Origin of the sequence: Lysinibacillus sp. IITD104 (genome assembly GCF_036698265.2) — a bacterium.
Classification (GTDB): Bacteria; Bacillota; Bacilli; order Bacillales_A; family Planococcaceae; genus Lysinibacillus; species Lysinibacillus boronitolerans.
Genome location: NZ_JBAHYH020000001.1, coordinates 3,962,462 through 4,012,689 on the forward strand (window position 1 = coordinate 3,962,462; position 50,228 = coordinate 4,012,689).

Annotated in this window: 66 protein-coding genes and 1 riboswitch; of the genes, 14 read left to right on the forward strand and 52 right to left on the reverse strand. The window is 37.1% G+C overall.

The annotated features are described in order from the left end of the window. Positions 1 to 182 precede the first annotated feature (182 nt). From V1L66_RS19935 to V1L66_RS20025, 19 genes are all read right to left on the reverse strand, one after another. Positions 183 to 746 carry a cob(I)yrinic acid a,c-diamide adenosyltransferase gene (locus tag V1L66_RS19935; protein ID WP_004231536.1) on the reverse strand — a complete coding sequence of 188 codons (564 nt, stop codon included), beginning with the start codon at positions 744 to 746 and terminating at the stop codon, positions 183 to 185. A 12-nt stretch (positions 747 to 758) separates the two neighbouring features. Continuing rightward, positions 759 to 2,219 carry an adenosylcobinamide amidohydrolase gene (locus V1L66_RS19940; protein WP_333006427.1) on the reverse strand — a complete coding sequence of 487 codons (1,461 nt, stop codon included), beginning with the start codon at positions 2,217 to 2,219 and terminating at the stop codon, positions 759 to 761. Next, entirely contained in the window at positions 2,216 to 3,217 is a 1,002-nt protein-coding gene (locus tag V1L66_RS19945) for an iron ABC transporter permease (RefSeq protein WP_004231533.1), read from the reverse strand. Before V1L66_RS19945 ends, V1L66_RS19940 begins: the two co-directional genes overlap by 4 nt. Further along, complete coding sequence (locus tag V1L66_RS19950) at positions 3,214 to 4,182, reverse strand: ABC transporter substrate-binding protein (protein WP_036078226.1); 969 nt, start codon at positions 4,180 to 4,182, stop codon at positions 3,214 to 3,216. The genes V1L66_RS19945 and V1L66_RS19950 overlap by 4 nt, the downstream gene beginning before the upstream one ends. Before the next feature lie 130 nt (positions 4,183 to 4,312). Continuing rightward, positions 4,313 to 4,496, reverse strand: a riboswitch (cobalamin riboswitch). A 57-nt stretch (positions 4,497 to 4,553) separates the two neighbouring features. Beyond that, complete coding sequence (locus V1L66_RS19955) at positions 4,554 to 6,221, reverse strand: acyl-CoA dehydrogenase family protein (RefSeq protein ID WP_333006425.1); 1,668 nt, start codon at positions 6,219 to 6,221, stop codon at positions 4,554 to 4,556. A 1-nt stretch (position 6,222) separates the two neighbouring features. Beyond that, positions 6,223 to 7,725: a long-chain-fatty-acid--CoA ligase gene (locus tag V1L66_RS19960; RefSeq protein WP_333006424.1), complete on the reverse strand. Its 1,503-nt coding sequence runs from the start codon at positions 7,723 to 7,725 to the stop codon at positions 6,223 to 6,225. Then, entirely contained in the window at positions 7,718 to 8,107 is a 390-nt protein-coding gene (locus tag V1L66_RS19965) for a MerR family DNA-binding transcriptional regulator (RefSeq protein ID WP_244905044.1), read from the reverse strand. Before V1L66_RS19965 ends, V1L66_RS19960 begins: the two co-directional genes overlap by 8 nt. A gap of 234 nt (positions 8,108 to 8,341) precedes the next feature. After that, a complete protein-coding gene (gene argS, locus V1L66_RS19970; RefSeq protein ID WP_333006420.1) occupies positions 8,342 to 10,009 on the reverse strand; it encodes an arginine--tRNA ligase in 1,668 nt (555 codons plus the stop codon). Beyond that, positions 10,009 to 10,440, reverse strand: a complete 432-nt coding sequence (locus V1L66_RS19975) for a DUF1934 domain-containing protein (RefSeq protein WP_016994175.1) — start codon at positions 10,438 to 10,440, stop codon at positions 10,009 to 10,011. The genes argS and V1L66_RS19975 overlap by 1 nt, the downstream gene beginning before the upstream one ends. A gap of 156 nt (positions 10,441 to 10,596) precedes the next feature. Beyond that, positions 10,597 to 11,229, reverse strand: a complete 633-nt coding sequence (yidC, locus tag V1L66_RS19980) for a membrane protein insertase YidC (RefSeq protein WP_016994176.1) — start codon at positions 11,227 to 11,229, stop codon at positions 10,597 to 10,599. Positions 11,230 to 11,252: 23 nt separating this feature from the next. Continuing rightward, complete coding sequence (locus V1L66_RS19985) at positions 11,253 to 11,528, reverse strand: hypothetical protein (protein ID WP_016994177.1); 276 nt, start codon at positions 11,526 to 11,528, stop codon at positions 11,253 to 11,255. Positions 11,529 to 12,056: 528 nt separating this feature from the next. Further along, the gene (locus V1L66_RS19990) at positions 12,057 to 13,064 is read right to left on the reverse strand and encodes a hypothetical protein (RefSeq protein ID WP_258859106.1); all 1,008 of its coding nucleotides are present in this window, start codon (positions 13,062 to 13,064) and stop codon (positions 12,057 to 12,059) included. Beyond that, complete coding sequence (locus V1L66_RS19995; RefSeq protein ID WP_333006418.1) at positions 13,064 to 13,813, reverse strand: hypothetical protein; 750 nt, start codon at positions 13,811 to 13,813, stop codon at positions 13,064 to 13,066. Before V1L66_RS19995 ends, V1L66_RS19990 begins: the two co-directional genes overlap by 1 nt. After that, a complete protein-coding gene (locus V1L66_RS20000; RefSeq protein ID WP_258859108.1) occupies positions 13,810 to 14,352 on the reverse strand; it encodes a hypothetical protein in 543 nt (180 codons plus the stop codon). The genes V1L66_RS19995 and V1L66_RS20000 overlap by 4 nt, the downstream gene beginning before the upstream one ends. Before the next feature lie 448 nt (positions 14,353 to 14,800). Then, on the reverse strand, positions 14,801 to 15,031 hold the full coding sequence (locus tag V1L66_RS20005) for a hypothetical protein (protein ID WP_258859109.1): 231 nt from the start codon (positions 15,029 to 15,031) through the stop codon (positions 14,801 to 14,803). A 209-nt stretch (positions 15,032 to 15,240) separates the two neighbouring features. Continuing rightward, the gene (locus tag V1L66_RS20010; RefSeq protein WP_333006416.1) at positions 15,241 to 15,483 is read right to left on the reverse strand and encodes a hypothetical protein; all 243 of its coding nucleotides are present in this window, start codon (positions 15,481 to 15,483) and stop codon (positions 15,241 to 15,243) included. After that, the gene (locus V1L66_RS20015; RefSeq protein WP_333006415.1) at positions 15,470 to 15,796 is read right to left on the reverse strand and encodes a hypothetical protein; all 327 of its coding nucleotides are present in this window, start codon (positions 15,794 to 15,796) and stop codon (positions 15,470 to 15,472) included. The genes V1L66_RS20010 and V1L66_RS20015 overlap by 14 nt, the downstream gene beginning before the upstream one ends. 2 nt (positions 15,797 to 15,798) lie before the next feature. Continuing rightward, on the reverse strand, positions 15,799 to 16,110 hold the full coding sequence (locus V1L66_RS20020) for a hypothetical protein (RefSeq protein ID WP_333006414.1): 312 nt from the start codon (positions 16,108 to 16,110) through the stop codon (positions 15,799 to 15,801). Between the two features lie 245 nt (positions 16,111 to 16,355). Next, positions 16,356 to 16,586 (reverse strand): hypothetical protein, encoded by a 231-nt coding sequence (locus tag V1L66_RS20025; RefSeq protein ID WP_333006413.1) that lies wholly within the window; start codon positions 16,584 to 16,586, stop codon positions 16,356 to 16,358. Positions 16,587 to 16,798: 212 nt separating this feature from the next. On the opposite strand from V1L66_RS20025, the gene V1L66_RS20030 reads away from it, so the two are divergent. Continuing rightward, positions 16,799 to 17,005: a helix-turn-helix transcriptional regulator gene (locus V1L66_RS20030; RefSeq protein ID WP_333006412.1), complete on the forward strand. Its 207-nt coding sequence runs from the start codon at positions 16,799 to 16,801 to the stop codon at positions 17,003 to 17,005. A gap of 183 nt (positions 17,006 to 17,188) precedes the next feature. On the opposite strand, the gene V1L66_RS20035 is transcribed toward V1L66_RS20030, so the two are convergent. The 12 genes from V1L66_RS20035 to V1L66_RS20090 all read right to left on the reverse strand — a co-directional run bounded on the left by V1L66_RS20035 (position 17,189) and on the right by V1L66_RS20090 (position 24,885). Beyond that, entirely contained in the window at positions 17,189 to 17,560 is a 372-nt protein-coding gene (locus tag V1L66_RS20035) for a hypothetical protein (RefSeq protein ID WP_333006411.1), read from the reverse strand. A gap of 20 nt (positions 17,561 to 17,580) precedes the next feature. Beyond that, complete coding sequence (locus tag V1L66_RS20040) at positions 17,581 to 17,772, reverse strand: terminase small subunit (protein ID WP_333006410.1); 192 nt, start codon at positions 17,770 to 17,772, stop codon at positions 17,581 to 17,583. 74 nt (positions 17,773 to 17,846) lie between these two features. Beyond that, positions 17,847 to 18,083 carry a hypothetical protein gene (locus V1L66_RS20045; RefSeq protein WP_333006409.1) on the reverse strand — a complete coding sequence of 79 codons (237 nt, stop codon included), beginning with the start codon at positions 18,081 to 18,083 and terminating at the stop codon, positions 17,847 to 17,849. A gap of 96 nt (positions 18,084 to 18,179) precedes the next feature. After that, complete coding sequence (locus tag V1L66_RS20050) at positions 18,180 to 20,387, reverse strand: hypothetical protein (RefSeq protein WP_333006408.1); 2,208 nt, start codon at positions 20,385 to 20,387, stop codon at positions 18,180 to 18,182. Then, positions 20,388 to 20,639, reverse strand: coding sequence for a hypothetical protein (locus tag V1L66_RS20055; protein WP_333006407.1), 252 nt, complete (start codon positions 20,637 to 20,639; stop codon positions 20,388 to 20,390). Between the two features lie 135 nt (positions 20,640 to 20,774). Next, the gene (locus tag V1L66_RS20060) at positions 20,775 to 20,966 is read right to left on the reverse strand and encodes an XtrA/YqaO family protein (RefSeq protein ID WP_333006405.1); all 192 of its coding nucleotides are present in this window, start codon (positions 20,964 to 20,966) and stop codon (positions 20,775 to 20,777) included. A 65-nt stretch (positions 20,967 to 21,031) separates the two neighbouring features. Beyond that, the gene (locus tag V1L66_RS20065; RefSeq protein ID WP_333006404.1) at positions 21,032 to 21,847 is read right to left on the reverse strand and encodes a hypothetical protein; all 816 of its coding nucleotides are present in this window, start codon (positions 21,845 to 21,847) and stop codon (positions 21,032 to 21,034) included. Positions 21,848 to 21,902: 55 nt separating this feature from the next. After that, positions 21,903 to 22,532: a hypothetical protein gene (locus V1L66_RS20070; RefSeq protein WP_333006403.1), complete on the reverse strand. Its 630-nt coding sequence runs from the start codon at positions 22,530 to 22,532 to the stop codon at positions 21,903 to 21,905. A 4-nt stretch (positions 22,533 to 22,536) separates the two neighbouring features. Next, positions 22,537 to 22,968, reverse strand: a complete 432-nt coding sequence (locus V1L66_RS20075; protein ID WP_333006401.1) for a hypothetical protein — start codon at positions 22,966 to 22,968, stop codon at positions 22,537 to 22,539. Between the two features lie 22 nt (positions 22,969 to 22,990). Continuing rightward, positions 22,991 to 23,302 (reverse strand): hypothetical protein, encoded by a 312-nt coding sequence (locus V1L66_RS20080; protein WP_281115430.1) that lies wholly within the window; start codon positions 23,300 to 23,302, stop codon positions 22,991 to 22,993. Positions 23,303 to 23,502: 200 nt separating this feature from the next. Further along, a complete protein-coding gene (locus V1L66_RS20085; protein ID WP_281115431.1) occupies positions 23,503 to 24,117 on the reverse strand; it encodes a BRO family protein in 615 nt (204 codons plus the stop codon). Between the two features lie 474 nt (positions 24,118 to 24,591). Further along, the gene (locus tag V1L66_RS20090; RefSeq protein WP_333006398.1) at positions 24,592 to 24,885 is read right to left on the reverse strand and encodes a hypothetical protein; all 294 of its coding nucleotides are present in this window, start codon (positions 24,883 to 24,885) and stop codon (positions 24,592 to 24,594) included. A gap of 178 nt (positions 24,886 to 25,063) precedes the next feature. On the opposite strand from V1L66_RS20090, the gene V1L66_RS20095 reads away from it, so the two are divergent. After that, positions 25,064 to 25,342 carry a group-specific protein gene (locus tag V1L66_RS20095; RefSeq protein WP_333006397.1) on the forward strand — a complete coding sequence of 93 codons (279 nt, stop codon included), beginning with the start codon at positions 25,064 to 25,066 and terminating at the stop codon, positions 25,340 to 25,342. Positions 25,343 to 25,425: 83 nt separating this feature from the next. Here V1L66_RS20095 and V1L66_RS20100 read toward each other — a convergent pair whose 3' ends face one another. The 6 genes from V1L66_RS20100 to V1L66_RS20125 all read right to left on the reverse strand — a co-directional run bounded on the left by V1L66_RS20100 (position 25,426) and on the right by V1L66_RS20125 (position 28,643). Further along, positions 25,426 to 25,893 (reverse strand): ERCC4 domain-containing protein, encoded by a 468-nt coding sequence (locus V1L66_RS20100; protein ID WP_333006429.1) that lies wholly within the window; start codon positions 25,891 to 25,893, stop codon positions 25,426 to 25,428. Between the two features lie 58 nt (positions 25,894 to 25,951). After that, positions 25,952 to 26,560, reverse strand: a complete 609-nt coding sequence (locus V1L66_RS20105) for a hypothetical protein (RefSeq protein ID WP_333006396.1) — start codon at positions 26,558 to 26,560, stop codon at positions 25,952 to 25,954. A gap of 181 nt (positions 26,561 to 26,741) precedes the next feature. Beyond that, the gene (locus V1L66_RS20110) at positions 26,742 to 27,734 is read right to left on the reverse strand and encodes a DnaD domain protein (RefSeq protein WP_333006395.1); all 993 of its coding nucleotides are present in this window, start codon (positions 27,732 to 27,734) and stop codon (positions 26,742 to 26,744) included. Between the two features lie 39 nt (positions 27,735 to 27,773). After that, a complete protein-coding gene (locus tag V1L66_RS20115) occupies positions 27,774 to 28,091 on the reverse strand; it encodes a hypothetical protein (protein WP_333006394.1) in 318 nt (105 codons plus the stop codon). Between the two features lie 58 nt (positions 28,092 to 28,149). Further along, positions 28,150 to 28,419, reverse strand: a complete 270-nt coding sequence (locus tag V1L66_RS20120; RefSeq protein ID WP_333006393.1) for a hypothetical protein — start codon at positions 28,417 to 28,419, stop codon at positions 28,150 to 28,152. A 20-nt stretch (positions 28,420 to 28,439) separates the two neighbouring features. Beyond that, positions 28,440 to 28,643: a hypothetical protein gene (locus tag V1L66_RS20125; protein WP_333006392.1), complete on the reverse strand. Its 204-nt coding sequence runs from the start codon at positions 28,641 to 28,643 to the stop codon at positions 28,440 to 28,442. A 143-nt stretch (positions 28,644 to 28,786) separates the two neighbouring features. Here V1L66_RS20125 and V1L66_RS20130 point away from each other — a divergent pair, with 143 nt between their 5' ends. Together V1L66_RS20130 and V1L66_RS20135 are read left to right on the forward strand one after the other, a co-directional pair. Beyond that, positions 28,787 to 30,037 (forward strand): hypothetical protein, encoded by a 1,251-nt coding sequence (locus V1L66_RS20130; protein WP_333006391.1) that lies wholly within the window; start codon positions 28,787 to 28,789, stop codon positions 30,035 to 30,037. A 75-nt stretch (positions 30,038 to 30,112) separates the two neighbouring features. Then, on the forward strand, positions 30,113 to 31,318 hold the full coding sequence (locus tag V1L66_RS20135; protein ID WP_333006390.1) for a site-specific integrase: 1,206 nt from the start codon (positions 30,113 to 30,115) through the stop codon (positions 31,316 to 31,318). Between the two features lie 47 nt (positions 31,319 to 31,365). Here the strand turns inward: V1L66_RS20135 and speB are convergent, their stop codons facing one another. Beyond that, positions 31,366 to 32,238: an agmatinase gene (gene speB, locus V1L66_RS20140; protein WP_004231519.1), complete on the reverse strand. Its 873-nt coding sequence runs from the start codon at positions 32,236 to 32,238 to the stop codon at positions 31,366 to 31,368. Positions 32,239 to 32,553: 315 nt separating this feature from the next. On the opposite strand from speB, the gene V1L66_RS20145 reads away from it, so the two are divergent. Beyond that, positions 32,554 to 34,608, forward strand: a complete 2,055-nt coding sequence (locus V1L66_RS20145) for a PBP1A family penicillin-binding protein (protein ID WP_333006389.1) — start codon at positions 32,554 to 32,556, stop codon at positions 34,606 to 34,608. Positions 34,609 to 34,959: 351 nt separating this feature from the next. Here V1L66_RS20145 and V1L66_RS20150 read toward each other — a convergent pair whose 3' ends face one another. Beyond that, positions 34,960 to 35,478: a YwhD family protein gene (locus V1L66_RS20150; protein ID WP_016994179.1), complete on the reverse strand. Its 519-nt coding sequence runs from the start codon at positions 35,476 to 35,478 to the stop codon at positions 34,960 to 34,962. A 166-nt stretch (positions 35,479 to 35,644) separates the two neighbouring features. Between V1L66_RS20150 and V1L66_RS20155 the strand changes: the two genes are divergently transcribed. Beyond that, entirely contained in the window at positions 35,645 to 35,830 is a 186-nt protein-coding gene (locus V1L66_RS20155; RefSeq protein WP_004231516.1) for a 2-hydroxymuconate tautomerase, read from the forward strand. A 78-nt stretch (positions 35,831 to 35,908) separates the two neighbouring features. Here the strand turns inward: V1L66_RS20155 and V1L66_RS20160 are convergent, their stop codons facing one another. After that, positions 35,909 to 37,216 carry an HD domain-containing protein gene (locus V1L66_RS20160; RefSeq protein WP_036078208.1) on the reverse strand — a complete coding sequence of 436 codons (1,308 nt, stop codon included), beginning with the start codon at positions 37,214 to 37,216 and terminating at the stop codon, positions 35,909 to 35,911. 203 nt (positions 37,217 to 37,419) lie between these two features. Then, positions 37,420 to 37,644 (reverse strand): DUF1450 domain-containing protein, encoded by a 225-nt coding sequence (locus V1L66_RS20165; protein ID WP_004227652.1) that lies wholly within the window; start codon positions 37,642 to 37,644, stop codon positions 37,420 to 37,422. 234 nt (positions 37,645 to 37,878) lie between these two features. Here V1L66_RS20165 and V1L66_RS20170 point away from each other — a divergent pair, with 234 nt between their 5' ends. Further along, positions 37,879 to 38,529 carry an RsfA family transcriptional regulator gene (locus V1L66_RS20170; RefSeq protein WP_004227650.1) on the forward strand — a complete coding sequence of 217 codons (651 nt, stop codon included), beginning with the start codon at positions 37,879 to 37,881 and terminating at the stop codon, positions 38,527 to 38,529. A gap of 36 nt (positions 38,530 to 38,565) precedes the next feature. On the opposite strand, the gene V1L66_RS20175 is transcribed toward V1L66_RS20170, so the two are convergent. Beyond that, positions 38,566 to 39,399 carry a lipoate--protein ligase family protein gene (locus V1L66_RS20175; protein WP_274771477.1) on the reverse strand — a complete coding sequence of 278 codons (834 nt, stop codon included), beginning with the start codon at positions 39,397 to 39,399 and terminating at the stop codon, positions 38,566 to 38,568. 156 nt (positions 39,400 to 39,555) lie between these two features. Here V1L66_RS20175 and hemQ point away from each other — a divergent pair, with 156 nt between their 5' ends. Beyond that, positions 39,556 to 40,305, forward strand: coding sequence for a hydrogen peroxide-dependent heme synthase (gene hemQ, locus V1L66_RS20180; protein ID WP_016993375.1), 750 nt, complete (start codon positions 39,556 to 39,558; stop codon positions 40,303 to 40,305). A 43-nt stretch (positions 40,306 to 40,348) separates the two neighbouring features. Here the strand turns inward: hemQ and V1L66_RS20185 are convergent, their stop codons facing one another. Further along, complete coding sequence (locus tag V1L66_RS20185; protein WP_016993376.1) at positions 40,349 to 40,531, reverse strand: hypothetical protein; 183 nt, start codon at positions 40,529 to 40,531, stop codon at positions 40,349 to 40,351. Positions 40,532 to 40,787: 256 nt separating this feature from the next. Continuing rightward, positions 40,788 to 40,958, reverse strand: coding sequence for a hypothetical protein (locus V1L66_RS20190; protein ID WP_016993377.1), 171 nt, complete (start codon positions 40,956 to 40,958; stop codon positions 40,788 to 40,790). Positions 40,959 to 41,204: 246 nt separating this feature from the next. Here V1L66_RS20190 and V1L66_RS20195 point away from each other — a divergent pair, with 246 nt between their 5' ends. After that, positions 41,205 to 41,630: a cell wall hydrolase gene (locus V1L66_RS20195; protein WP_004227631.1), complete on the forward strand. Its 426-nt coding sequence runs from the start codon at positions 41,205 to 41,207 to the stop codon at positions 41,628 to 41,630. Positions 41,631 to 41,652: 22 nt separating this feature from the next. Then, positions 41,653 to 41,988, forward strand: coding sequence for a spore coat protein GerQ (gene gerQ / locus V1L66_RS20200; RefSeq protein ID WP_004227629.1), 336 nt, complete (start codon positions 41,653 to 41,655; stop codon positions 41,986 to 41,988). Between the two features lie 84 nt (positions 41,989 to 42,072). Here the strand turns inward: gerQ and V1L66_RS20205 are convergent, their stop codons facing one another. The 5 genes from V1L66_RS20205 to V1L66_RS20225 all read right to left on the reverse strand — a co-directional run bounded on the left by V1L66_RS20205 (position 42,073) and on the right by V1L66_RS20225 (position 45,015). Further along, positions 42,073 to 43,248, reverse strand: coding sequence for a M20 family metallopeptidase (locus V1L66_RS20205; protein WP_312124036.1), 1,176 nt, complete (start codon positions 43,246 to 43,248; stop codon positions 42,073 to 42,075). A 163-nt stretch (positions 43,249 to 43,411) separates the two neighbouring features. Then, entirely contained in the window at positions 43,412 to 43,792 is a 381-nt protein-coding gene (locus tag V1L66_RS20210) for a DUF423 domain-containing protein (protein WP_016993379.1), read from the reverse strand. A gap of 27 nt (positions 43,793 to 43,819) precedes the next feature. Then, positions 43,820 to 44,086, reverse strand: coding sequence for a YwdI family protein (locus V1L66_RS20215; protein WP_016993380.1), 267 nt, complete (start codon positions 44,084 to 44,086; stop codon positions 43,820 to 43,822). Next, a complete protein-coding gene (locus V1L66_RS20220; RefSeq protein WP_016993381.1) occupies positions 44,086 to 44,262 on the reverse strand; it encodes a hypothetical protein in 177 nt (58 codons plus the stop codon). The genes V1L66_RS20215 and V1L66_RS20220 overlap by 1 nt, the downstream gene beginning before the upstream one ends. 75 nt (positions 44,263 to 44,337) lie before the next feature. Then, entirely contained in the window at positions 44,338 to 45,015 is a 678-nt protein-coding gene (locus V1L66_RS20225; RefSeq protein WP_016993382.1) for a uracil-DNA glycosylase, read from the reverse strand. Between the two features lie 176 nt (positions 45,016 to 45,191). Between V1L66_RS20225 and thiD the strand changes: the two genes are divergently transcribed. Continuing rightward, positions 45,192 to 46,022, forward strand: coding sequence for a bifunctional hydroxymethylpyrimidine kinase/phosphomethylpyrimidine kinase (gene thiD / locus V1L66_RS20230; RefSeq protein WP_274771469.1), 831 nt, complete (start codon positions 45,192 to 45,194; stop codon positions 46,020 to 46,022). Between the two features lie 43 nt (positions 46,023 to 46,065). Here the strand turns inward: thiD and V1L66_RS20235 are convergent, their stop codons facing one another. Then, entirely contained in the window at positions 46,066 to 46,614 is a 549-nt protein-coding gene (locus V1L66_RS20235; RefSeq protein ID WP_016993384.1) for an acyl-CoA thioesterase, read from the reverse strand. A 195-nt stretch (positions 46,615 to 46,809) separates the two neighbouring features. Here V1L66_RS20235 and V1L66_RS20240 point away from each other — a divergent pair, with 195 nt between their 5' ends. From V1L66_RS20240 to bshB2, 3 genes are all read left to right on the forward strand, one after another. Continuing rightward, positions 46,810 to 47,091, forward strand: coding sequence for a hypothetical protein (locus V1L66_RS20240; protein ID WP_016993385.1), 282 nt, complete (start codon positions 46,810 to 46,812; stop codon positions 47,089 to 47,091). 562 nt (positions 47,092 to 47,653) lie between these two features. Then, a complete protein-coding gene (locus V1L66_RS20245) occupies positions 47,654 to 48,004 on the forward strand; it encodes a YojF family protein (RefSeq protein ID WP_333006386.1) in 351 nt (116 codons plus the stop codon). A gap of 13 nt (positions 48,005 to 48,017) precedes the next feature. Beyond that, positions 48,018 to 48,707, forward strand: a complete 690-nt coding sequence (bshB2, locus tag V1L66_RS20250) for a bacillithiol biosynthesis deacetylase BshB2 (RefSeq protein WP_016993387.1) — start codon at positions 48,018 to 48,020, stop codon at positions 48,705 to 48,707. 72 nt (positions 48,708 to 48,779) lie between these two features. Here the strand turns inward: bshB2 and V1L66_RS20255 are convergent, their stop codons facing one another. Then, positions 48,780 to 49,784, reverse strand: a complete 1,005-nt coding sequence (locus V1L66_RS20255; protein ID WP_333007008.1) for an IS3 family transposase — start codon at positions 49,782 to 49,784, stop codon at positions 48,780 to 48,782. After that, a complete protein-coding gene (locus V1L66_RS20260) occupies positions 49,682 to 50,110 on the reverse strand; it encodes a hypothetical protein (RefSeq protein ID WP_333007006.1) in 429 nt (142 codons plus the stop codon). The genes V1L66_RS20255 and V1L66_RS20260 overlap by 103 nt, the downstream gene beginning before the upstream one ends. Between the last annotated feature and the right edge of the window lie 118 nt (positions 50,111 to 50,228).

A 50,228-nucleotide genomic window follows, 5' to 3' on the forward strand; every position in this document is an offset into this window, starting at 1 on the left:
TTTTTCCAAGGTAGCATTTTTTTACTTTCCTTATCAATTTATACTTACAGAATATCATAGATTCAGTAAACGTTTGAACATTGCTAAAAAAAGCAAACAAGCCTCTATCCCTCATAGGGGAAAGGAGGCTTTATTATCTGACCTTTTAATATGACTACAAAAACATTTACTAAATCAAACTTTTATTTTTTAAAAACATTTCCGCTGCGAATATATTCAACATCCGCTACGTTTAAGCGCGCATTTACAACACGTGCAGCTGCAAATAAATAATCTGATAATCGATTTAAATATTTTTGTACAACCTTTGGCACATCTTCAACTTCTTTCATAAGCGTCACCATTTCACGCTCTGCTCGACGTGCAACCGTGCGGGCAATGTGTAAAGTTGCCGCTGCTGGTGCGCCTCCTGGTAAAATAAAACGTTGTAAAGGTGGCGCTTCGTCTGATAAAGCATCTATACGAGCTTCAAGTACTTCAATCGGTTGCTCTGTTAATTTATAATGGCGTTCTTTCATCACATTAGCAAGGTCTCCACCAGCATCGAACAGCTCATGCTGAATTGTTTCTAGGTCTGTTAAAATATCTTTAAAAAGCGCTTGATCTAATTCACTTACAGCCTTCCCAATAAAGGAATTTAATTCATCAATTGCTCCATATGTTTCCACACGTAAACTATCTTTATCAACACGTCCTCCAATAAGACTTGTTTTCCCCGTATCGCCTGTTTTCGTGTAAAGCTTCATTTCTCTCATCTCCTAAAACTGGTTTTTATAATTCCTAATCGCCTGAACTGTTGTTTCATAGACACCCTTTGCAATCATTTTACCAACTTCCGTAATTGGGCCACCATACAGCATTTCTTCCCCTTTTTGAGTTGCAGCAATTAACAGACTATCTGTAGCAGTACCTGTTGCAATGGTTCCACTGCGCTCATCACGAATATTTTCTGATTGCAACGCCTTTGTTTTTGCCTCAGTTGCTGTCATTAATGCCTGAAAAAATGCCTCTTCCGATAAACAACCATTAATGATAACCCATGTATTAATAGTACCAATATATGGCTCATCTTGTCTTTCATGCACCCGAGATACATCAACTGCATTGCCTACGCCAGCTGTTACAGCTACGATTAAACTGCCAAAAGGAGCTGAAAATTCATTAATGGCCACTAGAGCTGTTGGTACTGCTGTTAGCATAACAACAGTATTTGTAGGTGAAAAATTTTCCCTTTTTAAAAAATCACTAACTTCGCTTTTTACATCGCTGATAACATAATCACCAAGAACTGAGCGATTTAATAAGCAATTATGCCAGCCAATACCTGGGTTATGAACTGCAGAGGATACGGTCTTCAAAGGAAGCTCTGCTTGAAGTTTGATATATTGCTCGGTTATCGTAAAGTGCTCTTTTGTAATGACAGCGCGCTGCTGGTAGTTAGTAGCTGCCGGCATCATGGTAATTTGTGGTTTTGGTATTTCAGGATGTGCATATGTAGTCACCCGTGCTTGGTAAACTTCTTCAATTTGAGAGGCAATTAATACTTCATGGGGTACCCCCATTGCTCTCACTTGCCCACTCTCCATAAGTAACAATTCATCACAATAAAGCGACGCTAGATTCATATCATGTAGTACCATAACAACCGTTAAACCACATTCCAAAGCTTCCTTCCGAACCATATCTAAAATTTGACGTTGGTGTGCAATATCTAAATGATTAGTTGGTTCATCCAGTAATAGGATTTCTGCAGCTTGAGCTAAGGCCTGTGCTACAAATACCCTTTGTTGTTCACCGCCAGATAAAAATTCCATCGGTGTATGCTCATATCGCTTTACACCTGTTTGAAGCATAGCATGTTGAACAGCCTGCTCATCTTGTGTAGACCAACTTGAGAAAAAGCCTGTTTGATGCGGATAGCGCCCTAGTGAAACTGCCTCTCTCACACTGTTCGAGAAAGCATTTGCATGAAGCTGTGGTAATACAGCCATTTTTTTCGCCAAAGCACGAGCATTATAAGAAAGAATATTTTGTCCATCAATCGAAATGGTTCCAGCAGTAGCAGGTAAAATACCACTCATTACTTTTAATAATGTAGATTTCCCGCTACCATTCGGCCCTAGAATGCCAAGAATTTTCCCCTTTTCAACGGTAAAACTAATGTCCTTGACGATTGGTATATCTTCATAGCCACCTGATAGATGTTCAACAACAATCATGCCCGTACCCCCTTGCTTCTTCGCTGCTTATAAAAAATATAGGAGAAAACAGGTGCTCCAATAAATGCCGTAATTACACCAATTGGTAGCTCTCTTGGCACAATGATTGTTCGTGCTACTAAGTCGCAAATAATAAGTAATGTTGCACCATTAAAAAAAGATAATGGCAATAAGTGGCGATGATCAGAACCCCAAATCATCCTTGTCATATGCGGCACCACTAATCCTACAAAGCCAATTGTGCCAGAAACCGCTACAGCCGCTCCAGTTAACATGGAGCCACCTGCTAATATCAAATATTTACTGCGCTTTACATTAACACCTAAATGTTTTGCTCGCTCTTCACCATACAACAAAACATTTAGTTCTCGTCTTTGCGTCCATAGCATAATTGAACCTACAATCACAAATGGAATGATCATTTGGACATATGGCCAACCACGCATCGAAACAGAACCAAGTAGCCAGCCTATTACCTGACGTAATTCTTCACCAGATAAGGCAATCATTAATGAAATAAGGGAACCTAAAAATGAACTAAAAATAACACCTGTTAATATCAACGTTTCCATTTTCAATGAGCGGTCTACGAGTCTAGCAAAGCTCATAACAACTACCATCGTGATGATAGCACCAATCATACTGAAGGTTGGCAGCGCATACAAACCGACAACAGGTATAGAAATACTAAAAAAGATCGTTAAAACAGCACCAACAGAAGCCCCTGATGAAACCCCTAGTGTATATGGATCTGCTAATGGATTTTTTAATAAACCTTGGAATGCTGCTCCAGCAATAGCTAGAGATGCGCCTACTAGTCCCGCTAATAACACGCGAGGCAAACGAATTTTCCAAAAGATATTGGCGGCTGTTTCATCAACCGCCTTATTCCACAATACTTCTAGTGGAATATGAACTGAGCCTATTGCTACGCCACACCAGATGCTAATAAGAAGAAGCGTACATGTTAGTGTATAGGCTAGTGCTATTTTTTTCACTTAAATACCTCAGGATAGATCGCTTTTGCTAATTCTTCTAGACCTTCTGCTAAACGTGGTCCTTGACGACTTGTTGTGCTTTCATCTACCTGCACAATCGCATTATTTTTCACGGCATTAATCGTATCAAAGCCCGCACGTTTTGGTATCTTCGTTAAAATATCTGGTACATAATGATATGTCACCACGATGACATCTGGGTTTTTCGCGATAATTTGCTCTGCATCAATTTTATACCAATTATCGCCATCTACAGCTACATTCTCTGCATTGAGCATTTCAAGCATTGCATTCATAAATGTGCCATTACCAGCTGTATAAATATCTGGCTCATCCGATGCTTCAACTAACACTTTTTTTGGTTCAACGTCCTTGACTTTAGTCAAAATTCCTTCTACTTTAGCCTTCATATTAGCGACAATTTTTTCTGCCTCTGGTAATTTTCCTGTAGCACGTCCAAGCTGCTCAATTGTCGTATATGTTTCATTAAAGTCTTGTGCATTTTTTACTACAAATACTTTTAAACCTGCCGATTCAAGCTGTGCAATAGCCTCTTCTGAAAGAGACATGCTAGATTCGTGAGAAAAAACGATATCTGGTTTTAAGGCAATAATTTTTTCAATATCGTATTCCATGCCGCCAACCTTATCCTTCTCAGCTGCCTCTGGTGGATAATCGTCGTTGTCAGTAACACCAACTATTTCATCATTTAAACCGAGTCCAAAAAGAATTTCAGTGTTACTTGGAATAAGTGAAACAATTTTCTCCGGAGGTGCTTCGAGTGTAATGTCCTTACCAAGGGCATCTGTTATTGTCATTGGGAATGTTGCTTCATCCACCTGTGCCTTTTCTTGCTGTGTTTGCTGCTCATTAGCTGGCTTGTTATCCTTTGCTTCCTGTCCACAAGCAGCTAGCAAGCCCACTGCTAAAAATGCTGATAATCCTATTTTCCAAAATTTCTTCATGTGAATCCTCCTTGGTTGATCCGTGCGATATTTCTTATTCTAATCAAAATAATACCCCTCATCTTTGAAAGATGAGGGGTCAAAATCGCACCAAAAAACTGATACAAAATCCACCACCCTATCCTCGTAGGTTGTATGTCGTTATAAAGGCAGGTCTCCTGGCTAGTGCTGCTTGCGATTTTTCAAGCCTTCCCGAAATATTCAGTGGCATCATTTGAAAAAACTCACACTTACAGTGGCGGGACCGCATCGGAATTACACCGATTTCCCTTTTCACTTTACTTAAGTAAAGAACCTTTATAATATTCAGTTGATTTCATTATACATGAAAATGAAAGAAGTCGCCTCCATTCAAGACGACTTCCAAGCTATTATACAATTTCAGAAAAGTATTGGACTGTTTTCATTTGAGCACCCATTTCTCTTAATGACCATGTCTGCTCTAAATAAACGTCCGCAAGTTTTTCATATTTCCCACCAAATTTATGTGCCCATTCAACCGCTACAACACTTTCATAAAGATGAGCCATCTTTTTCGCCATATCTTTTGCTTCAAAAGTTTTCGTCGCTTCGTCTAAAGCGCTAAAGAGTTGTAGTTTCGCAGACATATCCTCCAATTTTTCTTTAACGATTTGTACCAATGAGCTGTCAGCTAATTTGTCTAATCGTTCCTTCATCTCATGTACAAACAATTCATGGGCATGGAACTTATCTACCAAACGAATGAGTTCTAAGGCCAAAATATTAGCCGTCCCCTCCCACACCGTCAACACTTGCGCGTCTCTTAATAAGCGTGGCGTTACAAAGTCTTCGATATAGCCATTACCTCCGTGTAATTCAATTGCCTCACTAGCATAATGAACGGCTTGCTCTGCCGTTTCCTTTTTCATAATGGCAATATATAAACGATTCATAATAAGGTCTTGCTGTGTTCCCTGTCCACTCGTCACTTTATCGTATAACTGAATAAGATCAAAAACTGTCGCTACCTCCACGTGCAACTTAGCTGCAAATTTACCTAAAGCATCCTGAATCATAGGGTATTGTGTTAAGGGCTTGCCAAATGCATGTCGATTGGTTACATAATGTTTTGCCTCTAAGAAGCCGCGGCGCATAATACCAATTGAAGCGACTGCATTACAAATTCTTGATAGATTTAGTGCTTCTAGCATGTAATAAATCCCTTTATTTTGCTCTCCTACAACATAGGCAAGTGCACCTTCAAATTCTACCTCACCAGAGGGAACAGCCCGAACCCCTAGTTTATCTTTCAGTCGGCGAATACGTAGATGATTCGCTGTTCCATCTTCTTTGCGCCATGGAACTGCAAACAACGTTAAGCCTTTGGAACCTGCTGGCGCATCTTCTAGTCGCGCCAATACCATCGCTACACCACACATGCCTGCATTGGAGGCAAAGTATTTTTCACCATATAGACGATACGCAGTGCCATCCTTTCTAGCCTCCACCACATTTGCACCAACATCAGAGCCTCCTTGACGTTCTGTTAAAAATGTCGCACCTTCATATAAATCTGTGTCACCTGTTGCACAAACATGTGGTAAAAAACGCTGCTTTACCTCTTCATCCGCATAATGATCTAATAGATAGGCAGTAGCCATCGTCAATGTTACGGGACAGTAAAAACCAGGCTCTGCATGTGATAGCATATAACCTTGCGCAAAGCTATAAACATAATTACCCTTGTGACCTAGCTGCGGAATATCCTTGTGTACATAACCGACAATCCCTGTATTATATGTCTCTTCAATCGTCTTTTTATAGCCATCATTAACCCAAACCTCTGATATCTCTTCACCATAGGCATCATATCTTTGAAGGCGAGGCTCTCCCTGTCGATCTGTATACTTTGCCCTCGTATCAATATCACCTGCACATAGCTCACCAAAATCTGTTAACTCTCGATGTGCATAGGATAAAAACTCTTTATCTAACATCATTTCTAATATTTTTTGAAGCGTTTCATCCTCGGTAAAAAAGTTCGAAGTACGCATTTCTTCTTGTTGTAATACTTTCATGCTATCTCACCTCTTGCCCCTTCAAAGATTGTTTTAATATTTTGCCTGATGCATTGCGTGGTAGCGCTTCCACTTTTTCGAAAATACGTGGTATTTTAAACTTTGCAAGATGTTCTTCTAAATAAGCTTTCAAAGCTTCCTCATCGATGTCTTGTTTAGCAGAATACACCGCCTTTACAGTTTCCCCCCATTGCGGATGTGGTACACCAATTACCGCAGCCTCGAATATCCCTTCAAAGCTCAATAAACAATCTTCAATTTCTTTCGGATAAATGTTGACACCACCCGAAATAATGACATCCTTTTTACGATCAACGATCCAAATAAAACCATCTTCATCCTTGCGAGCTAGATCTCCTGTTTTTAACCAACCGTCAATAAAGGCTTCATTAGTAGCTACTTCATCCTTATAGTAGCCAAGCATGTTGCCCTCACCCAACAAGACAATTTCCCCCACTTCGCCTACATTTACATCTTCTCCACTGTCATTCACAATACGCAACTCTGTACCAAGTGGCGCCCGCTGACCAATACTTCCTGCCTTTGCTTCATGCTCCTTGCCAAATAATAATGAACCACTTGGACCTGCCTCTGTTAATCCATATACACAAGTCAAATTATTTGTGCGGAATGCCTGCTGAATGAATCGAACCTCACTTTGAGATAACGGTGCCCCTCCATAGACCCACCATTTCATAGAAGACAAATCTGCCGAATGGAGTCTTGGCAGCTGTGCCGTTAATAAATAAGCAACAGGTGCACCAAAGAAATGTGTTGTTTTCTCCTTTTCAATGGAATCAATGAATAAATCGGGTGTAAAAGTTGGTGTTAATACATTTGTTGAGCCTACCAATACACCAGCCATTAAAAATAAATGTAATGGTGCTGAGTGTGTTAATGGCATCATGAGCAAAATACGGCTCTCAGGTTTTACCTCCATTTCAACAGCAATCATTTGCGCCACTGTTAAAATATTACGGTAGCTAAATAACACACCCTTTGGTTTTCCTGTCGTACCAGATGTATATAAAATCGTGGAAGGATCATCCTCCTGCAACTGACAATCAATCGTTTGTGTACTAGCATTTTGTAGCATTGTTTCATACTGATACCATCCTGCTTTTTCTTGACCTGTTTTAATTTTTATCGGAATACCAGCTAGCTGTTCAACTGCTGCAAAAATAGCCTCATGTACGACAATGGCCTTGGCTTCGGCATGCTGCGCCACGTACTCTACTTCCTGTAATGTAAACTTTGCATTGACTGGCACAACGATCGCTCCGATACGCTGAATAGCAAAGTAGCTAACAACAAACTCTAAAACGTTTGGCATAAAAATTAAAACCTTATCCCCCTGCCTTACTCCCTGCTCTAGTAAAGCATGACTGAAGCATGTCACCTGCTGATCTAAATCTTGATAGGTTACTCTTCTGCCATGACAAATAACGGCTTCATTTTTCGGATATTTACGGGCATTACGTGCTAACAAATTGGAACTATTCATCTTGCATCTCTCCCTTAAAAGTCGCTAATTTTTCACTAAACATGCCATGCATTTGTTGTAATTCATGTTTCATCTGCGTCAGCTCAGCTATTTTACTCTCAATCTCTTGAATTTTTTGTTCTCCGTATTCAACCGTTCGCTCTAGTTGCTGAATCCCCGAGCGATCAAAATCAAATAGTAAAACCATCTCTTTGATTTCTTCCAACGAAAATCCGTAACGCTTACCTCTGAAAATAAGCTTGAGCTTCGCCAATTCTTTTTTGGAAAAGGTTCGTTGATTGGTAGATGAGCGATGGGGACAAAGAAGTCCAAGTTCCTCATAATAACGAATTGTCCGCGTAGACACATTAAACTCCTTTGCTACCTCCTGAATCGTCTTCAAAACCATCTCCCCTTTCCTAATTGGCAACAGTATACCATTGACGTTAACGTAAACTTCAACAAAATTTTCGAAATTAACAGAAAAATAAAGTTTGAGACAGCTAATTCCCCACGGTCTATCCCATACTTTTGACACTCTATCCGTCACTTTTACCGTTATATCCGCCACTTTTAGCACTTTATCCAAGAAAAAAAAGCCCCAAACACTTTTAAATGTTAGGAGCTTAAAATCTAATTACATTTTTTCAGGTGCAGATACCCCGATTAAACGTAGTGCGTTCGCAATTGTTGTGCGCACTGCCGTGATTAATGCTAAACGAGCCTCTGTTAACTCTTTGTTTGAAGCATCTAATACTTTTTCTGCATTATAGAAGCTGTGGAATGCAGCTGCTGTCTCTTGAATATAGTTTGCGATACGATGTGGTGTGCGGTGTTTCGCTGCTTCAGCTACCACTTTTGGGAAATCGCCAATCTTTTTCAGTAAATCAATTTCTTTTTCTGCTGTTAACAAATTGAGGTGTACTGTTGTAGCAGCAAAGCCTTGTTCATTTGCTGAACGTAAAATAGACGAAATACGTGCATGCGCATATTGTGCATAGTACACAGGATTTTCATTAGATTGTGATACTGCAAGATCAAGATCAAAGTCCATATGAGAATCGCCAGCTGTTTTGACAAAGAAGTAACGAACTGCGTCAAGGCCAACCTCTTCTACAAGCTCACGCATTGTTACTGCATTCCCTGTACGCTTAGACATTTTGAATTTTTCACCGTTTTTATAAAGCTGAACCATTTGAATAACTTCCACTTCTAACGTATCACGATCATAGCCAAGTGCTTGAATCGCTGCTTTCATACGTGGAATATAACCGTGATGGTCCGCTCCCCAAATATTGATTAATTTATCGAAGCCACGGACAATTTTATCTTCATGGTAAGCAATATCTGGCGTTAAATAGGTGAATGACCCATCATTTTTAATTAGTACACGATCTTTATCATCACCAAATGTTGTAGAGCGGAACCAAGTGGCACCATCCTCTTCAAACACATGTCCATTAGCTTTTAATTTATCTAATGCTACTTCGATTTTCCCGTTTTCATATAGAGATGTTTCAGAATACCAGACATCAAAATTTACACGGAAGTTTGCTAGGTCTGTTTTTAATTTATCTAATTCTAAAGCTAAACCATGCTGACGGAAGAAGGCAAAACGATCTTCATCTGATTTTGCTAGAATCGCTTCACCATGCTCCTCAGCTAATTTACCCGCAATATCAATAATATCTTGCCCATGATAGCCATCTTCAGGCATCTCAGCTGCCATTCCTAATGCTTGTTTATAACGAGCTTCTAATGAGTAAGCTAAGTTATTAATTTGATTACCTGCATCATTAATATAATATTCACGAGAGACACTGTAACCAGCCATATCTAACACATTACATAAGGAATCACCAACAGAAGCGCCACGAGCATGTCCTAGGTGAAGATCTCCAGTAGGATTTGCTGAAACGAACTCCACTTGAATCTTTTCCCCAGCGCCAGCATTTGAGCGGCCATAGTCAGTAGCTTGCTCAAGCACCTGCGTAACTACCGCTGTTAGGAAATCTTTACGCACTGTGATATTCATGAAGCCAGGACCAGCAATATCAATCTTTTCAATATCTGTGCCTGTTGTATCAAGGTTTTCTAAAATAGCTTCCGCGATAGCACGAGGTGGTTTTTTAGCTAACTTCGTTAATTGCATCGCAATGTTTGTTGCATAGTCACCATTTGCTTTATCCTTTGGTGTTTCTAAGTGAATCGATAATTCTGTGCCAGACTCAACTAAGCCAGCTTTTTCAACAGCCTGCACGATCGCTGCTTTAATAGCCTGTTGTACTTGTTCTACTGCATTCATCATTGTACCTCCGTAAATGTAATATCTAATGTATAATTGCCAACCGATTGCCCACCCATTAGTAAATCGTACTGTACATGGAAATCTCCGCTTGTTGCCTGTTTTGTAAACATCATATTTTTCGTATCAATCACAAGTGGCATAGAACCAAACTCACTTTCATAATGCCCCTTTTGGTGTTCGATTATGTTCAGTGGTAACCGCATATTAACCGCTCCAGCACGCATAATGAGTGCCTTCTCATGACCTAACTTCATCGTTGTGCGGATAGTTTTATCCTCCTGCACCTCATCATATTTCAAATACAAGCTTCCCGCTTTTTCAAGTAGTTGCCCTTTGAGCCACATTTCATAACTTTCGGACTCCCCATCATTTGGACGAATGGTAGAAATGAGCTTAATGTTCACCTGCGATCTTACTTCGTTCGTCATAACGGATGCCCCTTTTTAGTCTTTTACTATAACCTTTTTATTATAGGATGAATACTTATGGTTTTTCAAGATAGAAGTGATGTAAAGCTCCATAACAAGTTTATTAGAGAAAATAAAAACCCTCTCCTTCCAATAACGGAGAGAGAGGATTTCATTTTATCTATACCATTTTTTTATAATCAATTGTTGAACGATTAACAATAAAGCACTAACAGTCCAATAGATGGGGATAATCGCTGGGTTGAACAGACTAAAAATGAGGATCATGATTGGATTAATAAATACCATTATCTTCATATTTAATGGTTGACTTTTCTCTAGGGCTATACAGCTTTGAATGAAATAAATCAAACAAGCAATCATCGAAATCCCCATATCAATCGTACCTAAATTCATCCAAAGGAAATTTTCACTGGCTATCACTGAATCTAGCTTAATTGCGTAGTACAGTGAAAATAATATCGGTAATTGAATGATAATTGGTAAACATCCTAATAAAGAACTTTTCAATGAATCTGAAGTTAGCTCTTGGATTTTATGTTGTACCATTCTTTTTTCAGATTCGCTTTGACTATTCTTATATTTGTCTGTAAGCGCATCTAATTCAGGCTTAATGGTAGTCATTAATTCTTTTGAGTGTTTTTGGTGTTTTGCCGATTGAATAAATAACGGCATAAGAATTAATCTGACTGCAATCGTTATGCCAATGACACTCACTGCATAGCTCCCTGTAAAAGAATGGATGAAATGAATGAGACTAATAATAGGTTGTGCTAAAAATGTTAACAATGGTTTTCCTCCTAGTTTATAGTTTAATTCAAACTAGGAGATACACTTTCTTCCTCATTGTTTTCTGACATTCTAATACACAATACAAACCACGTTAGCATAGGTGGAGTCCAAGTATTAGTGATATTATAGTCAACTTCAAACTCTTCGTCCTTCACTTCTTGAACGGTTATTTCATGAACAAGATACAGATGCAAATGAACACTTAGTACAGTTAAAACCAAAGATGCTAATAGCCAAAAGTATTCCATTGAACTGACAAAAATGAATAAATCATTAATGAGAAGTGACCAAATCATAATACTCCTCCTTCCTTTATTTAAATTGAAGAAACATACATTTTATTTTCAACAATCTTTCTCTCTTTTGTAATATATAAACTATTACCTATTTTATCTACGCAACAAAATAAAATAAGTTTCAATTTTATGCTAAGGCTCATTCTTCATTTCAAAAATATAAAATGGGGCTAGCTCATAGCTAACCCCATTCAACCAATCATATTTACAATGTCTTATTTATTTTACCCAGCCTAATATGGGACGGTTGCAAAGTGAACACGAAAGTCTAATGAACCATTGATATATCAACAGTTTAAGTATCTATCCAATTTTTTATAATGCAAAATACTGCTTGTAATAGCATTGTTTTGGGGCTAAGTGGGGCTAATGTGTGACTGAATGAGACTGGATAATAAAATGGCGAGCGTGTGTACAGGAATGGGTATGTAACCGAATTAGAATAAAGCGCTTAACTATAACGTAGTAAATAGTTAATAAATAAAAGAAAGATCGAATCATTAAATGACTGATTCAACCTTTCTTTTATTATGCTTCTTTTGCATCTTCAGACTTGATCAAAGCTTTAATTTCTTCTGCACTGATTCCATGAAAATCAGCTATTTCTTTTATAACTTCAAGACCCATATTCTTAGTAAAATCCTGCTTTGTGGTATCTCTTTTCCAAACTTCATCTTCACTAAAAATTTCATATAGTCTAGGTATAATAAAACCATAGATAATTATACTAGCTGCAATTTGTTTATCAATTCTTATATTCGGTATTGAACAACCAGGATTAATATAACATTCCGAACGATCATTTAGTATAAAATCTAAAGTATAATTCTGATACTTTAATACAACATGCAATGATCTGAAAGGGTGAAATTTACTAACAAAGGCTTTTGTTACTAACAACGATGGTGTATCCACACTATTCCCTTTAATAGTGTGATTTTCATCTGCAATATTACCTACAAAACCAGCAATATCCGATACTTCAAACCGTGGTTCTAATATTCCATTATCTTTTTCATGTTTAAAAAATAACCAATAAAACAAATCTGGATCTATCATATATTCTGTAATTTCGATTTCTCCTGCAGCAGTCTCTTTCAACTTATCACCAAATAGTTTTTTTGATTTATTTATTGAAATCAAATTAGTGGAGTTTAATATGACATAAATACGATCCCCAATTTCAAAAAAAACTGTCTGAATAGAATCCGTAATAGTACGTTGAGATTTAGGTAATAATTTACCTTCTTCATCAAACATGTTAACCTTTCTTCTAGAAGTCTCTATGAAAGTTTCCCTTACTAAATAACGAATTTGTATTTCATTTGGCAAAGTAAAATTTTGAATTTCCCCAGGGAAATCATCACTTCTACGCCATAATGAGAGCAATTGCTTTTCTTGCTCTGATAATGCTTCTAATACTTGTTCACTAACGTGCTTTATAGTACTTGAACAATTTATACTCAAAATCTTTTCTTCAACTTGTTCTAGAGTTTTAATCTCTTCGTTTATACTCAAAATAGTAGTACCTGCCACTAGTTCCTTTCCTCCTTAAGCATAATTTGTAGTTTGTTGCTATCTATTTTCACTAAATATCTATTAATTATTTTAAATACAAATCTCAAAATTTTAAAACTATGATAATGTGATCCTATTACATATTCCACTTGTGACTTGGGTGAATTGAAGTTCGTAGGACAAATAATTAGTTCAGGTCTTAATTCAATAGAATCTTCAATTTCCCCTGATTTTTGAACAACGTGAGTCCAATAAATTCTAGTATTCTCTTTTTTGTCTTTATATACAAAATTTTGATTACTTGGTTTTTCATCAATCCAACCATTACTTATTTCAGTTTGATAATATTCAGGTCTGTATTTAATAATAATATCGCTTTTCAAACAGTTTAATAAAATGTTGGTTAGTTTATTACCTCCACTTATATTTATATGAAATAAGTAAACAGCTTTTGCTTCCAACATTTTAGATGCAGAATAATTAATAAGAAGTTTTTTTATTTGATTATTTTTTATATTCTTGAAATTGACTTTAATTTCAACAGGCTTAAAAATAATTTCGAAAATTAACCACTCTAAAAAATTTATAGTTAAACTAGCAAACAATACAGCCAATGCAGCCAAAATACCGCGTTGTGCAGCTTGGGTGTTTATATCAAACTTTTGCAGGACACTAATGAAAAAGCCTTCCTGTTTTACAAAAACAAACCAAAGAGCTAATATGTTAGATCCGGCTTGAATCAAAATAGGTACAATTTTTTTCTTCAAATGGCAGTTGGCCCCTTTACTAAAAAATCAATTATCCGTAAATTTTCTTTTTTTAACGTGGATGAATTCTCAATAGTAATTGTTCCATTTGAAAAAATCCCAACTCTTTCTTGACTTTGATCACCTTTATCCAGATAAACTATTATACTTTGGATTTTCATACCAGCTTCTACAGCTTCTATAATAAGCTCTTTTATCTCATTATTACTCTCTTTCCATAGTGCTGATTTTAATTCCTGTACAATTTCATCGTCCTGTAATTGGTCTGCGTCATAGAAATTAATATCTTTTACACAGATATTTAATGTTTCCATCCTCTTGATTAATTCTATAAATTTAAAATCGGTCATAATATGCTGCTTAATTTTTGCATTTTTCAAGTGTTTACTAATGCCATTTATAAATTCACGGTAATGTTCCGGATCAACCCTAACACCAAAACTTTCTGAGGATTTCCCGATAATCACCGGCGCACCACCAACAATTTTACTAATATCCTTCAGGTTTGGATTTTTATAAAATAATTTGTAAATTTGCATTTTCTTCACCTCCACAATTTAAACAGCCCTAAGCATAAAAATTATACTTATCTTTTTAATTTTATGCTACCATTATCACCATTATTTATTCCACATATTCCGTTTAATTCCTTTAGAAATTTAATTCGAACGGGATATGTCTAACCATTCCTTTAATCACCTGACCATCCACAATGTGTATACCTTTTTGAATATTTACAGAATGATTTGTTTTTTTATATCTTCCTCATCTTCATTTACAAAATATTATAAAATAAAATAATAATCCAATTTTTTTAAAATTTGAAATAACATTTTGATACAATATTACAATTTCAAAAGTTCTACCGAATACCTTAAAATTATGAAGGCAGGCAGTTAGTACCTATTTTATTATGCAAATTAAAAACATCCCGAAGGATATTTATTTTCATTATTAAACTTTCGTCTATATTGAAAAATTTTGCACTTATTTTATTTCATTTAATTTTTCGTACACAAATCTAGGGAATATATTATTTTCATCTATAAAATGTCTGTTTGACATATTATTTTCCAATTCTCTACACTTACTTTGGACTTCTATTTCTGTACCTGAAAAATAACCCATGTTAGCTTCCTCAAAATCACAAAATTCTTCCCCCTCTTCAAGTTCCAAAATAGAAATATCTTGAATAGTAATTAGATAGATATTGTTCATTTCAATTCACCCCCACCCAATCATAACCCAGAAGATGAAATATATGTAATAACTTTTTGCCCTCAAAGCAACACCTAACTCTTCATTCTCATTTCATAGTATTTTGGCTGTTTGAGGCAGTTCAAAACAACATAAAAAGCCTTACATTGTACTGTAAGACTCTTCTAATTGCCATATAATAAAACTGTATGATAAACTATCCCTGCACATCAAAGGGCATGAATCAATTCGGCTGTAGCGTCTGCCAACGCTGCGGCTACTTCTTTTCTTTCTGACAATCCTTTCACCCACGTTTGCACTTCTTCATAGTTCACTGGTTGTCTACCAGTCATACGAATGAATGACTCTGTGTTAGTACGTTCAGCCAATGCGTTCCAACGATCTGTACAATATTCCTCTAAAATGGCTAAGTTTGAACCTTCCATAAAATCAATATTTTTAATGTTTCTCATCTGCTTGCACCTCTTTCATTTGTTGTACTACTGTCTGGATTTCAGAAGTTAGTTCATCCAAATAACACCCAACTATTTCCGCCCCATAATGCTCATATATAGCAAAATTTAGTAAAACATAAACATAATGACTTTCTATGAATCGACTATATGCCTGATACAAAATAAACGCTTCACGCATATCTTCTACTTGTGTACAATAGCAATGCACCGCAAAGTGGTTATCCGTACTTTCTAAAGCCACCTTTGCTATACCAGCTTTGTAATGTAACGAAACACGATAATTTTCTACCACGAACTGCCGTAATTTCATTATCATTGCTCCCCTCGTATATCAGATTCTTTTATTTTAGCAACTATTAAAAATGCTATTTCATTAGCAGATTTTCCTTTATAATCCACTTCTAAAGTATCCGCCAAATGCAACGCCATAAAGCGTAAAGCATTGTCATTTTTAGACATAAAACGCTTGTAGGCTTCTATTGTGAGATTCGCATCTTGCTCATTTTCGGCAATAATTTGATAGTTATGAAAAACTATATCAGTTTCAACGTGCACCGCTTCCAGTAGTAAATATCCGTCTGCGTACTTGCTACGAATAAAGTAGTTAGGTTTTTTCGTTGCCATTACAATATTCCTCGCTTTCAACCATTATTTAATGCGCTGTGTAAGTAGCACATATACCCTTTTAACATAGCTTTTGTTATTTTTTGCTAGCCTTGTCTGTTAATTGCTTTATGAAGTCCACCTTGTCCTTTATCTAGCTACTGCATTCAAAAGTAATTGCTTGTTGCGGTCTGACATGGCACACCATTCTTTAGCTGTTACTTTCATGTATCCTCACTCCCTCCTCGATTTCTAATCCTCATAAATTAATAAACTACATGCACGGATCCATCTTCACCGATTTGAACCGGTTGCCCATCAACATCATCAAAATAAATATAACCACCCCAGTAGCCATCGAATTGTCTTTCTCTACTTCCGAGGTTATAAAGATCTCCATAGCGCTTTTGAAAATAAGCACGCGCCTCAGTCACATTTGAGAAGTGAGGGAAATTCGCTTCATCTTCACGACTGATTACAAAACCAAAGTACATCATCTGTCTCACCTGCCTTCCTGCAACACGTCGGCTATTTCTTGTCCATTCACCGACTAACCATTGATGGTCTACTAAACAAAAAATGTAACTTATTGATTACATAATAAAACTAAACAGTTTCATTGTCAACACATATTAGTTACATTATTAAATTTAATAGTTACAAAAACAAACTTTTTAATGTTATAATACTTATAGGAGGTGGTTATAAAATGATGGCTGAAAAAATTAAAATTCTTTTAATCAAAAAAGGAATATCTGCAGTTGATCTCGCTGAAAAATTAGGCACTAAACCTCAAAACTTATACAATAAATTTAAACGTGACAACTTTAGTGAGAAAGAATTGATTGAGATTGCTGAAGCATTAGGCATTAAATATGAAGGATTTTTCTTCTTGGAAGATGGGGACAAAATCTAAATACATCACAAAAAGCATCTACTCTTATAGAGCGGATGCATTTTTTGTTTATGGATTAGTTGTAACGTCGTATTGAATGCTCAATATAAGCTATATTTCAAATGCTGCTTTGATACAGGTAATCTACTAGTCTCTCACTAACGACTTCGAAACTTTTGAATTGGTGAAACATGCTGTAAGCTATTAAATTGAATTATTTTTTATCCACTCGAATACCTCGTCTCTTGGGTATCTAGCTTGCATATATGGGAATTTCGGAAAGCCGGATATTTTTTTTAATTGATGTACTACAGTATCACTACACTGAAATATTTCTTTTAAATCCGAATTGGTTAACAAAGGAGGCCATTTATGCTGTTGCTTTCCATACTCTACTCCTTGTAAAAATGCCTCTTCCGCTACCTGCTGAATTTTTAATTTAACAATTTCTAGTTCGAGTTCAGCTATTTTAACCTCAATATTAACCTGGTTTATTTCGTTTTTTTTAGCCACAACCATACCTCCATTATTATTTGATTTATCAAATATTTTACAAGAAACATAAATATCAGTCATCTTCCTTCATCTCTTCTTGGTTAACTGCTCAACTCCTCCATAAGATTGTCTATATAGGCTTTAACGCTATCATTTGCTATCAATGTTGCAGAATTAGCACGAGAACCCTTTTCGTTATATCCTGCTTTAATATAAGCTTCAGTAGCATTCCCAAACTCAATGTAGTAGTCAGCAAAGGCTTGTTGCTTTGGATTTAATTTTCGTTCAATCAATGGCATCACCCCATTATGCTAGTTGCTTAATAAAAAATAAAAAGACTGCCTCTTATAGAGCGCAGTCCTAAATGCTATAAATTTGAAAGTAACTCGGGGGCTTTTTCATCTCCACCATACCATTTCGTAATGATTTCATCAGTAGTCAAAGTAAACAAATCTCTGACATATTCAACTTCCAATCCTGCATCTGGTGAAACATAATCTCTTAAAGAGCTACTTAAATGTTTATGATTTAGTTTCATAGAAACTAACGGAGTTTTTAAGAGTGCGTTAGCTAATTTGTTGTAATCTAATTCTGTTATTTTCATCTTTATCACCTCCCAGTCATTCATAATAGGAAAGGCAACATTATGGAACAATTTTCTATAAATTCCACTCTCAAAACCACATCAAACTCCACCCTCCTACATGGTTTGCATTTCTGTATCAATCATATCGCCAATCGTATCTCTAATTAATTGTGGTACAACGTTTCTTATTGTTTTTTCAATTCCCTTAGCATCATTGGTACCGTGAAATGTTAAATTGAACGTATTAATAACTTGAACACCACCATAAGTCCTTGTGGTTGATACAGTAGAAGTCGTTGATACTGGTTCTGAAGGCGTTGTATTTTGTTGTAAATCTAAACTTGGTGTCCCATCACCGTTTGATGAAAGTATCCCCATTGATCTTAGTGTACTAGACTGTTGGGCAGTTAAGACGGCCTCATTTTTATGCAATTCAGCAATATAACCATTGTAAGGTACACGTTCAAGGCCTGTAGCATGAGATCCGTCAGGACCACCTGTGACCCAACCCTTAACGGTACTTGCGGCACCACTAATTGTGCTACCTATAGTAGATATCCATTTCGGTACTTTGAAGTTGGATATAGACGATTTGAATTCACTCCATTTAGTCGATAGACTATCAAACCAACTAATTGCTGGTTGCACAAAGTTTGAAACTGATTCTTTAATAGCTGTAAACTTTTCTGTAGTTGTAGTCCATAAAGAAATGGCTCTTGTTTTAATGTCATCCCAATTATTGTACAAGGATATACCTGCAGCAATAAGCCCACCAATAGGTCCCGCCACCAATGCAGCCATAGGATTATTTTTCAACGTTTCCCATAGTCCTAAAGCTTTTTCCTTGACCGTGTCCCAATTTTGATACAAATAAACACCCGCAGTTATTAGACCTCCGATAGCGATTGTTGCAATACCTATTGGATTAGAAAACTTTGCTACCATACCACCTATACTCCCAATTGACTTTACCTTCTCAAAGATATCTAATCCCGTTTTAATTGTTTTAAATGCAGTGAAGCCACCTGCAATACCAGCTATGCCTGATATAACTAACTCTTTATTATCGATTACCCAGCCTAAACCTGTTTTAAATCCGTTAAAGGCCGTTTCTGCAACACCTATACCTGCTACGAATGTAGTTTTCATGGTGTCAGCAATTGAAGCAATCTCATCACTCGCATCTTTTGAAATACCGAAGTTTTGCCACAAGTTAGATACATTTCCTGTGTCATTCACTAAAGACATGACGGTATCCTTAGCAGTTCCCGCAAAAGAAACTACACGATCGATTTTATTGACCAACTTGTCAGTGTCGAAGTTTTCCATCCATTTTGATGCACTGGCCATACTATCAACAAACGGCTGTAATAAAGGTCCTCCAATCCCTGCCTTTAAGTCCGTCCAAGATTGTTTAAGATTACCTAGTTGATTTTCATAAGAATTCGCTTCTCTACTAGCTTGACCAGTTTTCTTCCCAACTTCATCAATAGCTCCACCGGCTGCCAACATATTTTCTGCATAATCTAATCGTGTTGCTTGTTTAGTAGCTTCATCTAAATTTGACCATTCTTTTGTAGTTTTTACTAGTTTTTTGGATACTGCAAAAGCAGCTAATTGGGCTTCATTCGCGAATACCCCAATAGCTTCACCGCCTTCGTAGTTCCCTTTGATAAAACTATTTAAAGAACCTTGAGCATCTTCCATTGAAACGTCAAAAAATGCCGCAGCATTTGCACTTATAGAAGTAGCTTGCTCAGCCTTTTTCATGGCAGATTCTATTTTCATTCCTAACCCCAGAAATTGAGATGTTGTTTTCGTAAATGCTGGTTTAATTCGGTTAGGAACCATACCAAAATCTTTCCCCATTTGATTCACCGTCTGTTGTGCCAATGATTGGCTTTGCCCAAAAACTTGTTCAAATTGGGCACTTATAGCTTGTGTTCCAGCTGCTGCCTCGATTGAACTAAGTCCAAACTCTTTAACCTCATTAGCAGCAAATACACCAGCAACTATCCCTGTAAGACCACGCATCATTGATTTAAAACCATTTAATGTTTTACTAACATGTTGTACTTCTTGATTTAATTGTCCAGCCTCCGTTTCGGCGTTATTTAATCCGTGTGCAACGTTTTGTGAAGCTGATATACCTGCATGACCAAAATGGTTAAAGCCCTGTGTCGTATGAGTTAATCCTTGACCAACATTGACTATTTCATCTCCAATGTTATCCATGACCTGATTTAAATGCTGTAAAGTTGTTGTTGCTCCGTCCCTAAAATAAATACCAACATACATATCACGCATACTAGCACTGGTCATTTAATCACCCCTTGTTAGCCCTTCATACTGTTCCCTTAAGAATTTAAGTTTCTCTTTGAGTTTTTCCCATGATTCCAAGTGCTTTTTGTAAGCTCTTTTAATGCGTTTTAAGCGCTTATTGTTTGTACATAATTGCAAGTCAATCTTTAATCGTTTGGTTTTTAAGTTGAAATGATTTATTTCCTCTTGCAGTAAATTAATTTTGGATAACCATAATCTTTGTTCTTCCGTAAATAATTCCTTTGAGTCCACTTTTCATCACTCATTTCTTTCGTTTTTGCATATAAAAAGGACAACAAACGGAAAAAGGGTGTATTGCCCAATTTCGCTTGTTGTCCTCGGTTCTTCCGATAGACTTTTATTCTATCTTTCTACTTCAATGATACATTAAAACACAATAGATTCCTTGTTATTTATACGAGAAACCTTATTATCTTGTACAATAACTTCCAATGTTCCAAAAGCTTGTAATGGTTGCAATTTCGCCTTTCCATCAGATACCACAATTACACAAGGAACAATTAGTTTTTCAACTGGTATATATAAAGCGCCATTTAAATCTAATTTTAATGGATACACCCTGCTACCCCCTTTTTATTTTACTAACAGTGGTCATATTAAGCTATAGACTGCCCTTTACTAACTTATAGTCCCCACTGTTCTTTTAATTTTGTTAAGAATTTCATCTTGTTACCATCATCACCGCATGCATCCGGATGAAACTTCTTGGAACCCAATCGGTAAAGTTCGTGAAGTATCTTCTTTTCATCCTCGTTGTAGTTACTAGATCCATCACTTGAGTAACTACTACCGCTTGCATCCGAATAATTGCTGTAGTTACGTTTGAAACTTTCCTCGTAACTACGCTTTGCATATTCTTCTTTCGCCTTTTTCTTAACCTTTAATTCCTCTAAGTAAGTTGGATTACGCAATGCACCAAATACGTCATAGCAATACTGATATTCGCCCTGACCATATTCTTTTTCAAATGCCGCCTCCGCTTCTCTATGTGCTCTAAGAATCGCTTCTTGTTCTTTCTTAGCCCTATATTCTTCTGTCTGTTGGAACTCTGCTTCGATTTTCTCAATGATGGGATTCAACTTTTCATAAATCAGATCGTAAAGAAAATCTTCCTCTTTGTCCATTTCTTTTGCGACTTTTCTTATGCTACTATCAGCGCAATCATAAAGCGAATACTCTATCAAGTCGTAATAACTCACGGTACGTATAACCCATTGTTTCTTTTTCACTTTGCCATTCTCTCGGTAGCTGTGATGTATACTAATTTTATAAGCATCTAATACAGGGCGTTCAAAACGTTTATCGCTGTATGTGTAACCGTATGATGTTTTCGGTTCCTCACCAACAAAGCCGAATTTTGTTTCAGTGACAATGATTTCTTTGCGTGCGCCATACGCATCTGGCTTTTTCTTTTGCATTTTCTGAATGACACAAAACATATACGCTTCTCCTTTCTATGTAGTTACTTACAGAACATACATAGTACCTACAATGCTAATAACACGCTGCTGTCTTACGGAAGAAGTCTTTTATCGTAAACTTTTCAGCATACTTCTGTAACGAGCTTTCCGATAATTCAACCCGGCCATACTGTTTTTCTTTCTCCCGTCTTTTCATAATGTCCTGATCGAATGAACCATCACAATCCCAGTAATCTGAAAACAGTTCTTCATCATCCATAGCCTCTATCTGCGCATCCCATTCAGTCACTGACATTTCATGAGCACATTCTTTTATTTGCTCCCGCTCTAAAACGTAGTTTAAGCACTCTCTCAGCGTTTTTAATATATCAGGGTATAAATCAACAGGATTTACTTTCCAAGCCTCATACTGCGCTCGCTCGTCATCATAGAGAAGGGAAGTTGCTTCTTCTAATACTTCAACACGCTTTTTCATTCGATTCATACGCTGATTTCGTTTTTCATAAAGCTCTACCAGGTAAATAGCATAATCTTCAACGTGACAAGCCAATTTGTAGATGCGTCCGCTGCCATAATCGAAACCTGTTATCGTCGGAGCAATACCTTCATAGGCTTCTTGTCGCTCCGCTTGATATACTCGTTCGATTTCTTCTAATTCTCGTTGTGCATGTAAATACGCCCAAAATTGACTGTCTGTTAGCATGCTATCACCCTTTCATTCGTTGTTCTCTTGCTTTTAAGCGGTCAGCCATACTTTGTTGTGTAGTGTTTGATAAATCTTCTGAACAGATCTCCTGATTGTTTAAAAGATTAAGTAGCTTTTTGTACGCTAAATCCTCTAATGCTTTTAAATTTTTAATAGCTCTTGTGGGTTCGGTATTTACGTAATCAAAGAAAATCATGGCTGTACGTTCTCTTGGCACATTCTCAACCCTATGAGCTAGGATAAGCTCATCCTTAAATTTCAAATCGGTACAGCAACTTTCAAGAATACCCTGTGCCTTTTCAATTACCTCAATAGCAGCGGATATTTTATAACGCTTTACCTCACCTTCTGGCATGGTCTCCGCTTCTTTTAATGATTCGTATGCTGCAGGTATTTGCTTTTTGAAGAAGCGTTTTAGTTCATCTAAAGTCAATATTTCCACCGCCTTTTAAGTGCTATTTAACTTTCACTCTTTTAAATGGCATTCCTAACAATTCTTTAGCTTGTTCTCCTTTTTCACCAAGAATAATGAAGCTGTCTCCGTTATTAATCCATTCACCTTCATAGAAGCGGATAGAAACGCCTTTGTGAAAGGCATGCAAAATAAGTTCATCACCAACTATTTCTTGAGCAAATAACAATTTAGAATACATTCCGTGCTTTTTTGCATTCTCATTGCCATATTTTGAATGACGGTTTCCTTTGTTACCTACTGCCACTGTATTACCTCTTACAAAGCGCCCTCGTTCGTCTCTTTGGCGTTGCATAGTATCACCTCATTCACGGTGTTCGTTCGGGAAAAAATCTGAGTAAAACAAAGTCACATCTTTACACAGAAAACGTTATCAAAAGCTATCATTTATAAAATGGAACCTTAGCATTTCTTAGCATCCTTAATACGAAAAAATGTTAGCAAAAGTTAGCATGGTTGCATTCTAGGTGCACATATTAATAAGCTTTACTGCTGTTAATGCACATACTTTTCATAGACTTTCTTACTGACTGACAAATCAAGTCGGAATTTCTCTTTTGCGATCATTAAATCAACTGTATCGGCTAAGATTGGCTCTCGTTCAATCAACATCTCAGGTGTCATTTGATTCTTCTTTAGAGATTTCACATGCCCATGACGACTTGATACAGCTTTGTTAGCAATTGTGTTTGCTTTTATAAAGCTCACCGTTGTTGGTTCTAGCAATGATTGTTGCAACTTAGCCATTGTTTCCTTTTGATGTACTTTGTCTAGCATCCTAAAGATTTGAAAACCTTCTAAACCTGATGACTGACGGAGTTGTTTTAGAATTTTGTATACCCAAACTTCAAACTTTTCTGCTTCTGGTCTTTCTGACCGCATAATTGCTTTATAAATGCCAAGTTCAGATATAATTGACATGTTTTGTTCTCCACCAAGGGTGTTCATTAAGTGAGTATCCTTTTGTACTTTAGAAAGCATTCGGAGCATATTACTTGTCCTTGTGTATCCCAGCGCATCTGACACATCCTTGGCCACTGCCCACCATTCTTCTTTATACCAAACAAAACGTATTTCATAATCGAGCCATTTCTCTGTTTTGATGTCCACTATGTTTTCCTCCTCTCATTTTTCAAACATTGCAACCATCGGATGAAAAGGTTGCATCCTTTTTTCTTGGATACACACACTTTTGGATGCATACTTTTCGTTCTAATTCATGGGTTTTCTTGGGGTTTGTTTGTTTTGCAAAAGTATTTGTGTTTTGTTTTGGAACGTTCCAATCAACTATCAAAATAACGCTATGAAGTAGCTGTTTTTTCTATGGTTATACAATTTTGTACTACAACGAAATGTTTGGAGTACTGCAATGGAGTACTCCGTAAAAATGTTAGGTTTTGCAAGGCTCTAACATCACAAATACCTTACGTTTTCTTACGGTCCTGTTCCGTTTGGGAAGTGAATTGAGTTCCGTTTTGGAAACGTTGCAACCTTAACATTTCTCAACATGTCCAGAGCATTAAAAAGTGTAATTTATATTAGCTTTTGTAGCCTTTCAAAAGGAACGTTGTTTGTTTCGTAACGTTACCATTCATCAAACCGGTACATTTCTTCCAACTTCTCATAATCTCGATGTGCTAGTGACACAGCAAATTTCAAATATTTTTCTTGGTATTCCGTACTCGGAAAATATTCGATCAATTCAGCACATTGGCAAACAGCTACATTGCCTATCCAATTTTCTTTTGCTGCTACTCTCCTAACAGTTTGATAAGGTACCTCAAAGATCTGGGAAACATCCTTTAACGATGTACGGCTATTCTTCTGAGAACGTGCGTAATATTCTCGCATCCAATTCCAATCATATTTAAGATTCACAATAGACACTCCTTCACTGAAAACGTATAAAATTACTTTCCTTGCTTTATGTGTACCCATTGAAATTGTAATTATTGCAATGTTTTGCAACCTTTGAGTGTATTACTACATAAAAATACGCCCTTTTCACAGCCTAATTATCAACTGTGAGATTTACTATCAAAGGAGAGATATAATTATGAACTCAATAATCACCGTTTCTATCGATAAAGCTAAAATGGAACGTCTTGTACAGAAAGAAATCAAGGCACAGATTCAAGAAATTAATTCAGATTTAATCTTCTGGGACTTAAAGGAGCTATGTCGTCGAACATGTATGAGCAGATCATTCATTCTCGAGCAGTTCTTTTATCATCCTGATTTCCCTAAATATAAAGTCGGTACAAAGTGGCTTATGCCATCTAAAGAAACTGAAGAATATCTAAACACTTGGCTGAAACAACAACCTCGGTCTTAGATAGTCGCTTCCCTTTTTAAGGTGTCTGATTTGTCCGATTACTACCTTTTTTAGGAGATTTAAATTGTTCAGAACTAAACTTTCTATCCTTTCAACGCTGCTCGAACATGATAATAAAGATGGTTGTATATCCAGTTGCCACTTAATTGCCTATCATTCAAAAACGTTGTAGAGAAGCTGTACCGTGCTTCAAATGTTTTGATTCGTGCGAGCAATGCTTTTGGATTGAACTGGCTCCTGTAGTTACCATGCACCAAGTCAGAGTAACTACCTTCTATCAAAAGCGTAAAATGTGATTTTTGTGAGCGAATTAACTCATGTTCGAACCGTTCCTCTTTGATGCTACTAGCCAATTCATCAATGCTGTTCTTACGTTCCACAGTGAATGGAAAGTAGGTATCTCGGTATATACCCAGCTCGAAATTTTGCGGAAGCATCGCGCTGTAATCCCCTGTATCTAGCTTTATAGCTGTAAATGGGATATTATGAAGTTGAAAATAGTTTATAATGTGCTGGTTGACCTGTTCTCTTGTGTCTACCAGCACGATCATAGAAGCTAATAGCTTTTTCAATTCAGTATCGGTATATTTGAATGTTGCTAACAACTTATCACCCCTTTACTAGACGCAAGTGGTCCGACTTGCTCGTTTTTATTTTTTGTGGCTTTCCATGTCGCACATAATAAGCCTGTCCTTTACTGTTTTTGAAAGTGTTGGTCGTGTCTTTCCCTTGTTGTGCTATAAACTCTTCAAACAATCCTAAATGACCGTCAAAACGTCTCATAGCGCTTATAGCTCCCATTGATTCTACGGTGAAGAAATTTATATCCCAGTTTTGATACTCCCAAAGCAATTCTGAAATATTTTGTCCAATCGGTTCATCCTGTGGTAGCTTGTCCATATATTTGCGAGTGTAAAAGTAATCTTTCACCTCATATTTTTCACCATCATATTTCTTTTCAATGGGGAATAATTGCTCGAATTGCTTAGGTCTTAACGTAGAAAGGCATCCTTGAATATTTTCGATGAATTCAAATTGTTTCACCACTTCTTCTCTCGTTCTGGCATCAGGTTGTGAGCCTACTATCTTCACACCAAGCCATGCCATCTTCACAAGATAAGTACCTTGATCTTGTGATTGGTCAGCTCTGTATTTATTTAATAATCTCATGTAAGCACGCTCATACAATGCATGCTTTTCAGGTCTACGTTTTCTCATATCATGCTCAACTCCCTTACTATTTTTTTAATTTCTGTTTCAAACATCCAATTTAAGCTATTTAAGAAGCCATAGAAGCGATTTTAACTATCAACCTTATAAAATTTCATCGAATTCATAATAAAAACACATCTATAGGCTTTCTGTCCTAACAAGGTTATTCGATGAAACTTCTAGTAGGTTATGCTGTCTGTTCCTGTCTTTCTTGTAATTGCTCATAAGTGCTAATACCTTGATTCTTCCAATCTGCTAACATAGTCAAAATATGACTACTTAGCTTACTAGGCGGATCTTCTAATTGAGCTGTTACTTTTATTGCTTCTTTTACTAATTCGTAACTATGCATCATAAGCCATCCTTGTATTTCTTTATAAACTTGTTCGTCAGCGTTATCGAAAGTAAAACGAATAGATTTTTCGATACTAGCTATTTGTTCTGAACGATTAAGGTTACTTACAAACTTTTTATTCTCAAAAGAATCATCGAGTGAAGGAACAGACCGACCAACAACTGTTTTTTCTTTTGTCTCTTCTACCGTCTCTCTATCTACGCTATTAGTAATACTAGAGGCGGGAAAAGAGTCTTTAAGATCTTTGTCTGTCGGTCTTTCTCTTTTATTAACATTATTTTCATAGTCAACATTGTTGTCGTTGTTATTATTATTTGAATTATTATCATGGTTAACATTATTAAAATTATTAACATTATTGTTTGTGTTCATCTGTTGTTCATCTGCTGTTCGTTTGTTGTCCAGTTGCTGTCCACTTGCTGTTCTAATGCTGTTCATCTGTTGTTCATCTGCTGTCCACTTGCTGTTCATTTGTTGTTCAGTCCTTTGATATTCATACCAGTTAACCACAGTAACAATGCTATATTTCGTAGTTTTTTTGATGTTCAACATTTGCAACTGTTCAAATAATAACAACCATCTCCACAATGTACTTTCTGAAATAATATGGGTATCTTTAGCGCCTTTGTTAAACTCATTCGCAAGTGCTTTTCTACCTGTTATGAATTGCCCCACTTCTAAATTAACAACCTGATTTCCTATCAATTGATTTCGTTCTTTATGGGATGCCTTTAGTAAACAATGGATCCATAATTTCAACATATAAGGATCAGCATATATTTCGTGTTCTTGCAATTTCCTGTGTAAACTAATCCAACCAAGCATCCATTAATACACCTCCCTTCCCTTTTCATAATGTTGAAGCTAAAATATTACTTCCGCAGCTCCCCTCATGGCTTCAATGATTTTCTTATGAGTGGCTATATACAGTTCCTTGTCATGTAAATAGGAGGCAAGCTCATCTCTATTTCGTGCTAGCCAGTAGCCCGAATGATTACCGCTCTTAATACTTACAATAGGTATTCCCTTCAACCGCAATTCAAAAATAAGTTGGTGAAAATAACGGCGATCCTTAATCATTAATCGCTCCATTATTTGTGAACCTGTTAAACTCTCTGAATCTCTTAAGTCTTCTAATATGCGATATACACGTAATTCATCGTTTGTTAGTCTTTCATACATGTCATTAATCCTCCTGTTTTCTGACTTACTCCCATACACACGCCGCCATAGCTGTGTTTTACCATTCGCTTGTAATTTCAGTTATTACTTCAAAAGCCTGTTGCGCCAAATACCAACGCTTTCGATTCTTTTTACGTTCAATTGCCCTCATACGCGGATCACAAAGTATTTCATCCTCTAACCAGCGTTTAGACATATCTGTTAGTAACGCAAGTCGCTCTACTGATACAAACCAAAGTTGCGCTTGAATAGACTCATCGAGTTGTTTTTCTATATGTTGTTGAATCTGCTTTTTATCTAATTGAAGTTCAATTTTTGTTGGTATCATTTACTTCCCTTCCTTCTTTATTAAATAATTTCTATTCTCTCTTTCTCACCGTATTCCACTATTGCTGCTTCTATAGCTGCAAGCATTTTTTCTTCCTTATCGTGAGGTAAGTCCTTTCTTAACAAACGACTAAAATTACTTTCATTCAAGCCGTAAAATTCTGCTACTTGCCACTGCTTAAGACCATTATCTTTAATTATCTTTTTTAAATGGACGATCTTCATTTTCCACACTCCTTGCATAAGCATTTTGTTGTTGTTTTATGCTTATTTTGCTATAATCTATCTAAAGAATAGCAACAACAAATGAAAATATCAACATAAAATAATCATTTTATGCTTATTTTTTAAAGAAAGGAACTATATTTATGAATTCAAATATCATTGGAAATACGATAATTTATGTAATTAACCCCTACGAGATCTATGAACATGGTTTCCATTTCCAAAATTTAGATAATTTTATATCTAAAGCTGAAATTGATCATTCAATTCTGGAAAGTTTCTATGATAAAAATTCTTCTAGAGGTTATACTTCGTACTTCTTTGCGAAAGACATATTAGAGAGTATAAATGATGACACAATAACAAAATGGGCTGATTTTTCAGAAAAATATTTCGATACTTCTCTAGAGGATTACTTAATGAAATTAGTTTCTAAATATTGGACCGATAATCCGCGGGACATCTTAGACGAAATTCCATTAAATAATTCACCTATCATTACCCTTTCAAAAGAAGCAATTTCAAACTATGTTTTTAGGAAAGAGGATAACTCGGTAAAGTCATTTCGTTTTCCTGAGGAAGGAATTGGTCTTTTCACCGAATTAGCAAAGTTAGAACTATTTGAAATATCTAGTTTGAAGAAGTTTACAAAGAGTTTCGGTATTCCAATAGGAGTAGATCTTTCTAAAAAGTCCGAATATGGTGCTCTCATGGATTTGAAGCAATATAATACATTTCTGTATTTCGGAGCTGCTTCAACCGCACTTATTTATAAAGAATTAGTTGAATATCAAAATATATTCAATATGTTTGTAGCAGTAAAAACTAATGATGAGCAATTAGCTAATAAGATATATGAAAGAAAAAGATTTATTCAAGCAGTATCAGAAATAAGTAGCGTTAGCATAAATAGATCTCCTGAAATACAAACTCTTAAGAGGGAATATGAAAAAAACATTTTAGATAATAATAATAAATTTTCATTAGCTCAATGTAGAAAATATCTAACAGAAGCTATAACAGAGAAGGTTGCGATAAATACAAAAATAACGGATTCAGTTGATGGGGATTTTTTCGAAGTTAAACTATATAACAATTTATTTGAAGTTGCCTATAATCAAATTAAGGACTCCTTGTTAAACAATACTGAATTAAAACGTTGTGAAAATTGTGGTCATATTTTTGAATCAACTCATGGAAAACAACGATTTTGTTCACCATTACCATTTAAAAAGAGAAGTAGCTGTGAAAATAATTATAACCAACGACTTAAAAGAAATAAGGAAAGAGCGCTATCGTTAGTAGAATTAGGAAATAGTATTGAAGAAATATCGCAAATTATTAATGAATCACCAGAAACGATTCAGCAGTGGATAATCAATAAAGTAAACTGAAAGAAATAAGCTTTAATTATTTTGGAGTATTTCAACTCACCTATTCCTGTACACACGCCGCCAAGCATGAAAGGAATGGACAAGGTGAAATTATATAAATCGGCAAAAGAACCTGAAATATATCACTATTTCAATGCGAATAAAGAAAAACTATGGATGTTTCGACATAAGTATTATGATGCTGCTGGAAAGCGTCGTGAGAAGAAGAAAAGTGGCTTTAAAACAGAAAAGGCAGCATTGAAAGCCCTACTGGAAGTGAAGGCTGCAACGCTGCGTGGTGAAACAAAACATATAGAACATGATAACCTAACCGTCTCTCAATGGCTAGATATGTGGTTTGACATGAATAAAGGTAAATGGAAACCTTCTACTGTTACTCAGCGTGAGGGTTTCATAAAGCTTTATTTTAAGCCCCTTCTTGGCTCCTACAAGTTGCAGAAGCTTGATAAAGTGATTTATCAAATGTCGTTTATCAATGTGTTAGAGGACAAGCTAAAGCCCTCTACGATTCGTGCTTTGCATTCGATTTTTAGGATTGCTATGAATGCAGCCGTTGCGGAAGAAATCCTAATTCGCAATAAGTTACAGGGAACCGCCCTTCCCTCTCTAAGAGATAAGGAAACAGAAAAGAACTATCTCACACCTGGCCAACTTAGTATATTACTGAATCATATTAAGGAGCATGGGGATATTGCATACTACAGCTTATTTTTAACGATTGCTTATACAGGTATGCGTAAAGGTGAGGCATTGGGGCTTCAATGGCGAAATATCGACTTTGCCAATCAAACGATTACCATTGAGAGAACCAGAGGAAATAACGGTGTAGGCTCCACTAAAACAAAGAACAGTGAGCGTACCATAAAAGTAGACGATATAGTGTTGCAGCAGCTACAGAGCTATCAAACGGCTGTTAAAGCGTTGTTACTTTCACATGGTCGTAGACTGCATAGTGATCTAACCAAAGATGGTTCATTTATCTTTTTATCGCCTCACACAGCAGAGCCTTTTGTTTCCACAGGGTTAAACTCAATTTTTAACCGCTTTGTAGAATCGGCTGGACTACCAGCGACAACGATACATGGATTAAGGCACACACATGCCACCATACTTATGAATAACGGTATTCCTGTCAAGGCAATAGCCGAACGATTAGGAAATACTCCAGAGATGATCCACACCGTTTATGGTCACGTTCTCCAAGAGATGGAGGCACGAACAGTATCCGTATTTAGTGAAAGTTTAAAGGCAGTTGGGGCTAAAAGTGGGGCTAGCTTATAGCTAAACCCCACTCAAACCGCTTCATATCAACCTTTATAAAGCTTTACTTATTTTACCCAGCCTAAGATCATTTCTCGTAATAATTTTGAAGCTGTGTTTGCTGTCATTTCTGAAGAATCGTAGATTGGTGCTACTTCAACTAGGTCGAAGCCTACTACATTTACACCACTTGCTGCAATAGCATGGATGGAAGCTAGCAATTCTTTGGAAGTAATACCACCGCAGTCCACTGTGCCAGTGCCTGGTGCATGTGCTGGATCTAACACATCGATATCAATTGTTACATACACATTGCGTCCAGCTAGCGTTGGCAGGACCTCTTTTAATGGTTCAAGCACTTCAAATTTTGAAATGTGCATGCCGTTTTCCTTTGCCCATTCAAATTCCTCTTTCATACCTGAACGGATACCAAATGAATAGACATTTTTTGGTCCAATATGTTCTGCAATTTTACGGATTGGTGTAGAGTGTGAAAGAGGCTCTCCCTCATATTCCACACGTAAATCCGTATGTGCATCAAAGTGAATAATAGCAAGATCATCATATTTAGCTGATACAGCCTTCATTACTGGCCAAGACACTAGATGCTCCCCACCCATGCCAACAGGAATCTTGCCATCCGCTAATAATTTTTCAATAAATTTCTCAATTTCATCCAATGAGCGTTGTGCATTTCCAAATGGTAGTGGAATATCACCTGCGTCAAAGTACTTTACTTCCTCAAGCTCACGATCTAGATATGGACTGTACTCTTCAAGACCAATTGATACCTCACGGATACGCTGTGGACCGAAACGTGATCCTGGACGATAACTTACTGTCCAATCCATTGGCATGCCATAAATTACTGCCTGTGCATCGTCATATGTAGGATGACTTTTTATAAAAACATTTCCTGAATAAGCTTCATCAAATCTCATTGCTAGTCCTCCGTATAATTAAAATATTGTGTTGATCATCATTTTTTCATCTTCTTCTATTATGGCTTACAGGATTGTAATGAAACCTGTATCCTTTTAACCTCGTATACATTATTGGAACGCCTAGCAAAATTCGATTAAAATCTACAAGGTGCGATTTTTTTGTCGAATGCCAGCATTTCAAGTAGTACAAAAAAAGTATAGATGTTTTTGAATAAAGTGCAATAGTTTTTAGGTAGAATTTCGATTAAAGATGAATGTTCGAACACATACTAAAGCTAAGTTCGAAGTTGTGAGAAAACGAGGTGAAGTCGGATGAAACGAAAAAGCTATCATCGAAAGCAACAGCGTGTAAAGCGCACTCGCAAAAGCCTTACGCTATTTGTGGCCTTTACATCTGCAATTGTCGTAGCATTTGTCGCACTCCGCATCTATGTTCAAGTGGCTGGTGCACCGCCTTTAACCGTACCAAAGGCTTCTATTTTCTTAGATGAAAATGAGAACCAAATTGGGGATCACTTTACAAATCAACGACGTTATTGGGTTGGCCTCGATGAGATGTCACCTTATTTAAAGGAAGCAGTGGTTGCTGTAGAAGATAAAGACTTTTATCAGCACGGTGGTTTCGACTATTCACGTATTGCTGGTGCCATTTTAGTGGACATTAAGGCTGGTGGTAAGGTTCAAGGAGCTAGTACCATTACGCAACAATATGCTCGTAACCTTTACCTTTCCCATGAAAAATCTTGGACACGTAAATTAAACGAAGCCCTGTATGCTTATAGATTAGAAGTTTTTTATGACAAGGACGAAATACTAGAGGGCTATTTAAATACAGTATATTATGGTCATGGCATGTATGGCGTAGAAGCTGCCAGTCGTTTCTATTTCGGAAAATCTGCCAGTGATTTAACGCTTGCTGAAGCAGCAATGCTAACAGGCGTACCAAAAGGACCTAGTATTTACTCACCAATTGCCAATTTAGATAAGGCTACCAATCGTCAACACGTTATTTTAAAACTTATGGCAGACCAAGGCGCCATTACACAAGAAGAAAAAACGCGTGCTGAAAATGAACAGCTTGTTTTAAAAAATGATAGCTGGGTTGCAACCAAATCTGTTGCCCCTTATTTCCTTGATGTGGCTTGGCAAGAAGCCAGTGAAATCTTAAAATCAAAAAACCTTGATATTAGTGAAGGTGGTTGGACGATTCAAACAACGCTTAATCTGGAGCATCAAAAAGCGGCTGAAGAAGCGGTAGCCAAAAACATGCCTGCCAATGATTTGCAATCTGCGTTCGTGAGTATGGAATCTAAAACTGGAGCTGTCACTGCATTAGTCGGTGGTCGTGATTATTCAGTAAGCTCATTTAACCGAGTTACACAAGCTAAACGTCAACCAGGTTCTACCATTAAGCCGATCTTATACGCAGCGGCGCTTGAAAATGGTTACACTCCACTAACTTTTTTAGATGTTGGTGAAACAACATTTACTTATGATAATGGGCGTGGCTCTTATGCACCTAAAAACGTTAATGGTCAATTTGCAGATCATGATATGACGATGGCACAAGCTATTGCTATCTCAGATAATATTTACGCAGTAAAAACCTTAGAGGATATTGGCTTCAAAGCGTTTCATGATATGGCAAACCGTTTTAATGTAGGGATTGGCGCGAAGGATAATTTATCCATTGCACTGGGAACAATTGAAACGACATTATATGAAATGACAAATGCATATAATATTTTGGCATCGCAAGGTCAGCAAACAGCACCAACAACCATTGTCTCTATTAAAAATGCACATGGTGATGTTATTTATGAAAACAAAGATGTTGCAAGCAAAGCTGAAACAGCCATTTCTAAAGAAAATGCATATATCTTAACAGAAATGATGACAGGTATTTTTGATCCGGTTTTCAGTGACTATTCACCTGCTACAGGAATCAGTATTCGTTCACGTATGACACACACATATGCTGCTAAATCAGGTTCTACCAATAGTGATCAATGGTTAATTGGTTTTACACCAAGACTTACTGCTGGTGTATGGAATGGGTATGATCAGGGTAAAAATCTTACGACAAAAGAAGATACTGCTGCAACAAAGCAAATCTGGATTGACTTTATGGAAACGGTCAACAAAGGTACAAAAAATGAGGATTTCAAAAAACCTAAAGGTGTAGAAGGCGTTGTCATTGATATTGAAACAGGTAAATTAGCGACTGACGCTTGTCCTAAACAACGTCTTGTCTATGTAGAGTCCAAGGATGTACCAACTGAAAAATGTACAAACTTCGATATTCTCGACAGTAATACATGGGGAGAATTTTGGAATATGCTACCCTTCTCTATATTTAAGGACTAAAAACAAAATAATTTCGGAAACCTTTTTAAACCTAATACGTTTTAAGCTATGAAGGCTCTCGACAAAGTAACTGATAACGAAAAAAAGAAAAGCTTTCTCTTCCCCGGAGACGTGTCCGTGGGAACAGAAAGCTTTTCTTTTTTATGGTCCGCGAAGTATGAGCATCATGGGGCATTTGGCTTGGGTTTGGGTTATTCAAATGCCGCATAGCGCTCATCACATTCGCGATACCAAGTGTCCTAGCTTACTAAAATGTAAGCTCTGCCTCAAGTGTACTTTGTTTCAAACCCACTTTCAACCTAATATCGAAAGCGATCGCAAAATGTCACAGATTGTTCAATCATTACGAGTCTATTCGACAAATAAGTCTTGACGCAATTGCTCCTCACTCCGTTCCCACATTTCAGGATTAAGTTGTTCAAGGAAAGTAGCTAACACTTTTTTAGATGATGCATCCATATGCTCTACAATAATATGACGTTTCATGGATTTATCCATTTTATTCACATGATCAGCTAGAATTTTATAGCCACGTCTTTTTTCACGATTTACAACCATCTCACAGGCTGTAACCCCCGCATAATATGGCCCATTTTCTTTATGGTCTATCGTCACCCACACGAGCCAATACGGTTTTCCTCCCTCTGAATCAGCACGGTCCATTGTAAATTTTATCCCACGCTCTACATCACTTCGTGCATGCATGGCACCAATTTCAACAGAAGCCGTTCCCTCTTCTACATCAATAATGACGGGCGATACATTCTCTAATGAAAGTGAACCGATACCAAACCCTTTATGTCCATCTGTTGGATCATTTTTTATAATGGTAAAACCCATTTTTTGTTTTGGTTTTTCTTCATTTGTCATACTTAAATATCCTCCATTCTGCTATTATAAAGGAAAGCATATCAACGCATATTTTATCGAAACAATCACTATTTTCGCCATTGCGCATATGCCTCAACGCAAGTAAGAAGTTTATACTTTCTTATAAACTAACTATACAACATTATTCTATAAAGGAGGCAATATTATGCCATACGTAACAGTGAAAATGCTTGAAGGTCGTACAGAGGAACAAAAACGTGCTCTTGTAAAAGAAGTAACGGAAGCAGTATCTCGCACAGTTAATGCACCTGCAGAAAATGTAACAGTTTTTATTGAAGAAATGTCTAAAAACCATTACGGCGTTGCAGGCGTTCGTTTTAGCGACAAATAATAGTAAGATGGGTAGAGCACATTAGAGTGCCCTACCCTTTTTATAAGATTTCATGGAAATCATGTTGTCAGAAACAACTTACTTTCCGTCTCTTCTTAACAATGTTAGTATTTGTTGTTTGATCGTTGGATGTGAAGAGTCGTCCTCTAAGAAATCTAATGGGAAATAGATTTTATGATCTCGTTTCATTCGCCCTGAGATGGCATCAACAATAATTGATTCACGTGAAAGCTCCCGTAGCTCACCATTTTTCATTTCTAAAAAAATCGGTACACGCACTTCTTCCTCTCCAGGTCTGTAAAAATCATATGGCAGATCTGCCGTTGTATCATGTACAAGGTAATAATCGGGATTTAATCCTGCTTTTTTAAAAAGCTCTTGGAGTTTTTGATATTTATTGAGCTCCACCCCCGGATCTAAATCAATGTATTGAAATAGCTTACGATTGACAAAGCGGCGACTTAAATCACTTAGAATTGCATCCTCTTCTTGCATCCATAACTGAAAATATGTAAAAAGTATACTCTCGTCTAACGCAAGATAATCCTCTAATGTAATAGTATTTCGGAAGAATGCCAGGAAATGAGTAGGCTCATGCTTAAATGTATAGCCCTCTAAGCTTAATTGTTTTACTCTTTTTAATATATTATTTAAAATTACCTCTGCACTTCGTGAAACAGGATGAAAGTAAATTTGTAAGTACATTTGATAGCGACTCATTATATAGTCTTCCACCGCATGCATGCCTGTTGCTTTGATCACTACTTGGTTTTTTCGTGGACGCATCACTCTTAAAATCCGCTCCATATCAAAGTGACCGTAGCTAACTCCTGTAAAATAAGCATCCCGTTGTAAGTAATCCATACGATCTGCATCAATTTGACTCGAAATTAAACTAATTACTTGCTTATTTGGATATGTCTTTTCAATTACTTGGGATACCTTTTCTGGAAAATCATCTGCCACTTTTTTTAAAATCGCATTTACTTCTGTATCCCCCAGCAAAATTTGCCTTGTATAATCTTCATGATCAAGCTCAAATACATTTTCAAAAGCATGGGAAAATGGTCCATGACCTAAATCATGTAAAAGGGCTGCACATAATACTAATAATCTTTCGCTTTCATCCCAATCTGGACGACCTACAAAGATATCATCTACTATGCGGCGTACAATTTCATAAACCCCTAGAGAATGACTAAAGCGACTGTGTTCTGCTCCATGAAATACTAAAAATGTGGTACCTAGCTGACGAATTCTACGTAAACGCTGAAATTCTCTTGTACCCACTAAATCCCATATCACTTGATCTCGAACATGTACATAACGGTGTACAGGGTCTTTAAATACCTTTTCTTCTTCTAATTTAGCGTTTGCATATGTCATTTGGATAGCACCCCCATTTTGTTATAGTTCTATTATATGCGATAAATCTAGGACTAGCATACTTATTGCCATTTTTCTATAGATATTAACAACCTATTTCAATTACTTTCATCATTATTTTTAAGTCTACATTGGTCTAATTTCTCAACATATAAAAATGAGCAAAACAAAAACTATCCCCCAAGTAGAGATAGCTTTTAGTTTTACTTTTTTAATTTTGCTAAAACCTTTTCCATTAGTTCATCTTCTGTTAATGCAGCAACAGGTCGGCTATTTACAAAGGTAAATGTCTTTTTACGTCCTGGCCCACAGTAAGAATGACAGCCAATTTCGATGGTTGCATCAGGATCGATTTCCTTTAATTTTGGAATTAACGTCTTTAAGTTAACGGCCTGACATTCATCGCAAACTTTAAATTCGTTTGCCATTTTGTCAACAACCCTTTCTATATAGTATTTTTCAAAACATAATCGCTCTATTGAACACATGACCTTCACATATTTAAGTATGCAGCATGTGCACAAACCTACATCGGGTATTGTATCGTACTTTTCCCCTTCTATTCAAGCATAATTCCTTCTACATAGATGAATAAAAGGTTAAAAGATTGGTCATGCTAGTCTTAAATAACAAGTTCCAGATAAAGGTGGGAGGATTTTAATATGAGTAAAGTAAGACAAGATGCTTGGTTAAAAGAAAATGATGAATTACTAGCAGAGGCTGTAATCCGTCATGTAACAGAAGGTAGTACACAGCTTAATGCCTTTGAAGAAGCAGGCGATGCATTAAATCGTACTGCTGCAGCCTGTGGTTTTCGTTGGAATGCTGTTGTTCGTAAAGAATACGAGGAGCAACTAGCAGAAGCTAAAAAGGAAAGAAAAGAGAGAATGCGAGTGTTGGGAGCACCAGCAAGACGCCGTGCTTCTAGTATGTTTACTGTCAATAATAGTGCCGCAGAAGGAAAATCAATTCCGCTATCTGCCCTTTCTCTTGATATTGTCATAGCTTATTTACTACGTTTACAGCATTCTGGTGAAGTAGGAAATGAATCTTCAAAATGGCGACAACTTGTCCATGTAACATCTGAGAAAAATAAAAAACTAGAGAAAACCATTACAAAACTAGAAGAAGAAAATCGAGCGATTCGCAAAGATTACGAGCAATTTGTTCAAATTATGAACCGTGCTAGACGTCTTGTTACGCTTGATGAAGAGGAAGAGCGAATTGCACCCGTTTTTAAAATGGAGAAGAACGGAAATCTTGTAACTAGCAGTTCTATTTATCAACCAGAAAATGGCGATGCGCTAAATTAGCCGCATCGCTTTTTCTGTTTCATATAATCAACCCATTTACTTTCGTTCAAGCATTTTGGTGTTGCGTTCAAAAACACGCTGTAAATAAAAACCATACAACGCTAATTCTTCATCGTAGAAGGACTGTGGACGTACTTCCTCGGCCCAATAATTAAGTAGTTGTTGTAGACGAATAACAACCGCTTCTACAGTTAAATTTGGGTCTACAAGCTCTGATAGCGAAGCCATCACTTCGGGCATGATTTGAGGGTAAGTGAATTTTGTTTCCTCTTGTTGTAAGCTATGTTCATAAAAATCACGGATAAGGGCCGCACGTTGCGAGCCACTTCCCTCAATACATAAATAAATTTGCACTGCCACCCCTTGTCGTAAGCGTCTTTGTGAAATGCCAGCAAATTTTTTCCCTTCAATACTTAAATCATAAGAACCTGGGCAATAAGAACCCACAATTTCATAAGCCTCAATTTTTTCTGCTACCTCTGGGAACAATCCCTTCACAAGTTCAACCATCACATCATAGCCATCGTTTATACTGAGTGACTCTTTTTGTTCAGACAATACAATGGAAATATTGAGAATTCCCTCATCTAGCACAACCGCTAATCCACCAGAATTACGAACAATAGGATGATAGCCTCTAGATTCTAGTAATTCCATACCTTGCTGAACATAAGGTAAACGGTGGTCTTGGATACCTAGTACAACAGATGCCTCATGCACCCATGTACGAATTGTTGGCGGAGACATCGATTGGCCAACTAATTGGCACAACGTATCGTCCGTCGCAAAAGATTCAAGCGGTGACCTTTGCTTCGCACTAATGGATTGATCATAATAACGCCAAATTGGCTGTTGTAAAATATGTTTCATATTGGTACTCCTCTAATTACATCTCTTCTCTTTAGAATACATTATCTTTAGTTGGTGTCAAATTCGTGAATAACTATCATGAACTTAGGGATTTTGTACAAACTATGATAAACTAATTTTTGAATGGTATTCACTTATAAAGGAGTGTTTTCAATAATGAATGAAGCAGCAATTACGTTAGATGGTTGGTACGCTTTACATGATTTCCGCTCAATCGACTGGGCATCTTGGAAACTTGTTTCTGCAGAGGAACGTCAAGCAGCAGTAGAGGAGTTTATTACTTATTTAGAAAAACTGAACGAAGCAGACGTAGCTAAAACAGGTGCTCATGCTTTTTATGCAATCGTTGGTCAAAAAGCAGACTTTATGATTATGACATTGCGTGAAACGATGGATGAGTTACAAGAGCTTGAAGCGGAATTCAATAAATTAGCTATTGCAGATTTTACAATTCCTACATACTCTTATGTATCTGTTGTAGAGCTTTCAAACTATTTAGCTGGCGAATCAAATGAAGATCCTTACCAAAATCCACATGTACGTGCGCGTCTATATCCTGAACTTCCACGTGCTAAATATGTATGCTTCTATCCAATGGATAAACGCCGTCAAGGGAACGATAACTGGTACATGTTATCAATGGATGAGCGTAAATCATTAATGCGTTCTCACGGGATGATTGGTCGCGGCTATGCTGGTAAAGTAAAACAAATTATCACTGGCTCTGTAGGCTTCGATGATCACGAATGGGGCGTCACTTTATTTGCTGATGACGTACTACAATTCAAAAAACTAGTATACGAAATGCGCTTTGACGAAGTGTCGGCACGCTATGGCGAGTTCGGGGAATTCTTCGTCGGCAACCTACTTGATAAAGAAAAATTGGTTAAATTCCTAACTGTTTAATATCTAATTAAAAATGCGAGTCCATATTGGCGGACTCGCATTTTTAAATTTCGTTTTCTTCTGCATTTTCGGATTCGAAGATTAAAATAATAATGTGAATAAAAAATCCAGTTAGCATCATAAGAAAAACTAAATACCAATTATATGGTTGATGATAATATTCTGCTATTCCAACTGCCAGAAAAGCGCTGATGATGATCGCTACAAACATACTAAAAATACGCATGAAAACGCTCCTTCATAAAAGCAAAAATTAAGTCATTTTTAGTATGTCTCGGTATATTTTTAATATACTTGCAAGGTAAGAATAATTACGTCTCATTGAAATAGCAGCTAAAACAAGCATTCATCGCCTATTAAGGAAAAGTCATTTTTCCTGATGCTTTGCTTTCCACACTAGAACATTTATACTCAATATAAAAAAGTGCCATCCTTCAGCGATGACACTTTCTTAACCCCAACACTTTCTTTTGTACACTTCATTAAGAGCTCTCGTCCTTTACTTTTAAAATTAAGATTACCGTTTGAATAAAAAACCCAATCACTATAATGACAATAAAGAGATACCAATGGAGTGGCTGTCCATAAAACTCCCCTAATAGAAAAGCCAGTACTGCACTTAATAGAATCCCAAACCAAACGCCAATTTCCATAAGCCATCACCTCACATGTATTAGATACACATGCAATTCATTGATCTCACGTTCCCCTAATTCTATTTTTTTCTATTTACCCTTTTTGATAAAAAAACTATCGGATCTTGCAGGGTTTCGAAGTAATTTCTACGTACTTGTCGTTATTACTACTATATGCATAGTAACTTTAATGTGTGAATGTCTTTCTTAACAAAATTGAACATGTCTACAATACCTTCATGCATATACTGTCTGCGAGGAGGTATGAAAATCGCTGTTATTAAGACGAATGATGCACAGACAGCCCTACTCGCAAGACTAATGCGTGCCGAAGCAGAAGGTGAAGGAGAATTAGGCATGCTGATGGTTGGGAATGTTGGCGTTAATCGTGTAAGAGGTGATTGTTTAGATTTTGGTGATATTCGAACAATTGAACAAATGGTTTATCAGCGTCCGGGAGGCTTTGAGGCAACACAAAAGGGTTATTTTTATCAACGAGCACGTGATCAAGATATTCGGTTAGCTAAAAGGGTGATTCAGGGTGAAAGATTTCATCCAGCTACCCGCTCTTTGTGGTTTTTCATGCCAGCAGGTGATTGTCCTGCCCAATGGTATGGCCAATGGAATACTGGCAGATTCAAATCCCATTGTTTTTTCTCGCCAACTGAACAAGATTGTCCTCAAATTTAAAAAGAAAGTAGGTTGATAATTGATGATGCCTTATTATTGGACACCAACAACGCAACAACAAATGACTCCTCCTCCAGTCACACTCCCGAGCGGACGACCACCAGGCCGTGAGGAGTCCTATATAGAAAATATTTTGCGTTTGAATCGTGGAAAACCAGCTACCTTCCATTTTTCTTTTGAGCACGCAGTAGAGCAGGGAAAAAACACAAAAACTGTTCGTGGTGTGGTAGAAGCTGCTGGTCGAGATCATGTCATTATTCGTGAGCTTAAGTCTAATCATCGTTTTCTTTTCCCTATGATTTATTTCGATTTTGCTGAGTATGATGAAGAAATGGCTTACTTTAATCAAAATCCATAATTCTATCTTCTAGAGTAAAAATCCGCAATACACTCACTGACCAAAAGTCGATGGGCGTATGCGGATTTTTATCATTCACTATGCTCAATTTTCTTTTAAATACGTTAAAGTTGCCTTACCTAAGGTTTTCGCTGCAATGAGCATTGCACGTTCATCAAAATCAAAGCGTGCATGATGATGCGGATAGGCCTTTTCCCATTCAGGCTTTTTAGCACCTGTGAAGAAAAATGTGCCAGGTACTTTTTCTAAATAATACGCAAAGTCTTCCCCAATCATAAACGGAGGACATGTTATTACTTGATCTACCCCTGGTATAGTCGACGCGATCTGTGCCACAAACTCGGTTTCGCTCTGATGGTTATAAACGGGTGGATAACCTCTTGTGTAACGATATTCGTAACTTGCCCCAAATGCCAGACAGGTCGCATTTAATACTGCTTCTAACTCTTGTTCCATTTGTGTGCGTACTTCTTCTTCAAAAGTACGAATTGTCCCCGCCAATACTACCCGATCAGCAATAACGTTAAACGGATTAATCGCCTCAAAATGACCGATTGTTAAAACAGCTGATTTCAATGGGTCAATACGTCTTGAGACAAGCTGTTGAGCATTGACGACGAATTGGGAGGAAAGGGTAACAGCATCAATGGAATGATGCGGCTCTGCGCCATGTCCACCTTTTCCTTGAACCGTTATTTCTACTTTATCCGCGGCAGCCATGATGGCTCCATCTTTCACTAAAATTTCTCCTAATGGTGTAGGTGCCCATAAATGCGTTCCAAAAATAACATCTACTCCTTCTAAACAACCATCCTCAATCATCGGCTTAGCTCCACCTGGTGCCACTTCCTCTGCATGCTGATGAATAAATACGACATTGCCTTCAATTTCGTCCCTCATCGCATTTAATGCCTTAGCTAGCCCAAGCAATGTAGCTGTATGTCCATCATGTCCACATGCATGCATTTTCCCAGCTATTTTAGATTTGTAAGGTACATCATTTTCTTCTTGTATCGCTAATGCATCAAAGTCCGCTCGCAATGCCACCGTTTTACCAGGCTTTTTGCCACGTAATATCGCTACGACACCGCGCCCTCCCACTCCTTCTCGAACCTCATGACCTAATTCTCTATGAAAAGTAGCTATATAGGATGGCGTTTCCACTTCTTCAAAGGACAATTCAGGGTATTCATGTAAATGGCGGCGAATCCCTACCATCTCATCATAGTTAGCATCTAGTAATGTAAATAGTTTTTCCATACTACATAACCTCACTTTTGGTATTTTCGAAATATTGCAAGTAATAGTAGTAGTGTACTATAAATTCTTACAAAATGGATAGGATTTAAATCCCTATCTTAAAATTATGACTGATCACAAAGAAAAACTCTCCTACAAATAATGTAAGAGAGTCAACTTAAAATTAACGTGCATGCTTGAGAGCAGTAAAAATAATAAGTAGCCATCCAGCTAAAAATAGTACACCACCGATTGGTGTAATAGCTCCCAATACTTTTATTCCACTTATCGCCAGAACATATAAGCTCCCCGAAAAGAAAACAATCCCAAGGTTAAAGAAAATACCTGCTAGATTTAATTGTTTCACTTCACCTAATAGTTTAGAGCTCATTAACAGACCGATAACTAATAATCCTGTAGCGTGAAACATTTGATATTGCACAGCCGTTTCCCAAATACCTCGACTATATTCATCTAAAACTTCCTTTAAAGCATGTGCACCAAATGCACCGAATGCTACTGCTAATAGGCCATGAAGAGCACCTGTCACGATAAATCTTTTCATTTTTCGTTACCCTGCCTTTAAAATGGATTAAAAATCAAAAATCGAATCGCCATTTGCTCCATCTTCTTCGATCTTTGCTGTATATAAAGAGGATGGTTTTGTCTCTGACACAAGCATCTGCGGTACGTGCTTATGGGGAGTGATAGATGGTGCATCACCTGAAGAATCTAACACCACATCACATAATGCTCGAATGGCTGTAAGCGCCTCACGAATTTGCTGATCATTTCCCGCATTTTTGGCGTTAGATAATTGTTTTTCAAGTTGCTGTATAACAGCTTGATAAGAAATCATTACATTCTCCCACTTTCTACTTTTGGTACGAATTTTAAACAATCTACACCCGATGATTGCTTCACAACAACGGATGGTATTTGCTTTGTTTTAAAGCCATAAGCTGAACATGCGCGTGGGGTTTGAGGGTCCCAGGTTACTTTAAAAAATTGACACTTAAAACAATTCACCTTCATCAATGTCCCTCACTTTCTTCTATATTAAATGTAACATGATTGCTAAAGCGTATAAAGCAAACGATTTGTGCCAATCTATTCTAAACACCAATCAATTGGCTGCTTGCCCCACTCTACTAATTGCTGATTAATCTTTGAATAAGGTTTACTGCCAAAGAATCCTCGATAAGCACTTAATGGACTTGGGTGTGGCGCTTCGAGTATGACATGAGGTGTTTTATATTTTCGGATTAATTGCTTTTTGCGTTGTGCTGGTTTACCCCACAATACAAAAATTAGTGGTTCTTCCCTTGCAGCTAATAGATCGATAACAGCATCGGTAAATTGCTCCCACCCTTGTTCTTTATGGGAATTCGCTTGTCCTGCTCGAACTGTAAGCACCGTATTTAATAGCATAACACCCTGTTCAGCCCACTTTGTTAGTGTTCCATTTTGAGGAATTGGACAGCCTAAATCATCCTGTAGCTCTTGCAACATGTTCCGTAAGCTAGGAGGATGTGGAATACCTGGTTTAACAGAAAAGCTTAGCCCATGAGCTTGATTAGGTCCATGATAAGGATCTTGTCCTAAAATAATAACTTTCACATCATGATATGCTGTTGTATAAAATGCGTTCATTACATCATTCATAGGTGGATAAATGGTTTGTGTCGAATATTCATTTGCGACAAATTGACGTAGTTTTTGATAGTAAGGTTTTTCTAATTCATCTTTGAGTACTTCTTGCCAATCATTCGGGAATACTTGTTTCATCGCTCTTTAAGCCCCTTTCTCTTCTTACAACGGTACAAAAAATTAACGATGAATTCAAGCATCAGTTGAAACTGACCATATAAAAATATAGTATTCTGGCTATTTTTATAGAATCAGAATCAGACTATACTAGATGGTAATTTTATAACTCTAGACAATAAAGGAGATCTTTAAAAATGACTCTAAAAAAAACATTAACAATTGCTGGTTCAGATACATCAGGCGGTGCAGGGATGCAAGCCGACCTTAAAACATTTCAGGAGCATGGTACATATGGGATGGTGGCATTAACAGTTGTCGTAACAATGGACCCGAATGGCTGGACACACAACGTCACACCTTTGCCAACTGATTTACTACAAAAACAAATTGACACAGCTCTTTCAACAGGAATTGATGCCATTAAGACAGGGATGCTCTCAACAGAGGAAATTATCCGTATTGCTGGAGAGGCTATCGCAAATTCAGGCACTACAAATGTTGTCATCGATCCTGTTATGGTATGTAAAGGGGACGATGAAGTACTGAATCCCGGTAATACAGATGCCATGATTCAGCATCTTTTACCACTAGCAACGGTAACAACACCAAACCTTTTTGAAGCTGGACAATTAGCTGGCATAGGTACACCTAAAAACATTGACGACATGAAGATGGCCGCTCGCAAAATCCATGAGCTAGGGGCTAAAGCTGTTGTCATTAAAGGTGGAAAGGCCCTAGCTACAGAAAAAGCAACAGACTTATTCTTTGATGGTGAAGCATTCTACTTATTAGAATCTGAAAAAGTTGCATCTACAAATAACCACGGTGCAGGCTGTACATTTGCTGCATCTGTAACAGCCAATCTTGCTAACGGTCTTACTATTAAAGATTCAGTCATTGAAGCAAAAGAGTTTGTATCTGCTGCTATTGCACATGGTTGGGCGTTAAATGATTATGTAGGGCCTGTCATGCATGGAGCGAAATCTCGCTTCGGCGCTCCACACGTAACAGTAACAGAAATATAAAGATGAAAGGGATGTCTCAAAGTCATTTGAGACATCCCTCTTTTTACATATAATTCTCCATCATTTCTAGCCGATAATCCCATGGATCATTCATAGATATAAATTGCGCTAACGCTTTACTTTCCTTTTTACGTTCAGCACGTGCCTTCGCTCGTTCTGAAGCTGTTTCATGCAATTTTGTCTCTTCTACTGTTTCAGGAATTACTCGTGGGACCAGCGCTGGTTTATTATTTTCATCCAATGCCACAAATGTTAATAATGCAGTCGCTGCCACCTTTCTCTCTCCAGTTTTCAAGTTTTCAGAAATAACTTTGACAAAAACCTCCATAGAAGATCTTCCAGTCCATGTTACATAGGATTCGAAATAAACCGAATCTGTAGGGCGAATGGGATGTAGAAAATCAACAGAATCAGTTGAAGCTGTGACACAATCTTTCCTGCTGTGCTTTGCAGCCGAAATAGAAGCAACCTGATCAATATCGCTCATCAACCGTCCACCAAATAATGTATTATGATTATTCACATCGTTTGGAAACACACGACTTGTACGCATCACTCTTGATTCCTTACAATATTTAAAGTCCTTATTCACATCATTTCCCCCTCTAAACGTTTGTTTATTCCTACTATAATGCTATATTTAAATGGAAAAATCAATGTAATTATTAGAAAATTACAAACATTAAACAATCCGTTAATGATTAGCATCTATCAGATAAAGATTAAAATAGGACAAGATACGTTAATGCTTCCCACCCCATATATTAGCTGTATGGGAGGGGAAAAAATGAAAAAAAATAAGGTAGAGGACTTAACGGAAGAATCAGGTTTACTAGCTGGAGAAATCACCTCTTCAAAAGTTGAAGTAATTGCTTCCATCGTATTAACACTCGGTTACTCTTTATCCACCCTTGCCACAATATTAGCTCTGCAGGAGGAGGAAGAATTGGCACATGCCAAAAATAATGAAAAACAGGATCAAAATCTTTATATGAAGCAAATGTTTAAACAATTACAAAATGTTAATAATCGTTTAGATACAATAGAACGAAAGCTTAATCGATACTAACAAATACATAGCCTACACTAATTTTTAATAAAAAACCGCGACTCTCCGTCATAAAAGAGAGTCGCGGTTTTTATTATACTATGATAATGAGCTTCATCTTTCTTCCCTTTTTCACAGCTACCAATTATAGCCTGTTCAAGGAACGTCATCTATTGTACCAAGATAGAATTCGTTATTTCTGAAATAATACTCCCTTCAACAATTGGAGCTGTCTACACACACGAATTAGGAAGAAATCATGGTTGCAATATCTTTTCAGATGTGAAAACGGATACAATACGAAACGACACATTTTGTACATATTTATTTCCACATTCCCTATATTGATACATTACAATAATTTTTTCAAGAATATTGCTTAGGAACTTGTCATAGATTTAGAGATGATGATTTATTTCCCTCGATGCTAGGATCAAATTTCACACGCTCAAAAAATTCCGACCCCCATGGCGCTGAGGTATATAAATGCATATCATCAATTTTTCATATCAAAGCAATCAATTTCCCTTTGTGAATTTTTTTTACTATACTTAAAGGAGAAATGATCGAGAGGAGTGTTAAGATGCAAGAAGTACAAGTAGAGACGTTGCAAACATTGCTGAATTCTTTCGCCAACAAAGACGTTTATATTCATCTTGAGACGACAAACGGATCTTATGCAGCACACTATGATGAACAGTTTTTTAATGCAGGTGCTTTTATTCGTAATGCTACAATTAATTATGAGCTTGCTAAGGTTGTAGATCATGCACCTCATCGTGTTGGTTTAAAATTACCTCATGGCTGGGTTTATGCTCAGGGCATTACACATTTCGAATTAGATGATTTAGGCCGTTTATTAATGGCTGGACTAGACTACTCTGGAAAATTGGCGATTGCACTTGAAATTAGTGAAACGCCATTTACTTACTAAGGGGGACGACTATTTGAATTTACAACCACAACGTCATATTTTAATTGTGTACCCTCACCCAGATGACGAGGCTTTTTCAGTTGCTGGGACCATCGCCTACTATACAAAGAAAATGAATACACCTGTTACATATGCCTGTTTAACATTAGGCGAAATGGGACGTAATTTAGGTAATCCACCCTTTGCAACGCGCGAGTCTTTACCTGAAATCCGCCGTAAGGAATTAGTTGCAGCAGCAGAGGCAATGGGTATTCAAGATTTACGTATGCTTGGTCTACGTGATAAAACAATTGAATTTGAAGATGATGAGAAGATGGTAAAGCTAATGGAAGGGCTAATCGAAGAATTAATGCCCTCTTTAATTTTCACTTTCTTACCTGGCTTTGCTGTCCACCCAGACCATGAAGCAACAGCACGTGCGGTAGTTGAAGCTGTACGTCGTATGCCAAAGGCTGCTCGTCCACAAGTATTCGGCTGTGCCTTCGCCAATGATACGATTGAAAAAAATGGAGAACCACATGTTGTTTACGATATTCGTGAAATGCGAATGGACAAATTAAAAGCATTACAAGCCCATGCATCTCAGACTGGTTGGATGATGCAGGAAACTGAAAAACGTATTGATGACGGCGAACCAATGAGTGAGAGCTGGCTAAATGTTGAAAAGTTCTATATTGTTGACCCAGATAAATATGTAAAATAAAAAAAGTACTGTTCTCATTTTGAACTGAACCCTATTTTGTAGACAGTTTAATAAAAAGGGATTTAGTTGTTCTTAAGCTGCGATCAGATGACTTCGGTAATTTGCCGGAGTCATCTTTTTTAATGTCCATTGCTTTCTTGTATGGTTGTAATGATTCATATAGTCTACGACAAGTGTATGTAATTCCGCAAAACTTTCTGCCTCCTTGTAATCTACCTCATCCTTAAAATGCCCAAAGAACGATTCCATTGGCGCATTATCGAGGCAGTTCCCACGACGTGACATCGACTGTTTCAGCCCCATTTCTTTCACAAGTTGCTGAAATTCCGGATGTGTATAATGGAAACCTTGATCTGAATGAATGATGGCTTCTGGATGGAGGTTTCCATCTAAATGAATGTTTAATTGTTCAAGCGTCTCATAAACAATGGACATCTTAAGGGTTGTTGATAACACATAGGCAACGATTTCTCGTGTCGCGACATCTTTTACACAGGATAAATAGGCCGTTTGACCACCTCTATATTGTAAGTACGTAATATCGGTTAAGAATACTTTTCCTGGCTCATCTTGGTTGAACTCACGGTTTAAATGATTCGGAATACGGCGGTGTGCCTCTGTTGCTTTTTCTAAGTGGCGATATGGGTTCGCACGGCGAATTTTAGCGTATAAATTGAATTTACGCATCAGACGAAGAATCTTTTTGTGATTTATTGGTTGGTCTAATATATCCACTAACGCCATATAAAATCCACGATAGCCAATCTTTCCTTTCGCTTGATCATAAATCGATTTTAATAGTAAGTAATCTTGATAATCCGATTCTTCACGTAGTGCATCCTTTTGCGTATTTTGAAGCCATTTATAGTAACCACTTGGGCTGACATTCGCTACTTGACATAAATAGCGTGTCATGTTTTTGAGTTGATACATACGAATCGTTTCGTTGATTGCTTGGTATTTTTCTCGAGGTTTTAGAAACGTTTCTTCTTCGCCTGCCTTTCCATTTCGTCGAGCTTTTTTAGGAGCGTTAATTCTGCTTCTAGTAGTCGAATACGTGCTTCGGCTTTCTCTAATTTTTTGTCCGCTGCTAATTTTTCGGCACGAGGGCGACCTGTGCTGCCTTTCCCTCGACGCTCTTCTAGAAATCCTTGTTCACCTTGTGTTTTATAGGTAGCCTTCCAACGCCCCAATGAACTTTGAGCTTTTTTAATTCCGATCATTTCTAAATCAAAACCCGCCTCCTGAAAAATTTGGACAGGACCTTTTCCAGCTAGATTTTCTTGAACAGCCTTTAATTTAAAGTCCGCTGTATATTGAATAGAGCGATCCGAAACAGACGCCACGTTTGGATTCTCTTCAATTTGTCTACGTTGATGGTCATTAAAAATAATTTTACTCATGATGTTCTCCTGTTCTTCAATCGTATGGTCAGTATAACGGGATTTTTCGGTGATGAAAATAGAAAAACCCCGAATAGGTCCACTTTTTTTAAGTGTCCACTATTCGGGGTTCAGTTCA

What these genes read in the sequence shown, in the direction of transcription:
- V1L66_RS20045 (WP_333006409.1), bottom strand. Translation starts at nt 18,083, where the DNA reads ATGAAAATAACAGAATTAGATTACAACAAATTAGCTAACGCACTCTTA.
- V1L66_RS20020 (WP_333006414.1), bottom strand. Translation starts at nt 16,110, where the DNA reads ATGGCAACGAAAAAACCTAACTACTTTATTCGTAGCAAGTACGCAGAC.
- V1L66_RS20110 (WP_333006395.1), bottom strand. Translation starts at nt 27,734, where the DNA reads ATGCTTGGTTGGATTAGTTTACACAGGAAATTGCAAGAACACGAAATA.
- V1L66_RS20165 (WP_004227652.1), bottom strand. Translation starts at nt 37,644, where the DNA reads ATGGCAAACGAATTTAAAGTTTGCGATGAATGTCAGGCCGTTAACTTA.
- V1L66_RS20010 (WP_333006416.1), bottom strand. Translation starts at nt 15,483, where the DNA reads ATGAGAAACATTAAAAATATTGATTTTATGGAAGGTTCAAACTTAGCC.
- V1L66_RS20115 (WP_333006394.1), bottom strand. Translation starts at nt 28,091, where the DNA reads ATGTATGAAAGACTAACAAACGATGAATTACGTGTATATCGCATATTA.
- hemQ (WP_016993375.1), top strand. Translation starts at nt 39,556, where the DNA reads ATGAATGAAGCAGCAATTACGTTAGATGGTTGGTACGCTTTACATGAT.
- V1L66_RS20035 (WP_333006411.1), bottom strand. Translation starts at nt 17,560, where the DNA reads ATGACTGATATTTATGTTTCTTGTAAAATATTTGATAAATCAAATAAT.
- V1L66_RS19975 (WP_016994175.1), bottom strand. Translation starts at nt 10,440, where the DNA reads ATGACGAACGAAGTAAGATCGCAGGTGAACATTAAGCTCATTTCTACC.
- V1L66_RS20100 (WP_333006429.1), bottom strand. Translation starts at nt 25,893, where the DNA reads ATGATCGTGCTGGTAGACACAAGAGAACAGGTCAACCAGCACATTATA.
- V1L66_RS20240 (WP_016993385.1), top strand. Translation starts at nt 46,810, where the DNA reads ATGAAAAAAAATAAGGTAGAGGACTTAACGGAAGAATCAGGTTTACTA.
- V1L66_RS20030 (WP_333006412.1), top strand. Translation starts at nt 16,799, where the DNA reads ATGATGGCTGAAAAAATTAAAATTCTTTTAATCAAAAAAGGAATATCT.
- V1L66_RS20025 (WP_333006413.1), bottom strand. Translation starts at nt 16,586, where the DNA reads ATGATGTACTTTGGTTTTGTAATCAGTCGTGAAGATGAAGCGAATTTC.
- V1L66_RS20000 (WP_258859108.1), bottom strand. Translation starts at nt 14,352, where the DNA reads ATGCAAATTTACAAATTATTTTATAAAAATCCAAACCTGAAGGATATT.
- V1L66_RS20065 (WP_333006404.1), bottom strand. Translation starts at nt 21,847, where the DNA reads ATGTTTTGTGTCATTCAGAAAATGCAAAAGAAAAAGCCAGATGCGTAT.
- thiD (WP_274771469.1), top strand. Translation starts at nt 45,192, where the DNA reads ATGACTCTAAAAAAAACATTAACAATTGCTGGTTCAGATACATCAGGC.
- gerQ (WP_004227629.1), top strand. Translation starts at nt 41,653, where the DNA reads ATGATGCCTTATTATTGGACACCAACAACGCAACAACAAATGACTCCT.
- V1L66_RS20205 (WP_312124036.1), bottom strand. Translation starts at nt 43,248, where the DNA reads ATGGAAAAACTATTTACATTACTAGATGCTAACTATGATGAGATGGTA.
- V1L66_RS20120 (WP_333006393.1), bottom strand. Translation starts at nt 28,419, where the DNA reads ATGATACCAACAAAAATTGAACTTCAATTAGATAAAAAGCAGATTCAA.
- V1L66_RS19985 (WP_016994177.1), bottom strand. Translation starts at nt 11,528, where the DNA reads ATGATTTGGTCACTTCTCATTAATGATTTATTCATTTTTGTCAGTTCA.
- V1L66_RS20185 (WP_016993376.1), bottom strand. Translation starts at nt 40,531, where the DNA reads ATGCGTATTTTTAGTATGTTTGTAGCGATCATCATCAGCGCTTTTCTG.
- V1L66_RS19960 (WP_333006424.1), bottom strand. Translation starts at nt 7,725, where the DNA reads ATGAATAGTTCCAATTTGTTAGCACGTAATGCCCGTAAATATCCGAAA.
- V1L66_RS19955 (WP_333006425.1), bottom strand. Translation starts at nt 6,221, where the DNA reads ATGAAAGTATTACAACAAGAAGAAATGCGTACTTCGAACTTTTTTACC.
- V1L66_RS20175 (WP_274771477.1), bottom strand. Translation starts at nt 39,399, where the DNA reads ATGAAACATATTTTACAACAGCCAATTTGGCGTTATTATGATCAATCC.
- V1L66_RS20170 (WP_004227650.1), top strand. Translation starts at nt 37,879, where the DNA reads ATGAGTAAAGTAAGACAAGATGCTTGGTTAAAAGAAAATGATGAATTA.
- V1L66_RS20080 (WP_281115430.1), bottom strand. Translation starts at nt 23,302, where the DNA reads ATGCAACGCCAAAGAGACGAACGAGGGCGCTTTGTAAGAGGTAATACA.
- V1L66_RS20125 (WP_333006392.1), bottom strand. Translation starts at nt 28,643, where the DNA reads ATGAAGATCGTCCATTTAAAAAAGATAATTAAAGATAATGGTCTTAAG.
- V1L66_RS20260 (WP_333007006.1), bottom strand. Translation starts at nt 50,110, where the DNA reads ATGAGTAAAATTATTTTTAATGACCATCAACGTAGACAAATTGAAGAG.
- V1L66_RS20150 (WP_016994179.1), bottom strand. Translation starts at nt 35,478, where the DNA reads ATGACAAATGAAGAAAAACCAAAACAAAAAATGGGTTTTACCATTATA.
- V1L66_RS20220 (WP_016993381.1), bottom strand. Translation starts at nt 44,262, where the DNA reads ATGAAGGTGAATTGTTTTAAGTGTCAATTTTTTAAAGTAACCTGGGAC.
- V1L66_RS20145 (WP_333006389.1), top strand. Translation starts at nt 32,554, where the DNA reads ATGAAACGAAAAAGCTATCATCGAAAGCAACAGCGTGTAAAGCGCACT.
- V1L66_RS20225 (WP_016993382.1), bottom strand. Translation starts at nt 45,015, where the DNA reads ATGAAACAAGTATTCCCGAATGATTGGCAAGAAGTACTCAAAGATGAA.
- V1L66_RS20095 (WP_333006397.1), top strand. Translation starts at nt 25,064, where the DNA reads ATGAACTCAATAATCACCGTTTCTATCGATAAAGCTAAAATGGAACGT.
- V1L66_RS20130 (WP_333006391.1), top strand. Translation starts at nt 28,787, where the DNA reads ATGAATTCAAATATCATTGGAAATACGATAATTTATGTAATTAACCCC.
- V1L66_RS19935 (WP_004231536.1), bottom strand. Translation starts at nt 746, where the DNA reads ATGAAGCTTTACACGAAAACAGGCGATACGGGGAAAACAAGTCTTATT.
- V1L66_RS19940 (WP_333006427.1), bottom strand. Translation starts at nt 2,219, where the DNA reads ATGATTGTTGTTGAACATCTATCAGGTGGCTATGAAGATATACCAATC.
- V1L66_RS19950 (WP_036078226.1), bottom strand. Translation starts at nt 4,182, where the DNA reads ATGAAGAAATTTTGGAAAATAGGATTATCAGCATTTTTAGCAGTGGGC.
- V1L66_RS20015 (WP_333006415.1), bottom strand. Translation starts at nt 15,796, where the DNA reads ATGAAATTACGGCAGTTCGTGGTAGAAAATTATCGTGTTTCGTTACAT.
- V1L66_RS20190 (WP_016993377.1), bottom strand. Translation starts at nt 40,958, where the DNA reads ATGGAAATTGGCGTTTGGTTTGGGATTCTATTAAGTGCAGTACTGGCT.
- V1L66_RS20105 (WP_333006396.1), bottom strand. Translation starts at nt 26,560, where the DNA reads ATGAGAAAACGTAGACCTGAAAAGCATGCATTGTATGAGCGTGCTTAC.
- V1L66_RS20245 (WP_333006386.1), top strand. Translation starts at nt 47,654, where the DNA reads ATGCAAGAAGTACAAGTAGAGACGTTGCAAACATTGCTGAATTCTTTC.
- V1L66_RS20050 (WP_333006408.1), bottom strand. Translation starts at nt 20,387, where the DNA reads ATGACCAGTGCTAGTATGCGTGATATGTATGTTGGTATTTATTTTAGG.
- argS (WP_333006420.1), bottom strand. Translation starts at nt 10,009, where the DNA reads ATGAATGCAGTAGAACAAGTACAACAGGCTATTAAAGCAGCGATCGTG.
- V1L66_RS20155 (WP_004231516.1), top strand. Translation starts at nt 35,645, where the DNA reads ATGCCATACGTAACAGTGAAAATGCTTGAAGGTCGTACAGAGGAACAA.
- V1L66_RS20210 (WP_016993379.1), bottom strand. Translation starts at nt 43,792, where the DNA reads ATGAAAAGATTTATCGTGACAGGTGCTCTTCATGGCCTATTAGCAGTA.
- V1L66_RS20005 (WP_258859109.1), bottom strand. Translation starts at nt 15,031, where the DNA reads ATGAACAATATCTATCTAATTACTATTCAAGATATTTCTATTTTGGAA.
- V1L66_RS20215 (WP_016993380.1), bottom strand. Translation starts at nt 44,086, where the DNA reads ATGATTTCTTATCAAGCTGTTATACAGCAACTTGAAAAACAATTATCT.
- V1L66_RS20135 (WP_333006390.1), top strand. Translation starts at nt 30,113, where the DNA reads ATGGACAAGGTGAAATTATATAAATCGGCAAAAGAACCTGAAATATAT.
- V1L66_RS20160 (WP_036078208.1), bottom strand. Translation starts at nt 37,216, where the DNA reads ATGACATATGCAAACGCTAAATTAGAAGAAGAAAAGGTATTTAAAGAC.
- V1L66_RS20070 (WP_333006403.1), bottom strand. Translation starts at nt 22,532, where the DNA reads ATGCTAACAGACAGTCAATTTTGGGCGTATTTACATGCACAACGAGAA.
- V1L66_RS20195 (WP_004227631.1), top strand. Translation starts at nt 41,205, where the DNA reads ATGAAAATCGCTGTTATTAAGACGAATGATGCACAGACAGCCCTACTC.
- speB (WP_004231519.1), bottom strand. Translation starts at nt 32,238, where the DNA reads ATGAGATTTGATGAAGCTTATTCAGGAAATGTTTTTATAAAAAGTCAT.